The 54,879-nt window shown below is 65.2% G+C and carries 56 protein-coding genes (2 of these 56 only partly in view); 35 read left to right on the forward strand and 21 right to left on the reverse strand.

Translation table 11 applies throughout. The features are described 5' to 3' along the window. A protein-coding gene (locus AC0KXH_RS07350; RefSeq protein ID WP_488224424.1) for an MOSC domain-containing protein crosses the window boundary here: on the forward strand, positions 1-262 show its end. 542 nt of this gene lie to the left of the window's left edge; the window shows 262 of its 804 coding nt (coding positions 543-804); the start codon falls outside the window, past its left edge; it ends in the stop codon at positions 260-262. A gap of 4 nt (positions 263-266) precedes the next feature. On the opposite strand, the gene AC0KXH_RS07355 is transcribed toward AC0KXH_RS07350, so the two are convergent. After that, positions 267-2,189, reverse strand: coding sequence for a transglycosylase SLT domain-containing protein (locus tag AC0KXH_RS07355; RefSeq protein WP_488224425.1), 1,923 nt, complete (start codon positions 2,187-2,189; stop codon positions 267-269). Positions 2,190-2,415: 226 nt separating this feature from the next. Between AC0KXH_RS07355 and AC0KXH_RS07360 the strand changes: the two genes are divergently transcribed. Next, positions 2,416-4,329: an ATP-binding cassette domain-containing protein gene (locus AC0KXH_RS07360; RefSeq protein WP_488224426.1), complete on the forward strand. Its 1,914-nt coding sequence runs from the start codon at positions 2,416-2,418 to the stop codon at positions 4,327-4,329. A gap of 121 nt (positions 4,330-4,450) precedes the next feature. Beyond that, on the forward strand, positions 4,451-5,146 hold the full coding sequence (locus AC0KXH_RS07365; protein WP_041106024.1) for a DUF6901 family protein: 696 nt from the start codon (positions 4,451-4,453) through the stop codon (positions 5,144-5,146). A gap of 38 nt (positions 5,147-5,184) precedes the next feature. On the opposite strand, the gene AC0KXH_RS07370 is transcribed toward AC0KXH_RS07365, so the two are convergent. Further along, positions 5,185-5,625: a universal stress protein gene (locus AC0KXH_RS07370; RefSeq protein ID WP_041106022.1), complete on the reverse strand. Its 441-nt coding sequence runs from the start codon at positions 5,623-5,625 to the stop codon at positions 5,185-5,187. A 196-nt stretch (positions 5,626-5,821) separates the two neighbouring features. Between AC0KXH_RS07370 and AC0KXH_RS07375 the strand changes: the two genes are divergently transcribed. The 3 genes from AC0KXH_RS07375 to AC0KXH_RS07385 are packed head-to-tail and all read left to right on the forward strand — an operon-like array spanning position 5,822 to position 7,633. After that, entirely contained in the window at positions 5,822-6,301 is a 480-nt protein-coding gene (locus AC0KXH_RS07375; protein WP_061338445.1) for a hypothetical protein, read from the forward strand. Between the two features lie 40 nt (positions 6,302-6,341). Next, complete coding sequence (locus tag AC0KXH_RS07380; protein WP_165563641.1) at positions 6,342-7,124, forward strand: class II glutamine amidotransferase; 783 nt, start codon at positions 6,342-6,344, stop codon at positions 7,122-7,124. Next, entirely contained in the window at positions 7,118-7,633 is a 516-nt protein-coding gene (locus AC0KXH_RS07385) for a DUF2937 family protein (RefSeq protein ID WP_061340670.1), read from the forward strand. Before AC0KXH_RS07380 ends, AC0KXH_RS07385 begins: the two co-directional genes overlap by 7 nt. 19 nt (positions 7,634-7,652) lie before the next feature. On the opposite strand, the gene AC0KXH_RS07390 is transcribed toward AC0KXH_RS07385, so the two are convergent. The 4 genes from AC0KXH_RS07390 to AC0KXH_RS07405 all read right to left on the reverse strand — a co-directional run bounded on the left by AC0KXH_RS07390 (position 7,653) and on the right by AC0KXH_RS07405 (position 11,439). After that, positions 7,653-8,831, reverse strand: coding sequence for a vWA domain-containing protein (locus tag AC0KXH_RS07390; RefSeq protein WP_041106014.1), 1,179 nt, complete (start codon positions 8,829-8,831; stop codon positions 7,653-7,655). Positions 8,832-8,873: 42 nt separating this feature from the next. Next, positions 8,874-9,272: a GFA family protein gene (locus AC0KXH_RS07395; RefSeq protein ID WP_043219505.1), complete on the reverse strand. Its 399-nt coding sequence runs from the start codon at positions 9,270-9,272 to the stop codon at positions 8,874-8,876. A gap of 118 nt (positions 9,273-9,390) precedes the next feature. Beyond that, positions 9,391-10,236, reverse strand: coding sequence for an AAA family ATPase (locus tag AC0KXH_RS07400; RefSeq protein WP_041106010.1), 846 nt, complete (start codon positions 10,234-10,236; stop codon positions 9,391-9,393). A gap of 132 nt (positions 10,237-10,368) precedes the next feature. Beyond that, positions 10,369-11,439, reverse strand: coding sequence for a DUF748 domain-containing protein (locus AC0KXH_RS07405; protein WP_041106008.1), 1,071 nt, complete (start codon positions 11,437-11,439; stop codon positions 10,369-10,371). A gap of 124 nt (positions 11,440-11,563) precedes the next feature. On the opposite strand from AC0KXH_RS07405, the gene cysK reads away from it, so the two are divergent. The 3 genes from cysK (at position 11,564) to AC0KXH_RS07420 (ending at position 14,694) form a co-directional block, all read left to right on the forward strand. After that, a complete protein-coding gene (gene cysK, locus AC0KXH_RS07410) occupies positions 11,564-12,538 on the forward strand; it encodes a cysteine synthase A (RefSeq protein ID WP_043219512.1) in 975 nt (324 codons plus the stop codon). Between the two features lie 109 nt (positions 12,539-12,647). Beyond that, positions 12,648-14,369 carry a bifunctional isocitrate dehydrogenase kinase/phosphatase gene (aceK, locus tag AC0KXH_RS07415; RefSeq protein WP_165563637.1) on the forward strand — a complete coding sequence of 574 codons (1,722 nt, stop codon included), beginning with the start codon at positions 12,648-12,650 and terminating at the stop codon, positions 14,367-14,369. Positions 14,370-14,565: 196 nt separating this feature from the next. Further along, positions 14,566-14,694 carry a PA1414 family protein gene (locus tag AC0KXH_RS07420; protein WP_256372458.1) on the forward strand — a complete coding sequence of 43 codons (129 nt, stop codon included), beginning with the start codon at positions 14,566-14,568 and terminating at the stop codon, positions 14,692-14,694. A gap of 24 nt (positions 14,695-14,718) precedes the next feature. Here the strand turns inward: AC0KXH_RS07420 and AC0KXH_RS07425 are convergent, their stop codons facing one another. Continuing rightward, positions 14,719-15,390, reverse strand: coding sequence for a glutathione S-transferase (locus AC0KXH_RS07425; protein WP_165563636.1), 672 nt, complete (start codon positions 15,388-15,390; stop codon positions 14,719-14,721). An 88-nt stretch (positions 15,391-15,478) separates the two neighbouring features. On the opposite strand from AC0KXH_RS07425, the gene AC0KXH_RS07430 reads away from it, so the two are divergent. Beyond that, positions 15,479-16,063, forward strand: a complete 585-nt coding sequence (locus tag AC0KXH_RS07430; protein ID WP_312570510.1) for a tRNA-uridine aminocarboxypropyltransferase — start codon at positions 15,479-15,481, stop codon at positions 16,061-16,063. A 4-nt stretch (positions 16,064-16,067) separates the two neighbouring features. Here the strand turns inward: AC0KXH_RS07430 and AC0KXH_RS07435 are convergent, their stop codons facing one another. Together AC0KXH_RS07435 and AC0KXH_RS07440 are read right to left on the reverse strand one after the other, a co-directional pair. Beyond that, complete coding sequence (locus tag AC0KXH_RS07435; RefSeq protein WP_312570511.1) at positions 16,068-16,478, reverse strand: YbaN family protein; 411 nt, start codon at positions 16,476-16,478, stop codon at positions 16,068-16,070. A gap of 15 nt (positions 16,479-16,493) precedes the next feature. Continuing rightward, the gene (locus tag AC0KXH_RS07440) at positions 16,494-17,081 is read right to left on the reverse strand and encodes a UPF0149 family protein (RefSeq protein WP_041105997.1); all 588 of its coding nucleotides are present in this window, start codon (positions 17,079-17,081) and stop codon (positions 16,494-16,496) included. A gap of 173 nt (positions 17,082-17,254) precedes the next feature. Here AC0KXH_RS07440 and recQ point away from each other — a divergent pair, with 173 nt between their 5' ends. Continuing rightward, positions 17,255-19,381, forward strand: a complete 2,127-nt coding sequence (gene recQ, locus AC0KXH_RS07445) for a DNA helicase RecQ (RefSeq protein ID WP_488224427.1) — start codon at positions 17,255-17,257, stop codon at positions 19,379-19,381. Between the two features lie 170 nt (positions 19,382-19,551). Then, the gene (locus AC0KXH_RS07450; protein WP_041105993.1) at positions 19,552-19,983 is read left to right on the forward strand and encodes a MarR family transcriptional regulator; all 432 of its coding nucleotides are present in this window, start codon (positions 19,552-19,554) and stop codon (positions 19,981-19,983) included. Position 19,984: 1 nt separating this feature from the next. Here the strand turns inward: AC0KXH_RS07450 and AC0KXH_RS07455 are convergent, their stop codons facing one another. After that, positions 19,985-22,168: a patatin-like phospholipase family protein gene (locus AC0KXH_RS07455; RefSeq protein ID WP_061338437.1), complete on the reverse strand. Its 2,184-nt coding sequence runs from the start codon at positions 22,166-22,168 to the stop codon at positions 19,985-19,987. A 72-nt stretch (positions 22,169-22,240) separates the two neighbouring features. Here AC0KXH_RS07455 and AC0KXH_RS07460 point away from each other — a divergent pair, with 72 nt between their 5' ends. Further along, complete coding sequence (locus tag AC0KXH_RS07460; protein ID WP_043219539.1) at positions 22,241-22,525, forward strand: Rdx family protein; 285 nt, start codon at positions 22,241-22,243, stop codon at positions 22,523-22,525. Between the two features lie 5 nt (positions 22,526-22,530). On the opposite strand, the gene AC0KXH_RS07465 is transcribed toward AC0KXH_RS07460, so the two are convergent. The 5 genes from AC0KXH_RS07465 to AC0KXH_RS07485 form a co-directional block, all read right to left on the reverse strand. Beyond that, complete coding sequence (locus AC0KXH_RS07465; protein ID WP_269262677.1) at positions 22,531-23,406, reverse strand: DMT family transporter; 876 nt, start codon at positions 23,404-23,406, stop codon at positions 22,531-22,533. Beyond that, entirely contained in the window at positions 23,403-23,738 is a 336-nt protein-coding gene (locus AC0KXH_RS07470; RefSeq protein ID WP_061338435.1) for a tRNA-binding protein, read from the reverse strand. Before AC0KXH_RS07470 ends, AC0KXH_RS07465 begins: the two co-directional genes overlap by 4 nt. Positions 23,739-23,811: 73 nt before the next feature. Then, entirely contained in the window at positions 23,812-24,558 is a 747-nt protein-coding gene (locus tag AC0KXH_RS07475) for a helix-turn-helix domain-containing protein (RefSeq protein ID WP_165564182.1), read from the reverse strand. Positions 24,559-24,614: 56 nt separating this feature from the next. Next, positions 24,615-26,003: an adenylate/guanylate cyclase domain-containing protein gene (locus AC0KXH_RS07480; protein ID WP_041105983.1), complete on the reverse strand. Its 1,389-nt coding sequence runs from the start codon at positions 26,001-26,003 to the stop codon at positions 24,615-24,617. 208 nt (positions 26,004-26,211) lie between these two features. After that, positions 26,212-26,529, reverse strand: coding sequence for an Mpo1-like protein (locus AC0KXH_RS07485; protein WP_061338810.1), 318 nt, complete (start codon positions 26,527-26,529; stop codon positions 26,212-26,214). Between the two features lie 148 nt (positions 26,530-26,677). Here AC0KXH_RS07485 and AC0KXH_RS07490 point away from each other — a divergent pair, with 148 nt between their 5' ends. Next, complete coding sequence (locus AC0KXH_RS07490) at positions 26,678-27,736, forward strand: AraC family transcriptional regulator (protein ID WP_488224428.1); 1,059 nt, start codon at positions 26,678-26,680, stop codon at positions 27,734-27,736. A 39-nt stretch (positions 27,737-27,775) separates the two neighbouring features. Then, complete coding sequence (locus tag AC0KXH_RS07495) at positions 27,776-28,720, forward strand: DUF808 domain-containing protein (protein ID WP_043219542.1); 945 nt, start codon at positions 27,776-27,778, stop codon at positions 28,718-28,720. On the opposite strand, the gene AC0KXH_RS07500 is transcribed toward AC0KXH_RS07495, so the two are convergent. Then, positions 28,714-30,165 (reverse strand): TrkH family potassium uptake protein, encoded by a 1,452-nt coding sequence (locus AC0KXH_RS07500; protein WP_043219545.1) that lies wholly within the window; start codon positions 30,163-30,165, stop codon positions 28,714-28,716. The genes AC0KXH_RS07495 and AC0KXH_RS07500 overlap by 7 nt on opposite strands. A gap of 185 nt (positions 30,166-30,350) precedes the next feature. Between AC0KXH_RS07500 and AC0KXH_RS07505 the strand changes: the two genes are divergently transcribed. Then, positions 30,351-30,722, forward strand: a complete 372-nt coding sequence (locus tag AC0KXH_RS07505; protein WP_061340662.1) for a YkgJ family cysteine cluster protein — start codon at positions 30,351-30,353, stop codon at positions 30,720-30,722. A gap of 80 nt (positions 30,723-30,802) precedes the next feature. Then, the gene (locus tag AC0KXH_RS07510) at positions 30,803-31,372 is read left to right on the forward strand and encodes an NAD(P)H nitroreductase (RefSeq protein ID WP_165563629.1); all 570 of its coding nucleotides are present in this window, start codon (positions 30,803-30,805) and stop codon (positions 31,370-31,372) included. A gap of 3 nt (positions 31,373-31,375) precedes the next feature. On the opposite strand, the gene AC0KXH_RS07515 is transcribed toward AC0KXH_RS07510, so the two are convergent. The 5 genes from AC0KXH_RS07515 to AC0KXH_RS07535 form a co-directional block, all read right to left on the reverse strand. Then, positions 31,376-32,710, reverse strand: coding sequence for a sensor histidine kinase (locus tag AC0KXH_RS07515; protein ID WP_043219551.1), 1,335 nt, complete (start codon positions 32,708-32,710; stop codon positions 31,376-31,378). An 84-nt stretch (positions 32,711-32,794) separates the two neighbouring features. Further along, positions 32,795-33,205, reverse strand: coding sequence for a hypothetical protein (locus AC0KXH_RS07520; RefSeq protein ID WP_041105969.1), 411 nt, complete (start codon positions 33,203-33,205; stop codon positions 32,795-32,797). A gap of 126 nt (positions 33,206-33,331) precedes the next feature. Then, entirely contained in the window at positions 33,332-34,009 is a 678-nt protein-coding gene (locus AC0KXH_RS07525) for a response regulator transcription factor (protein ID WP_041105967.1), read from the reverse strand. A gap of 10 nt (positions 34,010-34,019) precedes the next feature. After that, positions 34,020-34,400 (reverse strand): hypothetical protein, encoded by a 381-nt coding sequence (locus AC0KXH_RS07530; protein WP_043219556.1) that lies wholly within the window; start codon positions 34,398-34,400, stop codon positions 34,020-34,022. A 60-nt stretch (positions 34,401-34,460) separates the two neighbouring features. Then, entirely contained in the window at positions 34,461-34,760 is a 300-nt protein-coding gene (locus AC0KXH_RS07535) for a YciI family protein (protein WP_041105963.1), read from the reverse strand. A 266-nt stretch (positions 34,761-35,026) separates the two neighbouring features. On the opposite strand from AC0KXH_RS07535, the gene AC0KXH_RS07540 reads away from it, so the two are divergent. The 18 genes from AC0KXH_RS07540 to rluB all read left to right on the forward strand — a co-directional run. After that, positions 35,027-35,890 carry a PHP domain-containing protein gene (locus AC0KXH_RS07540; protein ID WP_043219559.1) on the forward strand — a complete coding sequence of 288 codons (864 nt, stop codon included), beginning with the start codon at positions 35,027-35,029 and terminating at the stop codon, positions 35,888-35,890. Between the two features lie 12 nt (positions 35,891-35,902). Beyond that, the gene (locus AC0KXH_RS07545) at positions 35,903-36,526 is read left to right on the forward strand and encodes an L-threonylcarbamoyladenylate synthase (RefSeq protein ID WP_041105959.1); all 624 of its coding nucleotides are present in this window, start codon (positions 35,903-35,905) and stop codon (positions 36,524-36,526) included. 43 nt (positions 36,527-36,569) lie between these two features. Then, a complete protein-coding gene (locus AC0KXH_RS07550) occupies positions 36,570-37,784 on the forward strand; it encodes a tryptophan--tRNA ligase (protein ID WP_041105957.1) in 1,215 nt (404 codons plus the stop codon). Between the two features lie 25 nt (positions 37,785-37,809). Beyond that, complete coding sequence (locus AC0KXH_RS07555; protein WP_041105955.1) at positions 37,810-38,640, forward strand: segregation and condensation protein A; 831 nt, start codon at positions 37,810-37,812, stop codon at positions 38,638-38,640. A gap of 20 nt (positions 38,641-38,660) precedes the next feature. Further along, positions 38,661-39,461 (forward strand): SMC-Scp complex subunit ScpB, encoded by an 801-nt coding sequence (gene scpB, locus AC0KXH_RS07560; RefSeq protein WP_061340658.1) that lies wholly within the window; start codon positions 38,661-38,663, stop codon positions 39,459-39,461. 382 nt (positions 39,462-39,843) lie between these two features. Next, complete coding sequence (gene edd, locus AC0KXH_RS07565; RefSeq protein ID WP_061338796.1) at positions 39,844-41,673, forward strand: phosphogluconate dehydratase; 1,830 nt, start codon at positions 39,844-39,846, stop codon at positions 41,671-41,673. After that, positions 41,670-42,647, forward strand: coding sequence for a glucokinase (locus tag AC0KXH_RS07570; RefSeq protein ID WP_395764658.1), 978 nt, complete (start codon positions 41,670-41,672; stop codon positions 42,645-42,647). The genes edd and AC0KXH_RS07570 overlap by 4 nt, the downstream gene beginning before the upstream one ends. An 89-nt stretch (positions 42,648-42,736) precedes the next feature. Further along, positions 42,737-43,477: a response regulator gene (locus AC0KXH_RS07575; protein WP_488224429.1), complete on the forward strand. Its 741-nt coding sequence runs from the start codon at positions 42,737-42,739 to the stop codon at positions 43,475-43,477. Between the two features lie 74 nt (positions 43,478-43,551). Further along, positions 43,552-44,946 carry an ATP-binding protein gene (locus AC0KXH_RS07580; RefSeq protein ID WP_269263593.1) on the forward strand — a complete coding sequence of 465 codons (1,395 nt, stop codon included), beginning with the start codon at positions 43,552-43,554 and terminating at the stop codon, positions 44,944-44,946. Between the two features lie 135 nt (positions 44,947-45,081). Further along, positions 45,082-46,335, forward strand: a complete 1,254-nt coding sequence (locus AC0KXH_RS07585; RefSeq protein ID WP_437270609.1) for an ABC transporter substrate-binding protein — start codon at positions 45,082-45,084, stop codon at positions 46,333-46,335. A 122-nt stretch (positions 46,336-46,457) separates the two neighbouring features. Then, positions 46,458-47,366: a carbohydrate ABC transporter permease gene (locus tag AC0KXH_RS07590; RefSeq protein WP_041105943.1), complete on the forward strand. Its 909-nt coding sequence runs from the start codon at positions 46,458-46,460 to the stop codon at positions 47,364-47,366. Next, positions 47,359-48,204: a carbohydrate ABC transporter permease gene (locus AC0KXH_RS07595; protein ID WP_041105941.1), complete on the forward strand. Its 846-nt coding sequence runs from the start codon at positions 47,359-47,361 to the stop codon at positions 48,202-48,204. The genes AC0KXH_RS07590 and AC0KXH_RS07595 overlap by 8 nt, the downstream gene beginning before the upstream one ends. Positions 48,205-48,215: 11 nt before the next feature. After that, complete coding sequence (locus tag AC0KXH_RS07600; RefSeq protein WP_061340654.1) at positions 48,216-49,379, forward strand: ABC transporter ATP-binding protein; 1,164 nt, start codon at positions 48,216-48,218, stop codon at positions 49,377-49,379. 114 nt (positions 49,380-49,493) lie between these two features. Continuing rightward, on the forward strand, positions 49,494-50,714 hold the full coding sequence (locus tag AC0KXH_RS07605; RefSeq protein WP_488224430.1) for a carbohydrate porin: 1,221 nt from the start codon (positions 49,494-49,496) through the stop codon (positions 50,712-50,714). A gap of 251 nt (positions 50,715-50,965) precedes the next feature. Beyond that, positions 50,966-52,435, forward strand: a complete 1,470-nt coding sequence (zwf, locus tag AC0KXH_RS07610) for a glucose-6-phosphate dehydrogenase (protein WP_488224431.1) — start codon at positions 50,966-50,968, stop codon at positions 52,433-52,435. Then, positions 52,422-53,135 (forward strand): 6-phosphogluconolactonase, encoded by a 714-nt coding sequence (gene pgl, locus AC0KXH_RS07615; protein WP_488224432.1) that lies wholly within the window; start codon positions 52,422-52,424, stop codon positions 53,133-53,135. Before zwf ends, pgl begins: the two co-directional genes overlap by 14 nt. A gap of 17 nt (positions 53,136-53,152) precedes the next feature. Further along, positions 53,153-53,797 (forward strand): bifunctional 4-hydroxy-2-oxoglutarate aldolase/2-dehydro-3-deoxy-phosphogluconate aldolase, encoded by a 645-nt coding sequence (locus AC0KXH_RS07620; RefSeq protein ID WP_043219587.1) that lies wholly within the window; start codon positions 53,153-53,155, stop codon positions 53,795-53,797. Positions 53,798-53,878: 81 nt separating this feature from the next. Continuing rightward, positions 53,879-54,879: the 5' portion of a 23S rRNA pseudouridine(2605) synthase RluB gene (gene rluB / locus AC0KXH_RS07625; RefSeq protein ID WP_041105924.1), read on the forward strand. The gene runs 103 nt beyond the window's last position; 1,001 of the gene's 1,104 nt are visible here — the first part of the coding sequence; the start codon lies at positions 53,879-53,881; its stop codon lies beyond the right edge, outside the window.

Raw genomic sequence — 54,879 nt, forward strand, 5'->3', positions numbered from 1 at the left:
CGCCGGAGCCGAACCGTATGCCGAGGACCGCTGGAAACGCATCCGTATCGGCGACTTGGAGCTGCGAGTGGTCAAGCCCTGTTCGCGTTGCGTGATCCCCACGATCGACCTGCTGACCGCCGAGCGCGCAACGGACCGTGAGCCGCTGACCACGCTGCTGGGCTACCGCAAAGGCGAGGGTGGCGTGTTCTTCGGCCAGAACCTGATCGCCGAGCGACCTGGCGAGCTGGCGGTCGGTATGCCGGTCGAAGTGCTCGAGTGAGGGCTTACTGGCCCTCGAAGTAACGCTCGTGCCATTCCACCAGCGGCTGCGGTGTATTGAGCTTCTGCCCGTAGATGACCGAGTAGGTCAGCACGTTCTGCACGTACTGGCGGGTCTCGTCGAAGGGGATGTTCTCGACCCAGACGTCGAACGAGAGATGCTCGGCGTTGCGCAACCACTGGCGAACCCGCCCGGGGCCGGCGTTGTAGGCGGCCGAGGCAAGGACCCGGTTGCCGTTGAACTGGTTGTAGATCTGGCTGAGATAGGCGGTGCCGAGCTGGATGTTGACGTCCGGGTTGAGTACCTGCTGGGTTGACGACAGCGGAATACCGAAGCGCCGCGCGGTTTCCTTGGCCGTGGCCGGCATCAGCTGCATCAGCCCGGTGGCACCGACGTGCGAACGTGCGTCGGCCATGAAGGCGCTTTCCTGTCGGGTAATCGCGAAGGCCCAGCTGGGGTGGATTTCGCGTGCGCGAGCGGCCTTGACCAGGGTGCCGCGATGGGCCATCGGAAAGCGGATGTCCAGGTCGTCCCAGTACTGGGCCTGGCTGATCGTGCGGATCGCCGGGAAGTACCAACCCTTTTCGTAAGCCAGCTGCGCCTGGGCGACCAGCTCGTCGCGGTCAAACAGGCGGCTGACGTGATACCACTCCCGACGGCCGTCGACGATCTGTCCGCGGGCATGAAATTCCAGGGCCCGCCGGATGCCGGCGGTGTTGCGCACCTTCTGCATCACCTTTGGCGGCAGGTTCAAAGGCTGGTGGTTGAGCTTGTACGGGGCCTGGATACGGTCGGCCGACAGAAAGCCATAGAAGTCCCGCTCCTTGGCGACCGGGGCATAGAGCGAGATGGCTTGCGGACTGTTCGGTTCCTTCAGCTCCAGGCTGCGTGCGCGCCAGTAGCGCCAGCGGTTGGTCTTGGCCAGGTCTTCGGGGAAGCGGCTGGTCAGGGCGTAGGCATCGTCCCAGCGGCCCAGGCGCAGCAGCAGCCGCGCACGCCACTCGCTGACGGTGTTGTCGCGCAGTTCGGGGTCGTATTCGGCCATGACTTGCAGGGCGCGACTGTCGAAGCGCCGCGCCAGCGTCAGGCCGATCTGGCGGGCGATGGCAACCTTCTCCTCGGCCGAGAAGGCCATGCGCCGGGCGTAGCTGTCGAGCAGGCCGAGCGCCTTTTCCGGATCCTGACGGGCCAGGCGGCGCAGGCCGATCGAGACCACGTCGGCCATGGCCGTGTTGCCGCTGGCGAAGCGCTCGGTCTGGCTCAGCAGCTGAGGTTTTTGCGCCACTTCGAGCAGCAGCTCGCCATAGGCCTGGTGGCTGGTGAGCTGCTTGGTCAGGTAGCTGGCCAGGCCATAGTTGCCGTTCTCCACGGCCAGCTTGGTGCGTTTCCAGCGACGCTCCTCGGTGAGCCCGCCGCGTGCCTGCCACATCTCGAACAGTGCGTCACAGGCCTCCGGCTGCGACTTGCCGACCAGCCAGAGCTTCTCGGCGGTGTTGTCGCCCTCGGCGACCGAATGGCTGACCTGGTATTGGCCGAACAGGCAGTCGAGTTCGGTGAAATTGAGCTTGGGGTCGTAATAGGCGAGAAAGGTCTTCCAGTCGCCACGCGCGGCCAGCAGGCGCAGCCAGCGCAGCTTGAGCCAACCGATCTGGGGCAGGTCGCCGTGCTCGGCGAGAAACTTCTCGACATCGGCGTTGCTGGCGCTTTTCAGGCGAGCGGTCAGCTCGTCGTAGGCGAGGTACGGCTCCAGCGGGTAATCCCGCAGTACGGAGGCATAGCGACGATAAGGCCCGCTGTCGCCTTTCTCCAGCGCCCGCTTGGCTTCGTCGTAGTAGCGACGCTGCTGCTCCAGGCTCGCGGCGGTAGCCTGGAGCGCGAGGGTGGTGATCAGCAGGGACAGCAGGAGGCGGGGGAGTCGACTGCGCATGAAACTTCCGGGGCAGATGGAGCGGGGGACCACGGGCACTAGCTTAGCTTGCCGCCCGAGGCAGTTAAACGTGCTATCGGCTGGCCGGCGCGAGAAAACAACGCCGCCGACGAACGACATCCAGGCCGCAACGTAGACGGCACGGGCCGGCTGTGCGGGAGCTGAGCCAGGGCCGGGTTCGCCTTGCCGTCTGCTAGAATGCGCGCCCTGTTTTCCGGAGGTAGTCATGACCCTGCTCAAGTTCGCCGATGTGTCCCTCGCCTATGGCACCACGCCCCTGCTGGACAGGGTGTCCTGGCAGATCGCACGTGGCGAGCGGGTGTGCGTCATCGGCCGCAACGGCACCGGCAAATCCAGCATGCTGAGCCTGGTCAAGGGTGTGCGGCAGCCCGATGACGGCGAGATCTGGCGCGCGCCTGGGCTGAAGATCGGCGAGCTGCCCCAGGAGCTGCCGCGAGCCGACGAACGTACCGTGTTCGATGTCGTGGCCGAGGGGCTGGCCGGAGTCGGTGAGCTGCTCGCCGAGTATCACCACTTGAGCATGAACATCCAGAACGAGGCCGACCTGGAAAAGCTGACGCACGTGCAGCAGGCCCTCGAGGCCAAGGATGGCTGGCGCCTGCAGCAACTGGTCGACAGCACCTTGAGCCGCCTGCAGCTGCCGGCCGACCGCACCCTGGCCGAACTCTCCGGCGGCTGGCGCCGGCGTGTGCTGCTGGCCCAGGCGCTGGTGTCCGAGCCGGACCTGCTGCTGCTAGACGAACCGACCAACCACCTGGACATCGGTGCCATCGCCTGGCTGGAAGACGCATTGGCGGGCTTCAACGGCGCCGTGCTGTTCATCACCCACGACCGTGCCTTCCTGCAGAACCTGGCCACGCGCATTCTCGAGCTCGACCGCGGCCACCTGATCGACTGGAACGGCGATTACGCCAGCTTTCTGGTTCACAAGGAGCAGCAGCTGGCAGCCGAAGAGACCGCCAACGCGCTGTTCGACAAGAAGCTGGCCCAGGAAGAAGTCTGGATTCGCCAGGGCATCAAGGCACGACGCACCCGCAACGAAGGCCGCGTCCGTGCGCTCAAGGCGATGCGCGCCGAGCGCAGCGAGCGGCGTGAGCGCCAGGGCAAGGCCAGCTTCCAGCTCGAATCGGCGGACAAATCCGGCAAGCAGGTGATCGTCGCCGAACACGTCAGCTTCGCCCATCCCGGTGGCGAGCCGCTGATTCGTGACTTCTCCATGGTGTTGCAGCGCGGCGACCGCATCGGCCTGCTCGGGGCCAACGGTTCGGGCAAGACGACGCTGCTCAAGCTGCTGCTCGGCGAGCTGCAGCCCAGCAGCGGCAGCATCCACATCGGTACCAAGCTGGAAGTGGCGTATTTCGACCAATTGCGTCACCAGCTGGACCTGGAGAAGACGGTCATCGACAACCTTGCCGAAGGCCGCGAGTTCATCAGCATCGATGGGCAGAATCGCCATGTGCTGAGCTACCTCGGCGACTTCCTGTTCAGCCCGCAGCGCGCGCGCACGCCGGTCAAGGCGCTCTCGGGCGGCGAGCGGGCACGGCTCTTGCTGGCTCGCCTGTTCAGCAAGCCGGCCAACCTGCTGGTGCTCGACGAACCGACCAACGACCTCGATGTCGAGACGCTCGAGCTGCTGGAAGAGGTCCTGCTGGGTTTTGCCGGTACTGTGCTGATGGTCAGCCACGACCGGGCCTTTCTCGACAACGTGGTCACCAGCACGCTGGTGTTCCAGGGCGACGGGGAGGTGCGCGAGTACGTTGGCGGTTACCAGGACTGGCTGCGTCAGGGCGGTTCGCCAAAGCTGCTCGGCATCGCCGAGCGTGCCGAAAGTCGGGCCGACAAGCCGCAGCCAGCCGAGGCCAGCACGCCGGCGACGGCGCCGCACGTCGAGCCCGCCGCGAAGAAGAAACTCAGCTACAAGCTGCAGCGTGAGCTCGATGCCTTGCCCGGCAAGATCGACGAGGTGGAGCAGGCCATCGCCGCCGTACAGGCCGAGATTTCCGCGCCGGCGTTTTACCAGCAGCCGAGCGAGGTGACCGGGGCTACGCTGGCGCGGCTGGAAAGCCTGCAACAGGAACTCGATACGCTGGTTGAGCGCTGGGCCGAGCTGGAAGAATGAGGCGCGGTCGCCATTCTCGATGGCAGAGATGGCGAACTGATGGCCAAGTGAGATGGGTCAATGCTGGCCCGGCCGGCGCCTATTAAGTTGCGCCGGTCGCAGTCACGATGATGGAGCATAGATGGCTATCGAGTACCGAATCACCCTGGATGACGAGCACGATTTCAGCTACCGGATCGAACTGGATCGTAGCTACGATCGTGAGGCGGAGGCCCAGGCGCCGCACTGGACGCGGCTGGAGCACCAGCGCTGTGCCAATTGCCCGCTGAGCCGCGAACAGTTCAGCCACTGCCCCGCAGCGGTCGATCTGCACCGCGTGATCGAGGATTTCCAGGGCCTGCCGGCCGTGCAGAAGGCGCTGGTCTGGGTCCGTACGCCGGAGCGCGAGTACACCAAGGTGGTTGGGTTGGAAGAGGGCTTGCGCGCGCTGCTCGGCGTGATCATGGCTACCAGTGCCTGCCCGGTCCTGGCGCGACTCAAGCCGATGGCGCAGCAGCATCTGCCGTTCGCCAACAACCGGGAGTTCGTACTGCGCGCGGTGTCGCTGTATCTGGCACGGCAGTATTTCAACCTGCGCGAAGGTCGTCATGCCGACTGGGAGTTGCGTGGCCTGGTGCGTTCGTTCCAGCAGTTGCAGCTGGTCAATCAGGCGTTCTGGCAACGGATTCACGACACCTGCAAGGGCGACTCCAACCTCAAGGCGTTCCTGACCTTCTTCTCGATGGCCTCGAGCCTGACCGTTTCGCTGGAAACCCAGCTGCAGAAAATCCGCCCGATGGTGATGGCTGCAGGCGACGAGGTGGAGGTCGTCGCCTGAGACGCCTGCTGGCCCCGCGGATGCGCGGGGCCGTTGCTTTATTCGGACTTTTTCAGGCGCACCGCCAGCACGTCGCATGGCGCACCGTGCAGGATGTCGTTGGCGGTCGAACCCAGCAGCAATGCCAGGCCGTGCCGGCCATGGCTGCCGACGACGATCAGATCGCAGTTCTGCTCCTTGGCCAGCCGGTGGACTTCCTGGCGCGGCTGGCCGTAGGCGATGTGGCGATGTTCGGGAAGCAGGCCAGGGTACTGCTCGGCAAAGACATTCAAGCGGTCCCGTGCCTGATCGAACTGCTGTTGCTGCAGGGTCGACAGGTCCATGGGCACGTCACCGCCGAAGGCCATGGCCATCGGCTCGATGACGTGGACGAGCATCAGCTTGGCGCCGCTGCTGTTGGCCAGATCCTGCGCCCGCGCGACGACCGGATGGCACTCCTCGTGGAGGTCGGTGGCGACCAGTATGTTCTGGTAGGGCATGGTGATTCTCCTCGGCTTGCGTATGGCAATTATGGCCCGCAGTGGCGCGAGCGCTGTTCTGATGGCTGCCGTTATACGAGCCCGGCGGGCGATGCGCCAGTGTTGCATGGTCGCGCCGAACCACCGGACCGGCGTCGGGCTGCTATCATGCCGCCCTTGTGTGCCGGGTCGCCTTTTGCGCTGCGAGAGTATTTGAATGGAGATGTTTCACAACGACTATCTGCTGGCCTGGAGCGTGTATCTGGTCGCTGCCCTGGGTTGCCTGCTGGTGTGGTTCCGCTTCACCGGCTGGATGTGGCGGGCCCTGCGCGAGCCGTTGCGGCTGATCGTTGCGGTGCTGCTGTTCACGCCGACGATCGTCGACCCCGCCAAGGAGCAGTTCGCTCCGGCGATCGCCATCACGGCGATGGACATTCTGCTCGATGTCGGCAACAACGCCTGGCGCGCCGTGGCCGACCTGGCGCTCTACGGTGTGATCGCCTTTGCGCTGTACCTGCTGCTGGTGCTGGTGCGCTGGCCGATCGAACGCAAGGCGCGCCAGCGTCGGGCCGCTCGTAGCGAGCAGGCGCAGGAAGAGGACGAGGACCCGCGCACCCTGCGCGAGCGGCTGGCAGCGGGCGAACCGCAGGATTACGTGCCGCACGGCCGCTACGTGCGAACCGAACCCAGGCTCTAGGTCCTCGTCTTAGCTCACGACCTTCTCGCGGAGTATCGGCATGTGCGAATTGCTTGGCATGAGCGCCAATGTCCCCACCGATGTCGTTTTCAGTCTCACCGGCCTGATGCAGCGTGGCGGGCGCACCGGCCCGCATCGCGACGGCTGGGGCGTCGCCTTCTACGAGGGGCGCGGCCTGCGCCTGTTCCAGGACCCGGTCGCCAGCTGCGATTCGGAAGTGGCGAAGATGCTGCAGCGCTACCAGATCAAGAGCGAGGTGGTCATCGGCCACATCCGGCACGCCAACGTCGGAACGGTGTCGCTGGCCAACACCCATCCGTTCACCCGCGAGCTGTGGGGGCAGTACTGGTGCTTCGCGCACAATGGTCAGCTGGCCGATTTCTATCCGGCCGAAGGCTTCTATCGGGCGGTCGGAGAAACCGACAGCGAGGCGGCATTCTGCGATCTGCTCAACCGGATACGCGACCAGTTCCCCAGCCCGGCACCTGCCGAGTCGCTGCTGCCGCTGCTGATCGAGGCGTGCGGCGAGTACCGGACCCGCGGTGTGTTCAACTGTCTGCTGAGCAACGGTGAATGGCTGTTCAGTTTCTGCACCACCAAGCTGGCGCAGATCACTCGCCGAGCACCGTTCGGCCCGGCGCAGCTGCGTGATGCCGAACTCAAGGTGGATTTCCGCGCCGAGACCACGCCGGACGACGTGGTGACCGTGCTGGCCACCGAGCCGCTGACCGACAATGAAACGTGGGACCTGCACGCGCCCGGCCAATGGAGCCTCTGGCGCCTGGGCCATTGTGTCGCCAGTGGGCAGGTGCCGGCATGTTGAGAAGCTACCTTCGCCTGGCGCTGTTCGCCCTGGGCCTGCTGGTCGGCGTCCAGGTACCGGGCTTTCTCGAGGCCTATACCCGTCACGTCGAGGCCCGCCGATTGGAAGCACAGGAGGCACTGCGCGGCTTCCACGACACCGCGCGGCGCTTCTTCGATGGCGATCTCGACGCCCTGGTCGAGCACTACCGTGGCAGCGACGATCCGGTGATCCAGAGCGATGCGGCCAGCGTCGATCGACTGGTGCAGCGCGCCGCGCTGCTCGAGCGCGAGTGGCAGGCGATGCAACATCCCTGGTATGCCCGCGCCTGGCATGTGCTGATGGGCGCCGAGCGTTCGCTGCGCCAGGAGGTCTGGCGCAGCTACGAATTCCGTGTGCTGCTGGCGCCGGACGCGGTGGCCTGGGGCATTGGCTTGGCGCTGTTGCTGGCCTGGCTCGTCGAGAGCCTGTTGCTCGGGCTCAGCTATCCGCTCCGGTCACGCCGCAGGCGCCAGCGAATCTATCGCTGAGCGCGCCTGCACGGTCGTGCTACTTGGCAAGAAAACGCATGCCTTCTTCCAGCCCGCTCAGGGTCAGCGGGTACATGCGGTCCTCGACCAGCTCGCGAACGATGCCGGTCGAGGCGGTATAGCCCCAGGTGTCCTTCGGGTAGGGGTTGATCCAGACCAGCTTCTTGTACTTTTCCATGAAGCGCTGCATCCAGACGTAGCCGGCTTCCTCGTTCCAGTGCTCGACGCTGCCGCCGGCCTGGGTGATTTCATAAGGCGCCATCGCCGCGTCGCCGACGAAGACCACCTTGTAGTCAGGGCCGTACTTGTGCAGCAGGTCCAGTGTCGAGGTGCGTTCGGACATGCGACGGAAGTTGTTCTTCCATACCGACTCGTAGATGAAATTGTGGAAATAGAAGAACTCGAGGTTCTTGAACTCCGTGCGGCAGGCCGAAAACAGCTCTTCGCAAACCTTGACGTGGGCATCCATCGAGCCGCCGATGTCCATCAGCAGCAGCAGCTTGACCGCATTGCGACGCTCGGGGCGCATCTGGATATTCAGCAGGCCGGCGTCGCGCGCGGTGTGGTCGATGGTGCCGTCGATGTCGAGTTCGTCGTGCGCGCCTTCGCGGGCGAACTTGCGCAGTCGGCGCAGGGCGATCTTGATGTTGCGCGTGCCGAGCTCGACCTGATCGTCGAGGTTCTTGTACTCGCGCTGATCCCAGACCTTGACCGCCTTGCCCTGGCGCTTGCCGGCATCGCCGATGCGGATGCCCTCGGGGTTGTAGCCGCCTGAGCCGAACGGGCTGGTGCCGCCGGTACCGATCCACTTGTTGCCGCCAGCGTGGCGCTCCTTCTGCTCCTCGAGGCGTTTCTTGAACTCCTCGATCAGCTTGTCCAGACCGCCGAGCGACTGGATCTGGGCGCGCTCTTCGTCACTGAGGTGGCGTTCGAACTCCTTGCGCAGCCAGTCTTCGGGGATCAGTGCCTCGATGTGCCGGTCCAGGTCTTCGAGACCCTTGAAGTAGGCGCCGAACGCCCGGTCGAATTTGTCGAAGTGGCGCTCGTCCTTGACCATCACGGTGCGCGCGAGGAAATAGAACTCGTCCATGTCGGCAAACACCACACGGTGCTTGAGCGCGTCGATCAGATCGAGCAGTTCGCGTACCGAGACCGGAACCTTGGCGGCACGCATTTCGTTGAACAGGCCAAGCAGCATGACTAAACCTCGGGCGTGCCGTTGCTGGCACGTGCAATCAAATTAACTATCGGCAGGGTGCTGGGGCAGGTCGTCGGCAATTTCGTACCAGTCCGCCTTCGAGCCGACATAGATGTGCGACTGCGTGGGTGGAGGCAGCGGTGAGTCGAGCGTGCCCACCGCGACGCCCAGTTCGTGCTCGCGATTGTCGACGAACTGCAGGTTCGATCCGCAGCGGATGCAAAACGTACGGGTCACGTGTTCGGACGAGTGATATACGCCCAGTTGATCCTTGCCGGAAAGCAGGTGAAACGCGTCCAGAGGCACGCCGGCATAGCTGGCGAAAGCCGCGCCGTGCGCCTTGCGACACATCTTGCAGTGGCAGTGGCTCACGGCATTTATCGGTGCGTCGATGCGATAGCGCACCACGCCGCACAGGCAACTTCCGGTATGCGTTTGCATGGCTCTTCTCCAGCAGGTGTCGGCGGTTCGGCAGCGACGCTGCCGTGTCTCAGCTGACGTTAGACGACGCCGCTGCGGGCGGCGAATCCGCCGGCTGGCCGACCGACGACAGGCGCTGTCAGCGGCTTGCGCGCCGGCTCATGAACGCCAGGCGTTCGAGCAACATCACGTCCTGTTCGTTTTTCACCAGCGCGCCGGCCAGCGGCGGGATCGCGCGAGTCGGGTCACGCTCACGCAGCACCGCTTCGCCGATCTCGTCGGCCATCAGCAGCTTCAGCCAGTCGACGAGCTCGCTGGTCGAGGGTTTTTTCTTCAGGCCGGGGACCTTGCGCACGTCGAAGAAGATGTCCAGCGCCTCGGAGACCAGCGACTGCTTGATGCCGGGGTAGTGGACGTCGACGATCTTCTGCAGCGTCTCGCGGTCGGGAAAGGCGATGTAGTGGAAGAAGCAGCGGCGCAGAAAGGCGTCCGGCAGTTCCTTCTCGTTGTTCGAGGTGATGATGATGATCGGGCGCTGCCTGGCCTTGATGGTTTCGTTCGTCTCGTAGACATAGAACTCCATCTTGTCGAGTTCCTGCAGCAGGTCGTTGGGAAACTCGATGTCGGCCTTGTCGATCTCGTCGATCAACAGAATGACGCGCTCCTCGGCCTCGAAGGCCTCCCAGAGCTTGCCTTTCTTGATGTAGTTCTTCACGTCGTGGACCTTGTCCACGCCCAGCTGCGAATCGCGCAGACGGCTGACCGCATCGTATTCGTAGAGGCCCTGGTGGGCCTTGGTGGTGGACTTGATGTGCCAGGTGATGAGCTTGGCGCCGAAGGAGTCGGCCAACTGCTCGGCCAGCATGGTTTTGCCGGTGCCTGGTTCGCCCTTGACCAGCAAGGGGCGTTGCAAGGTGATGGCCGCGTTGACGGCGAGCTTTAGGTCGTCGGTGGCGACGTAGGACTGAGTACCTTCGAATTTCATCGCGAATTCCTTGGCCAGCCTGGCATGCAGGCGTTGAGGGACAGGGGGTCGACTATAAGGGAAGGGTGGCTGTCTGTGAACGCGAGGCGATCATTCAGTCACTGAATGATCGCCAGCAATGTTCGACGTCCTTCATTGCCCCTCGTCCAGCGAGTGCTCGAAGCGCGCGGTGAAGGCCTGCACGAAGGCGTTACGCAGCACGGCGATAAATGCCTGGAATGGACTCATGTCAGCCGACTGCGTACTGCCGGACAGTTCGATACGCGTGGCGAACTGGTCTTTGCGCTGGTTCTGCAACACCTCCTGGCCACCGCCGACCACCGCCTCCCACAGACCTTGGAAAAAGCCCTTGTCGTCGTTTTCCACGTCCTGCTCCAGATCGAACACGTCGACGTTGCGCAGCAGTGGCTTGATATAGCCGCTCAGCTGGCCATCGGTGGCTTCGACTTCCATCACCAGATCGGCGGTGCCGCCTGCGAAGTCGAACTTGCCGTACGCCTGGCTGAAATCGTTGAGCTGGGTAAGTGCGACGCCTGTGGTTCGCAGGTTCAGCTCGAAGTCCTGCCATTCGGTGAACGGGTCGAAACGGGCGCTGGCCTCGATCGGGTCACGGTTGAACAGCTTGCCGGTGCCCTCGAAGGTCGCCACGCGCTTGCCATCCTCGCCCCGCGTGTTGGTCAGGTTGTACAGCGAGGCATCAACATCGCTGGCGTAGACGTGCACCGGCGGGTCGGATGTGAAGTTGCGAAACGACACCTGGCCATCGACCACGCGGATTTCGTTCAGTGTGATCGGCAGCAGCTCTTCGAGCTTGTCGCGCCAGTCGACGCCTTCACCGCTCTGTGACTCACCTTTGTCGCCGCCATCGACGAAATTGAGCTCGGGGCGCTCGAAGGTGACTTCGGCGACGATCGCGCGGTCCTGCCACAGCGCGCGCCAGCTGATCGCAATGTCGATTTCGGGCGCTTTGAACAGTGGGGCCTGCACCTGCTTGTCGCGCTTTTCGATCCTTAGGCCTTGCAAACGATAGGCGCCTCGCCACCAGGCCAGGTCGACATCGTCGACATGGCCGCTGTAATCGCCCATCTCGGCCATCGTTTCGTTGAGGTAGTTGCGCACCAGTACCGGGAGCGCCAGGTGCAGTACGAGCAACAGCAGGATGAGGGCGGCGACAAGCCACAGGGGTAGATAGCGGCGTTTCATGGCAGATCCGACGGCTCGGGTTCCCTCGGTGGACCGCATGGGGCTGGGGCGAGTTCGGCTGGACGACCGCCCCGGCTGGGCATAGGCTTTCCGGCCTGATCTGATTCTTCTGAAGGGACACCCGATGAGCCGCATCTACGCAGACAACGCACGTTCGATCGGCAATACGCCGCTGGTCATGATCAATCGCCTAGGGCCCAAGGGCGTCAGCATCATGGCCAAGATCGAAGGCCGTAACCCCGCCTATTCGGTCAAGTGCCGCATCGGCGCGGGAATGATCTGGGATGCCGAGGAAAGTGGCCGGCTCAAACCCGGCATGACCCTCGTCGAGCCGACCTCGGGCAATACGGGCATCGGCTTGGCCTTCGTCGCGGCGGCGCGAGGCTACAAGCTGATTCTCACGATGCCGGCTTCGATGAGCCTTGAGCGGCGCAAGGTGGTCAAGGCGCTCGGCGCCGAGCTGGTGCTGACCGAGCCGGCCAAGGGCATGAAGGGCGCGATCGACAAGGCCTCGGAGATCGCCGCATCCGATCCGACGCGTTATTACATGCCCCAGCAGTTCGAAAACCCGTCCAACCCGGCGATCCATGAAAAGACCACAGGTCCGGAAATCTGGAACGACACCGACGGTGGCGTCGACGTGCTGGTAGCCGGGGTTGGCACCGGCGGCACCATCACCGGCATCTCGCGCTACATCAAGCACGGCAAGGGCAAGCAGATTCTCAGCGTCGCGGTCGAGCCGAGCGGCTCGCCGGTGATCAGCCAGACCCTGGCGGGCGAAGAGGTCAAGCCCAGCCCGCACAAGATCCAGGGCATTGGCGCCGGCTTCGTGCCGAAAAATCTCGACCTGTCGATCGTCGACCGCGTTGAGCAGGTCGACGACGAGGAAGCCAAGAGCATGGCGCTGCGCCTGATGCGCGAGGAAGGCATTCTCTGTGGTATTTCCGGTGGTGCCGCGATGGCCGCCGCGGTGCGTCTGGCTGAGCGGCCGGAAATGCAAGGCAAGAATATCGTGGTGATCCTTCCCGACTCGGGCGAACGCTACCTGTCCTCGATGCTGTTTGCCGACATGTTCAGCGAGCAGGAACTGGTGCAGTAAACACGCAGCGGCCGGCTGTCGCTGCCCGTTGGCCGGGTTCGTCGTGTTCCGGCTTTTCGGGCCGCCGATGGCTGGCTAAGCTCGGCTGATGATTTCCTGAGGTTCCCGCATGGCGACGCAATGGCCCGCGACCGAGATTGCCCGGCAGATACTCCTTGGCTTCGACGATTATCGCGAGTGCTTTCGCCTGATCACCGAGGGCGCGCGGGCGCGCTTCGAAGGCGCTCACTGGCAGGAGGCGCAGCGCGCCTCCGCCGAGCGGATCAACCTCTATGAAAAGAAGGTCAGCGAGACGCGCGACGGGCTGCTCACGACCTTCGCGCGCGATGAGTTGCTGCAGGTCGAGCGCTGGCCGCAGGTCAAGAGCGCCTACATAGAACTGATCGATCCGCGCTTTGACGACGAGCTGTCGGAGACCTGGTACAACTCGATCTTCTGCGGGCTGTTCAGCCACGACTGCATCAGCGATGGCACCATGTTCATCCACACCACCCGGCCGTCGGCGACCGGACGCGAACGGGTGGCGCAGACGCGCAGCTACAGGCCGAACGGCGACCTGCTTGGCGTGCTCGAACGGATACTCGACGACTACGCGTTCGCGGTGCCCTATGTCGACCGGGCCAGCGATCTGCGTCAGCTGCATGCGCAGCTGTGCGAATCGCTGCCCGACTGGGTGTGCAAGGACCCCGAGCTGACGGTCGAGCTGTTCGTCTCGGTGCTCTACCGCAACAAGGGCGCTTATCTCATCGGGCGTATCTTCACCCCCGATGAGCAGTGGCCGCTGGCGATTCCGCTGATCCACCGCGAAGGCGAGGGGATCATTGCCGACGGTGCGATCACGGACGAGGCGGAAGTGTCGATCATCTTTTCCTTCACGCGTTCTTACTTCATGGTCGAGGTGCCGGTCCCGGCTGAGTTCATCGGCTTTCTCAAGCGCATCCTGCCGGGTAAGCACATCGCCGAGCTGTATACCTCCATCGGCTTCTACCGTCACGGCAAGTCGGAGTTCTATCGGGCGCTGATCAATCACCTGGCCAATACGGACGACCGTTTCGTGATGGCCCCAGGCGTGCGTGGCATGGTGATGAGTGTGTTCACGCTGCCGGGCTTTACCACGGTATTCAAGGTCATCAAGGACCGCTTCTCGCCGACGAAGATGGTCGACCACGCAACGGTCATCGAGAAGTACCGGCTGGTCAAGAGTGTCGATCGAGTCGGGCGCATGGCCGATACGCAGGAGTTCGCCGATTTCCGCTTTCCCAAAGCGAAGTTCGAGCCCGAGTGCCTGGCCGAGCTACTCGAGGTCGCGCCCTCGACGGTCGAGGTCCAGGGCGACAGCGTGCTGGTGCGGCACTGCTGGACGGAGCGACGCATGACGCCGCTGAATATCTATCTGGAAACGGCCAGCGAACAGCAGCGGCGCGAGGTGCTGGATGACTACGGCCTGGCGATCAAGCAGCTGGCGGCGGCGAACATCTTCCCCGGCGACATGCTGCTGAAGAATTTCGGCGTCACGCGCCATGGACGCGTGGTGTTCTACGACTACGACGAGATCTGTTTCCTCAGCGAGGTGAACTTCCGTCATATCCCGCCGCCGCGCTACCCGGAGGACGAGCTGGCCTCCGAACCCTGGTACTCGGTGGGGCCGAACGACGTCTTTCCCGAGGAATTCCCGCGCTTTCTGTTTACCGATGCCCGGCTACGGCAGTTGTTCGCCCAGTTGCATGGCGAACTGTACGACGCGGACTATTGGAAAGGCCTGCAACAGGCAATTCTGGCCGGCAAGGTGATTGATGTCTTTCCTTATCGCCGGCGCGGCGAAAGACAGTGATGAGGCTCGCCGGTTGAAGAGGTGCTGAACGCCTGGGCCGGCCGCCGGTCGCAATTGAAAAGGCCGGTAATACAACGCCGGGGCACGAGCCGCCGTAGCGCGAAAGGGAAGCAGGCGAGGCATCGAAACTTGGATTATGCTCGGTAAAAGCCAGCATGGCTGCGCTGTGACCCGTTTCAAGCAGGAGGGTTCGACCATGAAAGCACGGCTCAATCAAATCATCTGGAAAATGGCAGTCGCCCTCGGGCTGGTCGAGCCGCCGCGCATGCAGCCGATCCCGGTACGTGCCCAGCGCGACGCCGCCGCCCGGCCGCGTCGCCGCTGAGCTGCCGCCGCCGCGGGGCGGCGTTCACTGCCCGGGGATTGGCGGTCCGCCGCGTTCGGTTGCCCGTTGGTAAGCCGGACGCGTTTGGATGCGTGCCAGATAATCCATCAGTCGCGGGCGGCTCTCGTTCAGGCCGGCCCGGGCAGCGGCCGCTTCGATCGGATAACTCATCTGAATGTCGGCCGCGCTGAATTCGTCGCCGGCGAACCAGCGGGTCTTGGCCAGTTCGGCCTCCATATAATCCAGGTGCAGGTCCAACTGCGGGCCGATGAAGGCCTTGTTGGCCTTGGTGGCGATCGCCTTTGCGATAGGTCGGACAAAGAACGGCATCGGCGCCTGCGCCACGCGATCGAATACCAGCCGTAGCAGCAACGGCGGCATGGCCGAGCCCTCGGCGTAGTGCAGCCAGTAGCGATAGCGCAGATAAGCCGGCGTACCCGGTGAAGGCCGCAGACGGCCTTCACCATGCGCATCCAACAGGTACTCCAGAATCGCCGCAGACTCGGCGACAGTCAGGTCGCCATCGGTCACGACCGGGGACTTGCCGAGCGGGTGCACCGCCTTGAGGTCGGCCGGGGCGAGCAGGGTATCCGGGTCGCGCGCATAGCGGCGTAGCTCGTAGGCGAGCCCTAGCTCCTCGAGCAGCCAGAGCACGCGGTGCGAGCGGGAATGTTCCAGATGGTGGACGGTGATCATGCGGATTCTCGGCGAAGGGTGCGGCTGCAAGCATAGACGCTCTGCCGGCTCCGGCCCGGCTGTGGCAGACTCGCCGCCGAGGTGAACCGTGTCCCGACCGTCCTGCTCCCGCTGCCAACGCCCATCCGATCGCTGTCTGTGCGCGCTGATCCCATCGCTCGAGAGCCACGTGCAGGTCCTGATTCTGCAGCACCCAAGCGAGGCACGGCATGCGCTCAATACGGCGCGCCTGGCTGCGCTCGGGCTGCGCAATGCCGAGCTGCGCGTTGGCGAGAGCTTTGCGCCGCCGGCGGACGAGTTGCCAAGCTACCTGTTGTTTCCTGCCGATGATGCGCTCGCGCCGTCGTCGCTGGCTGCCTCCGGGCCGCTGCGCCTGATCGTGCCCGATGGCACCTGGCGCAAGGCGAGAAAGCTGCTCTATCTGAATCCCTGGCTGGCGGCGCTGCCGCGCATTGCCCTGCCGGAAGGGCTGGCCTCGCGCTATCGTTTGCGCAAGGCGCCAGAGCCGGGCGCGTTGGCGACAGTGGAGGCGATCGCGACCGCATTAAACCTGCTGGAAGGTACGCAGCGCTTCGATGCGTTGTTGCGGCCGTTCGACGCTCTGATCGACGGGCAGATCAGTGCAATGGGCGAGGAGCTTTACCGGCGACATCACCCCGATGCGCCGGGCTAGCGACTCAGGGGCGGGCAGAAACGTCCAGTGTCTTCAGGCGAAGGATGTAGAGCGTCACCAGTGACGCGCTAAGCAGCATGCCGATACGTGCCCAGAACAGCGGTACCAGCCAGCATGACAGGCCGATGCTGGCCCACATCAGCACGAGCGTGTAGACCTTGCCGCGTAGCGGAATGCCATTGCCTTCCAGGTAATCGCGAAACCAGGGCCCCAGGCTCGGATGGTTCACCAGCCACAGGTAGAACCGCTCCGAACTGCGCACGAAGCAGGCGGCGGCAAACAAGAGAAAGGGAGTGGTGGGCAGGACCGGCAGAAAGATGCCGATCACTCCGAGACCGACCGCCAGCCAGCCTACCGTCAGCAGCGCATAGCGCAACACCGGGTTGCGATAGCGCTGCACGTCGCGGTGGGCCATGGCGCTGGCCTTGTGTCAGTGGCGCCGAGGCTTGAGCAGGGCCGGTTTTTCCTCGGGCGCATGACAGATCAGGTACAGCGCGGTGAGGATTTCCGGAATTTGCGACACCATCTCGGCCACCAGTTCGGAGCTGGCCGCGATCTCGGCGAACTCAGGCTGCTCATCGAACAGGCCGGACCCCACCATGATCGGCAGCAGCAATTCGCTGACTTCCTCTTCGGCCTCCTCGAACCAGGCTTCCTCGCGCAGGAAAACGCCTTCCATGAAGCCGATGCACCAGCCGCGAAGGTCGGATTCGTCCGGCTCGTCACCGAGGTCGAGTTCGCAGGGGAGCTCCATGTCCTCGTCGCTGGCGAGCTGGCGGGCAATGTGCGCCTTGAGCTGAACCAGCGTGGCCTCGATGGCCTCGCGCTCGGTGTCGTCCTGATAGTGCGGCGGCTCGGCGAACAGCGCGTCGATCCACTCGCGCTCCGGTACCTGCTCGGAGCAGATGGACAGGGCGGTCAGGTAGCCATGCGCGGCGATGTAATCAAGTGCTTCCTCATGCAGGTCATCGGCGTCGAGAAAGACCTGCAGGCGGGTGAGTTGCTCAGCGAAAGACATCGGGAACTACCTTGGGGGACGAATTCAGGCGGATTCTAGACGAGCCGCGAAGCAGAGGCCACTCGCCGGCCCGACGAGCGCTATACGAGGGCTGCGGCACGACCGGCGGCAGCCCGTCGGCGGACCCGGGGCGGCACCTGACGTATACTGCGCGCCTTGTTTCGGAGACCGGCATGCTCGACCAGGCACAACGCATCCTCAAAGACGTTTTCGGCTACGACGCCTTTCGCGGCAATCAGGCGGCGATCATCGAGCGGGTCGCCCGTGGTGGCGACGCCCTGGTGCTGATGCCGACCGGCGGGGGCAAGTCGCTGTGCTACCAGGTTCCGGCGCTGTTGCGTGACGGGCTGGCCGTGGTGGTCTCGCCGTTGATCGCGTTGATGGAGGATCAGGTCGCCACGCTGGATGAACTCGGCGTGCCGGCGGTAGCGCTCAACTCCATGCTCGAGGCCGACGCGCAGCGCGAGATCGCCGAGCGTATTCGCCGCAACGAGATCAAGTTGCTGTACCTGGCACCCGAGCGCCTGGTGCAGCCGCGCATGCTGGCCTTTCTGCAGCGACTGAACATTGCGCTGTTCGCCATCGACGAAGCGCATTGCGTGTCGCAGTGGGGCCACGATTTCCGCCCCGAGTACCTGCAGCTTGGCCAGCTTGCCGAGCTGTTTCCCGAGGTGCCGCGCATTGCGCTGACGGCCACTGCCGACAAGCGGACCCGCGAGGAGATCGTTCGGCGCCTGCATCTGCAGGATGCCGAGCGCTTTCTGTCCAGCTTCGATCGGCCAAACATCTTCTACCGCATCCTGCCCAAGGACCAGCCGCGCAAGCAGCTGATGGGCTTTCTCGCCGAGCGTCGCGGCGATGCCGGCATTGTCTATTGCCTGTCGCGCAAGAAGGTCGAGGAGGTCGCCGAGTTTCTTTCCGCCCAGGGCTTTCCGGCGCTGCCTTACCATGCGGGGCTGCCCAACGAGTTGCGCGCCTATCACCAGAAGCGCTTTCTCAATGAGGAAGGCCTGATCATGGTGGCAACCATTGCCTTCGGCATGGGCATCGACAAGCCCAACGTGCGTTTCGTCGCTCACCTGGACCTGCCCAAGTCGCTGGAGGCCTATTACCAGGAAACCGGGCGCGCCGGGCGCGATGGCCTGCCGGCCGATGCCTGGATGGCCTATGGCCTGCAGGACGTGGTCTTTCTCAAACAGATGCTGGCCAATTCCGAAGGTGATGAACAGCACAAGCGTGTCGAGCTGCACAAGCTCGACGCCATGCTGGCGTTGTGCGAGGAGACGCGCTGCCGGCGACAGGCACTGCTGGCCTATTTCGACGAGGTGCTTGCCGAGCCCTGTGGCCATTGCGACAACTGCGTCGATGGTGTGCAGACCTGGGATGCCACCGAGCCGGCTCGTCAGGCGCTGTCGGCGATCTACCGCAGCGGACAGCGTTATGGGGTTGGCCATCTGGTCGACATCCTGCTTGGCAAGGACAACGAGAAGATCCGCAGCTTCGGCCATCAGCAGCTCTCGGTGTTCGGCGTCGGCAAGACGCTCTCCGAAGGCGAATGGCGCACGCTGTTTCGTCAGCTGGTCGCGCGCGGTCTGGCAGACGTCGATCTCGAGGGCTACGGCGGTTTGCGCCTGAGCGAGAGCTGCAGGCCGTTGCTGCGTGGTGAGGTGCGCCTGGAGCTGCGTCGCGAACCCGCCGCGAGCAAGGCGCCGCGCAGCGGTGCCAGCCCCGCCAGCAGCCTTGTCCGCCAGGAGGAGCGCGAGACCTGGGAAGCGCTGCGCAGCTTGCGTCGCAAACTGGCCGAAGAGCATGGCGTGCCGCCTTATGTGATTTTTCCGGATGCGACGCTACTGGAAATGCTGCGTAGCGGCCCGCGCACGCTTGCCGACATGGCTGGGGTCAGCGGCGTCGGTGCGCGCAAGCTCGAGCGCTACGGCCAGGCGTTTCTCGATGTGCTGCAGGGCGGTGCCAACGTCGAGCGAAGTGCCGGCGATCTGCGCCACGAACTCGTTTCGCTGGCTCGCTCCGGCATGACGCCAACGCAGATCGCGCGGCAGCTCGACTGCACCGAGAAGAATGTCTACGCCATGCTCGCCGAAGCCATCAGTGCGCAGCAGCTGAGCCTGGAGCAGGCACTCGACTTGCCCGAGGCGCTGCTCGAGGAAATCCAGGCGGCTTTTCTCGACGGCGAAGGCGAGCTTCCCGGCGTCGCCGAGGTGGCCCCGCTATTCACCGGCCGCGTGCCCGATGCGGTGCTGTATTGCGTGCGTGCGGCCCTGCAGGCGGAGTTCGAACTGTAACCGGCTGCGTCAGACCTGCAGGGGCAATGTGCCGCTACGCCTGCTCTGTAGCGCGCTGCAGCAGTGGGTGGCCATCGGCGCTGATTGCATCACGCCATTGGTAGTCTTGCCTGCGTTTCGAGGCTGTGGTTAGCTCGCTAATAATTAGCAATTCTGGAAACCCAGACCTCATGTTTACCGAGCAACACCGCTTTGCCATGCAGCTGGCTCAACTGTCGCGTGGCTGGCGCGCCGAACTGGATCGGCGTCTGGCCGACCTGGGCCTCTCACAGGCCCGTTGGCTGGTTCTGCTGCACCTCGCCCGTTTTGATCATCTCCCCACCCAGCGCGAGCTGGCGCAGAGCGTCGCCGTGGAAGGGCCGACCCTGGCACGCCTGCTCGACAGTCTCGAGGCGCAGGGCCTGGTGCACCGTCAGGCTTCGCCCGAGGATCGGCGCGCCAAGCGGATCTCCCTCGGCGAGCCGGCGCTGCCGCTGATCCGCAGGATCGAAGCGATCTCCACGCAGGTCCGCGAAGAGCTGTTCGCCGGTATCCCGGAGGAGGACCTGCGCAAATGCCAGCAGGTCCACGCACGCATCCTGGCCAACCTCAACAAGCGCTGAGTCAGAAGCTGCGGCCGAGGTCGAGGTAAAGCGCCTGCTCGTCCTCGTCGTTCACGCCGTAGCCGATGTTGAGCGGGCCCAATGGCGTGTCGTAGCCCAGAAAGACGCTGCCGGCGTTGATATAGCCGCTATCGAACGCGTTGCCCTCGTTCCAGGCCCGGCCGCGCTCCAGCGAGGCGCCGAGGTACACGGGGAAATCCAGCGGCAGAAATGCGCGTGGCGTCATGCGCCGGTAGTAAACGACCCGGCCAAGGCTGATGTTCTGCCCGGCGACGGCATCCTGGCGAAAACCCGACAGCTGACGCGCACCGCCGAGCAGGAAGCTCGAAGTGACCACCTCGGCGTCGTCCAGCGTGCGGCCGTAGCGGCCACCGAGCACCCAGGTGTTCGGTCCGTGACTGAGGGCCTTGTCCAGCCGCAGCTGCCACTGCCGATAGCGCTCATCCGAGCCGAGACCCGGCGTGTATTGCCGCAGTGTCAGGCCGATGTCCTCGCCCTCATGCGGGAAGTCGACATTGTCGAGCGTGTCGAACGAATACCGGAGTTCGTAATAACCCTCGCTGAAACTGAAGTCGGGCAGATCGCGTTCGCCGATCCGCACGTCGGCATCGCCCCAGGCCTGGCCAATGCCGAAGCGGATCTCGCCGTTGTTGGCGATCTGCCGCCCGAGATTCAGGCCGTAGCCATAGCGCTGCAGGCGGTATTCGGCGATCGGATCGTTGTCGAGGATGGCCTCGACGTTCTGCGCCTCGAGAAAGGCATTGGGCGCGACGAACCAGCGTGAGCCGGCATCGAGCGGCTGGTAGAACTCGCTGAACAGCTCCTGGCGATCGCCCAGTTGCAGGCGCGTGAGCCACTCGGCGCCGAGCTGGTTGATGCCGTTCTTGCGAAAGCTCGCGCCGATGTTGTAGACGCTGTCGCCGTGGAAATCGTCGGACAGGTTCAGGCCTAGTCGCAGATAGTCGGTGCCGGCCCGTTTCTGCTTGGCATTGACCACCAGGGTGTTGCCGCTCCGGCCATGCTCGACGCGATACTCGACCTGCTCGAAATAGTCCAGGCCATAGAGCGTGCCCATGTCCTTCTGCAGGTCGCCGAGGTCCAGCGGCTCGCCGAGCGGCTGACGGATGTGCCGCCGAATGACAGCGTCCGAGACCTTGGAGTCGTTCTCGATGCGAATCGCGGTTATCACCGGTGCGCGCGGCTCGGCGCTGCGCGCCAATGTCAGTGCCGGGTTGCCGCCGGTGGGGCTGCGCCAGTCGGCCAGGCGACCTTCCAGTGCACGCGTGGCGCGGTAGCCAGCATCCATCAGCTGTTCGGTGCTGCCGAAATCGGTCGAGCCATAGGCCGCCAGCGGTGGCTGGATCAGCAGGTCCTCGCCGCGCAGGGTTGCCAGTTGGGCCTCGGAGTTGCGTCGCGTCATCATGGTGATCGACTGGTTGAGTACGTCGACCACGGTGAGCAGCTCGTCACGGGGCATCAGCGGGGTACCGATGTCCACCACGATCAGCCGATCGACGCCCATGTCCCGGGCGACATCCATGGGGATGTTGTCGACCATGCCGCCATCGACGAGCAGGCGGCCCTCGATTTCCACCGGGGCGAACACGGCGGGAATCGACATGCTGGCGCGAATCGCCTGGGGCAGATGGCCGCTGCGAAAGATCACCTTTTGATCGTTGGCGATGTCGGTGGCCACCGCGCGGAACGGGATGGGCAAGCGATCGAAGTCACGCGTGTCGCTCACGTGAACCAGCAGCCGCTCGAGCAGAAGGGCCAGGTTCTGCCCCTGGATCACCCCCAGCGGCAGGCCCAGGCTGCCATCGTCGCGGAAGCTCAGCTTGCGCTTGACCAGAAAGTCGCGGTCATCCTGCTTGCGTCGGAAGGGGACGTCCGGGCGGGGCGGATCGTCGGACAGCACCTGACGCCAGTCCAGGGTTCGGGCCAGCTGTTCCAGCTCGGCTACCGTATACCCGGAGGCGTAGAGCCCGCCGATTACCGCACCCATGCTGGTGCCGGCGATGGCATCGATGCGCACGCCCTGTTCCTCGAGTGCCTTGAGCACGCCGATATGGGCGAGCCCCCGCGCCGCGCCGCCGGAAAGGACCAGGCCGGTCCTCGGCGCATCCTGCGCGTTCGAGAGGGCGGGCAGACAGCAGAACAGCAGGATCATCAGCGAGCGGAACATGGCGCGACCCAGAGAGCAGGAGAGGGCGGAGGTCGGGCATTATAGGTCCCCTGCCACGACAGGAGCCGTGCCATGGCTGCCGCAAGACCGGAAATCGTCATCACCTATTGCACCCAGTGCCAGTGGCTGCTTCGGGCGGCCTGGCTGGCGCAGGAGCTGCTGTCGACCTTTGCCGATGATCTGGGTCGCGTTTGCCTGGAGCCCGGCACGGGCGGTGTGTTCCGCATCACCTGCGATGGCCGGGAGATCTGGGAGCGCAAGCTCGACGGCGGATTTCCCGAGGCGAAGGTGCTCAAGCAGCGGGTGCGTGACCAGATCGATCCGGGGCGTTCGCTCGGTCACAACGACCGCCCCTGATTCGCTCAGGCAACGCCCGGCTCTGGGGGTGACGAGCTCTTCAGGCGGCTGGTGACAATGCTCGCGATGATGATCAGCGCACCGCCGGCGAGCATTCGCAGGCTCGGCTGCTCGGCGAACAGCCACCAGGCGATGGCGATCCCGTAGACCGGCTCGAGCGCAAAGATCACCGAGGTCGTGCGGGCCTTGAGCACCTTCAGGCTGGCCACGAACAGGCTGTGCGCCAGGCCGGTGCAGAGTACGCCGAGCAAGGCGATCCAGAGCCAGTCGCGTGGCGGCACGCTGGTGACTGCCGGGCCGGCGAAGGGCAACAGGACGAGCGCTATCGTCAGGTTCTGCCAGAGCGCCGACTGCACCGGGTCGATGCCGCGCGTCACGGCCCGGTTGAGCAGCGACACCAGGGCGAACAGCAAGCCGGACAGCACGCCGTACAGCAGGCCGTTGGTCGCGGTGCTGGCGAGCTCGAACGAGGGTGTGACCAGCAATAGGCCGATGCACACCAGGCCGACCATGGCGTACTCGGCCGGGCGCGTGCGCTCGCGGAACAGCACGCCTTCGAGCAGCACGGTAAAGGCCGGAAAGCTGGCGAAACCCAGGGTGGCGATGCCCACGCCCGCGACCTTGACCGCGATGAAAAAGGTCAGCCAGTGCGCGCCGAGCAGCAACCCCCCAGCGGCGAGACCCAGGCAGCGACGCCAGTCCGGGCGTTCACCGCTACGCGGCAGCAGCAGCGCGACCAGCAGCAGGATCGCCACCGCGAAGGCGCCGCGGCCAAAGGTGATCATCAGCGGGGCGCTGCCGGCGAGTTTGCCGAAGATCCCGGACAGGCCGAACATCAATGCGCCCAGATGGATCGACAGCAGGGCGGTGCGCGGGGTCATGCCAGGCGCGCTCCCGCCGGCAGCGGCAGCTCGAACCCGGCGAGCACTACCCGGCCGGATGCGTCATGCACGCCAGTGATCAGCACATCCGAACGCACTCCGGCGACGCGCTTGGGCGGGAAGTTGCAGACGCACAGCACCTGGCGGCCGATCAGCTCGGCGGGCTGGTAATGCCCCGTCAGCTGCGCGCTGGACGTCTTGATGCCGAGCGGGCCGAGGTCGACCTCCAGCACGTAGGCCGGCTGGCGCGCCCGGCTGTTGGGCTTGGCGCTGCGAATGGTGCCGACGCGCAGGTCGACGCGTTCGAAGTCGGCCCAGTCGATGAGTTCCAAGGCTGTTCTCCTGCTTTCATGGGAGCCCGCATGGTGGCAGGCCGGGCCATGCGGGTCTGTCGCGCCAGTCCTGCTATTTGTCGCGCGCCTCGCGGCGCAGCGCGCGCGGTGTATCGCCGAACGCGCGCGCCAACGCTGCGGTAAAGGCGCTTTGCGAGGCGTAGCCGACCCGCGCGGCGATTTCGCCGACTGGAAGCCTCGTTGTCTGCAGCAACTGGCGGCCGCGCTGCAGGCGGCGCTGGCGAATGAACGCCATTGGCGTGCTGCCGGTCTCGGCGAGGAAGCGTGCATGCAGCCGCGAAGGCGAGAGGCCGATCTGCCGTGCCAGGTCGGCGACCTGTAGCGGATGGGCCAGGTGGCGATCGATGAAGCCGAACAGCTGCAGGAGCGGCTGCTCGGAGTCAGGTATCTGACTGGAGGTCTCGTTGGCGAGCAGCGTCAGCAGCAGCGCGGCGCCCTGGCTGGCCAGCAGGGGGTCGCCTACTGCGCTGCGTGCCAGCCAGTCCAGCAGAGGCTGTTGCGACGGAGCGAGGCAGTGCACGGCGGGGCGCTCGAGCAGTCGTCGGCTGGGTTCGGTCGCCGCGCCCAGGCGTTCGAGCCAGGCATCGTCCGGAATGTCGAGCACCAGGCAGTCGCTGCCGGCAGGGCTGCCGCAGGCATGGTGCGTCGTCTGCGGAATCACCGCGACCATCTGCTGCATCACGGGGTTGCCGCGGCCGGCGATCTCCATGTCCAGCCGGCCGCGCAGGCCGAATACCAGTTGGACATGATCGTGGCTGTGGGCGATGACATCGTGCTTGTAGCGACGCAGCGAGAGGATGGCACTCACCTTCAGGGTCTCCTGGGGGCAAGGCGCCGAGTGTAGCGCCGTTTCCCTCAGAGAATGACCTTGTCGCGCAGCTTCTGTGCGGCCTGGTTGAGCGCCTGGATGACGCGCTCCTTGTCGAAGTTCTCCACGCCGTTGGTGTCCAGGTACATCGAGAAGCCCGGCAGTTCGTGTTCGACGAAACTGGACGTTGCGCCCAGGTCGCGGCGGAAATCGACCACCTGATAGATCTGTACCGGGCGGGAAAAGCCCTTGACGCTGATCTGCCCCTTGTCGCGGCACATGATCACGTCCTTCACCAGCGAATAGGTCTCGTGGGAGATGAGGATCTCGCTGGCTTCGGCCGCGCTTTCCAGCCGGCTGGCGAGGTTCACTTCGCGGCCGATGATGGTGTAGTCCATGCGGGTATCGGCGCCGAAGTTGCCGACCGTGCAGTAGCCGGTGTTGATGCCCATGCGGATCTCCATGGGCTTGGTGATGCCCTGCGCCCGCCATTGCTGGCGCAGTACCTTCATGTGTTTGCGCATGGCGATGGCCATGGAGACCGCGGCCACCGCATCTTTCTTCGCGCCCTGGCTGGTGGGGTCGCCAAAGAACACCATGACGCAGTCGCCGACGAACTTGTCGATGGTGCCGCCGTACTTGAGCGCGATCTTTGACATTTCGTTGAGGTAGTTGTTGAGCAGGTCGGTCAGCGCCTCGGCCTCGAGCTCCTCGGACAGTTCGGTGAAGCCCTTGATGTCGGAAAAGAACACCGACAGCTTCTTGCGCTGGGTTTCCAGTTTCACGCTGCGCTTGCCGGAAAAGATCGACTCCCATACCTGAGGCGAGAGGTATTTGGCGAGATTGCGCGCCAGGCGGGCGGCCTTGGCCTGTTCCAGTTCGATCTCGGTGCGCGCCTGGGCCAGCCGGATGCCTTGCTGGTGGACGTAGTACGCCGTGGCGCAGATGTACAACGAGGTGACCAGCACGCTGACCAGCGAGACCAGCGGCGGCGTGGTGCCGAGCAGCTGCACCGGCGTCAGCAGGCAGCCGGCGGCGATGGCCAGCGTCGCGCAGAGCAGCGCGAGCAGCAGGTGTCGCAGGCTGCCCACCACCAGCGCGCTGAAGCACAGGGTAAGCATGAACATCAGGCTTGGCACCACCGCGAAATCGAGCAGCACGACGCCGGCGCCGGCATTGAAAGCGTCCAGGCAGAGCAGGACCTGCGAGGTGCGTTCGGCGTGGTCGCGCTTGAAACGGTAGGACAGGTGGTAGGCAAGATGCGGATAGAGCAGTGCGTAGGGCACCATCCACAGCAGGTCGAGCGAAAAGAACTGCGTGTAGGTGCCGGCGGCTAGCGTTGCCGCGCAGGCCAGATAGGCCAGGACGCGCGAATAGTATTCACGCAACGTGCGGGTGGCGAGGCCGTGCCGGCGTTCGGCCGAGATGGTGCTCATCTAGCTTGCTTCCCTGAAGTTAACGACGCCTTCGTGTCGGCGCTCGATCGCCATCCGCGACGAATCTCTGACGGTCTGGATGTGCGATGCGGTCATCCTGTCGTCGAATGCAAGCTTCGATCCAGAGCGGCCGCGCCACCGCGCAGGCGATGATAACCAAGGGCCGCCCGCTCGCCAAACGGGCAGCGCCGATTGCGCTGACAGCCGGTCAGAAGCGGATGCGACCGATCAGCATGTCGCGCAGCATCACCCAGTCGCCCATGAAGCTGTACAGCGGGTACTTGAAGGTGGCCGGGCGGTTTTTCTCGAACAGGAAGTGGCCGATCCAGGCAAAACCATAACCGGCCAGCGGCATCGCCAGAAGCCAGCGCCATTGTTGCGAAGCCAGCGCATAACCAAGGATGCCAAGCACCAGAAGACTGCCGATGAAATGCAGGCGACGGCAGGTCCGGTTGCTGTGCTCGGCAAGGTAGAACGGGTAGAACTCGGAAAAGCTGGCGAAACGCTCGGCGGTCTGGGTGCTCATGGCAACCTCCTGTTGTTATGGCGCCGCCACGCGGCGCGTCGGGTAGGCCCTGTAACCCTAACAACGACAGGCTTGCAGGCCAGTGGCTGCCGGTGCCAGTTTAGTAGCCTTGTGGCACCGCGACCGACCGCACGACGGAACAAGAACAATGAAGCAGTTACGCACCACGTCCTCCAGCTGGGCCGGCGCCATGGCCCTGGCGCTGGAGCGTGCCGGTCTCGACAGTCGCAGCCTGTTCGCCGAGCTCGGCCTGGACTACGGCGTCCTGGCCGACCCCGACGGACGCATCGCTCAGGACGACATGACGCGGCTCTGGCGGCGCGCGGTCGAGCGATCCGGCGACCCTTCCATTGGCTTGAACCTGGCGCAGGTCACCCATCCGGGCTGTCTGCATGTGGTGGGCTATGCGCTGATGGCCAGTCGGACGCTGAAGGAAGGTCTGGAGCGGCTGGTGCGCTATCAGCGGATCATTGCCGAGGGCGCAGACTTGCGTTTGTGTCGCGAGGGTGGCGCCTATGCCCTGGCGCTGACCGTTCATGGCGACACGCTGACGGCCAGCCGGCAGGCCGGCGAAGCGTCCTTGGCTGGCTGCCTGGCCTTCTGTCGCTGGCTGGCCGGCGACGCGCTGCATCCGCTGGAGGTGCAGTTCCGCGACGAGCCGCCGGCCAGCCAGCAGCGTTATGCGCAGTTGTTCCAGGCCCCCTTGCGGTTCGGCCGGCCAGACTATCGTCTGGTGTTCGCCGCCGAAGACCTCGAGCGACCGCTGCCCACGGCCAACGAGGCGCTGGCGCAACTGCATGATCGTTTCGCTGGCGATTACCTGGCACGCTTCGCCGGCAACCCGACCACCCATCGTGCACGCCAGGTGCTGTGCCGGTTGCTGCCTGGCGGCGAGCCGCGCCGCGAGGCGGTCGCGCAAGCGCTGCATCTGTCCGAGCGCACCTTGCAACGACGGCTGCAGGAGGAGGGCAGCAGCTTCCAGCAATTGCTGGACGAAACGCGCAAGGAACTGGCCGGGCAATACCTGGCGCAGGCGGACATGGCGTTGCTGGAAATAGCCTACCTGCTCGGCTTTGCCGACCCGAGCGCGTTCTTTCGCGCCTTCAAACGCTGGTACCGGCTCACACCGGGTGAATACCGTGCGCTGCGCGGCGACAGCGAGGAACCTGCGTCGGGCACAATGGCCATATCAACTGTCAGGCGCTGACGATGGCGCTTCCTCTGACCCTTTCGACGTGGTGATCAATTGGCTTCCAGTCTGCTCGCTCTACTCGACGATATCGCTTCGATTCTCGACGACGTCTCGGTGATGACCAAGGTCGCCGCCAAGAAAACCTCTGGCGTGCTGGGCGACGACCTGGCCCTCAACGCCCAGCAGGTCACCGGCGTTCGCGCCGACCGCGAGCTGCCGGTGGTCTGGGCGGTGTGCAAGGGGTCGCTGCGCAACAAGGCGATCCTGGTGCCGGCGGCGCTGGTCATCAGCGCGTTGGCGCCCTGGCTGATCACGCCGCTACTGATGCTTGGCGGTGCCTTTCTCTGCTACGAAGGCTTCGAGAAACTCGCGCACCGCTTCCTGCACGATGACGGCGAGGCGCGCAACCGCGCGAGGGAGGCGCTGTGCGACCCGGCGGTGGACATGGTCGCCTTCGAAAAGCGCAAGATCAGCGGCGCGGTGCGCACCGACTTCATCCTTTCCGCGGAAATCATCGCCATCACCCTCGGCACCGTGGCCGATGCACCGCTGTCGCAGCAGGTGGTCGTGCTGGTGGGAATCGCGATCATCATGACGCTCGGCGTCTACGGCCTGGTCGCCGGCATCGTCAAGCTGGATGACCTTGGCCTGGCCCTGAGCAAGGCCGGCAGCGCAGCGCTGCAGGGCATCGGGCGCGGCATTCTGGCGCTGGCGCCCTGGCTGATGAAAACGCTGTCGGTCGTCGGCACCGCGGCGATGTTCATGGTTGGCGGCGGCATTCTCAGCCACGGCATCGGCGCCGTGCATCACTGGATCGAAAACAGCGCCGAGCAGAGTCTGGCCATTCCCTATGTCGGGAGCGTTCTCGGCGGTCTGCTGCCGACGCTGCTGAACGCATTGTTCGGTGTCCTCGCCGGAGCGCTGCTGCTCGCGCTGGTCAGTCTCGGCGGGCGCCTGTTCCGCCGCGGGCAGGAGGCCGGCGAAGCCCCTCGTCAGTGACGCCAGAACGCCGGCGTGAGCAGCACCAGCACGGTGATGATCTCTAGCCGGCCAAGGAGCATGCCGGCCGCGAGCAGCCACTTGGCCGCGTCGGGCAGCGTGGAGAAGTTGCCGGCAGGGCCGATGATGTTGCCCAGCCCGGGGCCCACGTTGCATACCGCCGTGGCGGCGCCAGTCAGCGCAGTGACCAGGTCCAGCCCGAGGAACGCCAGCGCCAGGGCGAGCAGGCCGATGGTCATGGTGATGAAGAACGAGAAGGTCAGAATCGAGCGGACGATTTCCTCGTCCAGATTGTGGCCGTTGTATTGCTGCGAGATCACCGCGCGCGGATGGATCAGCTGGCGCAGGTTGGCGCGCAGCAGCACATAGGCGACCTGGAAGCGGAAGATCTTCAGCCCGCCGGTCGTCGAGCCCGAGCAGCCGCCAAGAAAGGTCAGGTAGAAGAACGCCATCATCGCGAAGCCGCCCCAGAGGCTGTAGTCGCCGACTGCGAAGCCGGTGGTAGTGACCACCGAAACCACGTTGAAGGTCACCATGCGCAGGGCGTCGATCAGCGACTCGTCATGATTGACCCAGTACCAGGCGGTGAGCAGCAGGCTGGCCCCGGTCACGATCACCAGAAACCCCTGAACCTGCTCGTCGCGCAACAACGCGGTGCGGTGGCCGCGCAGCATTGCCACATACAGTGTGAACGGCAGGCTGCAGAGGATCATGAAGACCACCGCGACCCAGTGCGAGGCGGCGCTGAACTTTGCCATCGAGGCATCCGAGGTGGAAAACCCCCCGGTGGAAACCGTCGACATGGCATGGTTGATCGCATCGAAGTTGCTCATGCCGGCCAGGCGGAAGCCGATGAAAGCCGCAGCGGTGAAGCTCACATAGATGGCGATCAGGTAGCGGCCGGCGACATGCGAGCGCGGCACGACCTTTTCCGACCAGTCTGAGGATTCGGTCTGGAACAGGCGCATGCCACCGACGCGCAGCAACGGCAGGATCGCCACCGCCATGCCAATGAAGCCGATACCGCCGAGCCAGTGCAGGATCGAGCGCCACATCAACAGGCCGGGCGATGCGCTGTCGAGCCCGGACAGCACGGTGGAGCCGGTGGTGGTGATGCCCGACATGGTCTCGAAGAAGGCGTCGGTATAGCTGATGTGCTGCAGCAGCATCATCGGCAGCGCCGCGAAACAGCAGACCACCAGCCAGCTCATGGTGGTCAGGAAGTACATGTCGCGCGGGCGCAGCTTGGCGTTGTCCGGCTTGCCCGGCGCGATGAGCGCAAAACCGCAGCCAAAGGTGATCAGACTGGCCCAGAGAAAGGCGTCCAGCTCCTCGGTGCGATCGAACACCAGCAGCGCGCCCATGGGAACGCTCATGCTGGCCGCGAGGGTGACGAGGAAAATGCCGAGGATGAATCCGATAGTGCGCAGCGTCGGCAATGCCATTGAGGGGCTCGGCTTGGATAAACGAGGCCGCACATTCTACCTGCGCGGCTGCGCCAGTAAACCGGTCGGCGCTTCCTGTCGGCGGGAGAATTTTCTTCAGCGGCGGGGCCTTCCCAAGTGCTTGCCGATGGCTAGAATAGCGCGCTCGGGCGCCGGCCCTTTCCGGTTTCCTCGTAGTCACTTCCATGTCCGCGAACAATCCCTGCCTTACGTGCGGCGCCTGCTGCGCGCACTTTCGTGTGTCTTTCTTCTGGGGCGAATGCGCCTCTTCCGGCGGTACCGTGCCGGACGATCTGACGGTACAGATCAGCCCCTTCCACGTGGCCATGCGTGGCACCGAGAGCAAGCCGGCCCGTTGTATCAGCCTGCTCGGCGAGGTGGGCTGTGGCGTGCGCTGCACGGTCTACGAGCAGCGCTCGTCGCCCTGCCGCGAGTTCCAGGCAGCGTGGGAGAACGGCGAGCCGAACGAGCGCTGCGATGCGGCACGCGCGGCGCATGGCCTGCCGCCGCTGGTGCCGCCGCTGCAGCCTCATCTGTCACCGGATCGCGTCGCCTGAGGCCTTGCCCGACTCCTTGCGGTTGTACCTGTTGCCGCCGGCACCACTAGAATGTCGGCCAACGTACCGAGGAGTTAGAGATGGAAGCGCTCGACCTGCTGCTCAAACGTGTTTCGGTGGCGCGCCTGTGCGAGCCGGCTCCCGATGCCGAGCAACTCGAACTGATGTTCCGTGCCGCCCTGCGTGCCCCGGACCACGGACAGCTGCGGCCCTGGCGTTTTCTTACCATCGCGGGCGAGGGCCGTGAGCGGCTCGGAGAGGTGTTCGCCGAGGCAGTACGCCAGCGCGATGCACAGGCCTCCGACGAGGCTCTGGAAAAGGCGCGCCGCATGCCGCTGCGGGCGCCTTTGCTGGTGGCGGTGATCGCACGATTGCAGGAGCACCCAAAGGTGCCACACAGCGAGCAACTGCTGGCTGCCGGCTGTGCCGCACATGGCCTGCTGCTGGCAGCGCAGGCATTGGGCTTCGGCGGAATCTGGCGCAGCGGCGAGCTGGCCTTCGATGCGCAGGTGGCCAGCCGGCTCGGCCTCGGCGGCGACGAGCGTCTACTGGGCTTTATCTACCTGGGTTCGCCAGAAGGCCGCGTGCGCACCGCGCCGGAGCTCGATCCGGTCGATTTCGTTTCGCCGTGGCCAGGCGCGTCGAGCTGACCCTCATGCGCTTGTCGCCGCGCTGAGCGGCAGCTGCAGTGTGGCGACGAAACCGCCCTGCGGATGATTGCTCAGCAGCAGCTTGCCACCATGCCGTTCGGCCGCGCGACGGGCGATGGCCAGGCCCAGGCCGTGGCCGGCGGCGGTCTGTCCGGGAGCGCGGAAGAAGGGTTCGCTGAGCTGCGGCAGGTGATCCTCGTCGACGCCGGGACCATGATCGCGGATGGTCAGTTCGAGGTTGTCGCCCATGGTTTTCGCGCTGATCTCGATCGGTTCGCCCTCCGGGTTGAACCGCAGGGCGTTGCGCAACAGGTTGTCCAGGGCGCGTTCGAGCATGTCCGGCCAGCCTCGCAGGGCGATGCCCGGCTCGATCCGGCTGTCGATGCGCTGCCCTGGTGCAACCAGACGGGCGTTTTCCCTGAGCTGCTCGAAGAGCTGCTCGAGCGCAATCGCGACGCGATCGCCGGGGTCGGCGTCCAGCCTGGCCAGCTCGAGAATCTCCTGGATCAACGCCTCCAGACGGTCGCATTCGCGCCGCAGGCGCGGCCACAACACTTCGCGTTCCTCGGGGGTGGCGCGTTCGGCCAGTCCCAGCGCGATGCGCAGGCGGGCCAGTGGCGAGCGCAGCTCATGCGACACGTCGCGCAGCAACTGGCGTTGGCTGCTGATCAGGCTCTGCAGGCGTGCGCCCATGCGGTTGAAGTCGCGCGCCAGCGTGCCCAGCTCATCGCGGCGACGCGAGAGCCGCGCCAGTGAGTTCTGCTGGTAGGTCGTCTGGCCCAGGTCGTGGACGGCGCCGCGCAATCGGTCGAGTGGACGGGTGATCGACAGCGTCAGCAGCAGGCTGAAGCCTGCGAGCACCACCAGTGCGATCACCAGCGCGCTGACCGGCCAGAGCAGGCTGCCGCGGTGCCAGGCCTGCAATTCGGTATAGGGAATGCGATAGATGAACAGGTAGGTCGCGCCCGTGGCCGGGCTGGTGTAGTCGTCGGTCAGGCGGCGCCAGGGCAGACTCTGGTCGCGACGGCTCTGGCGTGCCTCGAAGATCGCCGCGCGTGCCGGAAAGGTGCCGCGGATCACCGGCTGGCCGTTCTCGGCCAGCACCTGAACGTCGACGCCGAAGCGTCGACGGTGCTCCTCGAGATACAGCTGCGCGGCCGTGGGGCCGTGCATCTCGTAGACCGCTGTCCAGGTCGGGGCCAGTCGGTTCACCCCGGGGTGCCGGCTGAGGATCCAGGCGTCCTGATTCAATGCATGGCCCAGCAGCAGGGCCAGGCCGGCGACCAGCGCGATAGCCAGCCAGAAGGTAGCGAAGATTCGCCAGAACAGGGAACGCACGGTCGGCCTCCACGGCAAAGCCCGCCGCCGACGCAGCCACCTCAGGCGGCTGCTCGACGACGGGCGGTCAGAATGATGGATCGATCAGCTTTTCGCGCCTTGTTCGGCCTTCCACTTGAGAAACGCCTCGCGCTCGGCACGTTTTGCTTCCATTTTCCGCTGCATGTCGTCGAACTGCTTCTGCTGTTCCGGCTTGAGCAGGGCCTGGATCTGCTGACGGGTCTTGTCCTGGCTGCTGGCCAACTCGTCCTGCATGGCCTTGCGCTCGGCGGCCGGGAGCTTGTCGAGATAGCGCTGGGTGATCTCGTGGCGAGCCTTCATCTGCTGGCCCATCAGCTGGCGGATTTCGCGCTGCTGGTCGCGGCTGAGATCGAGTTGCTCGAACAGGTGACCGGCGCGCTTGCCCTGGCGCTCGCCGTGGCCGGCATCAGGCATGGCAAAGGCAAGGGTGGGCAGGGCGGCGACGAGCAGTAGGGCGGTCAGGGATTTGCGCATGATGTCATTCTCCTTTCTGGGGGCCGGTGCCGCGTGCCGTAGTCGGGCGTCTGCACCGGATGGAGCCCAGTCTAGGGGGCGCAAGGTCAGCTGCAGTCAGCGCTCGGTAAAGCCTGGGTAAAGACCTCAGGGCGCGTACAGGTAGCCACGGCTACGCAGCGCGACGATCCGGGGCCGGCCATCGGCGTGTGGCCCGAGCTTGCGTCGCAGGTTGCTGACGTGCATGTCCAGGCTGCGGTCGTAAAGCGTGAGCTTGCGGCCCAGGGCCAGCTGCGCGAGGGCCTGCTTGTCGAGCGGTTCACCGGGTTGCGCAAGCAGCGCTTCGAGAATCCGGCCTTCGGACAAGGTAAGGCTGATGTCCTGGTCGTCGATGCTGGCAACACCGCGCGCCGGGCTGTAGCAGAGATCGCCAAGCTCCAGCTGCGTCGGCGCAGCCGGTGCCTGGCTGCGGCGCAGCACCGCACGTAGCCGGGCGGTCAGCTCGCGGGGGTCGCACGGCTTGGCGAGGTAGTCGTCTGCGCCGAGTTCGAGGCCAAGAATGCGATCCAGCGGCTCGCCGCGGCCCGAAAGCATCAGCACGGGCAGGTTCGGGTGGTCGCTGCGCAACTGCTTGAGCAGTTCGAGGCCGCTGCCGTCGGGCAGCATCACATCGAGCACGACCGCCGCGGGCTGGCGCTCGGCCAGCGCCTTGCGTGCGCTCTGGCCGTCATGGCAGGCATGGGTCGCGAAGCCTTCCTGGGTCAGCCAGCTGCCGAGCAGTTCGCACAGTTCCTCGTCGTCGTCGATCAGCAGAAGTTCGGTCATGGTCGTCGGGTCAGTTCAGCCATTCGCGTCGCCGGCGGCCACGGGTGAGCAGCAATCCGAGGATGAAGCTGATCACACCGACCGCCGCGCCGGTCACGAACCACTGTTGATCGTCGCCCAGCAGCGGCGCGGGTGCGGCCGGCGCCTGTTGCGAGGCCTGCAGCTGCAGTTTCAGGCGCTGGTTCTCCTGGCGCAGGCGCGCGAGGGAAGCCCGGGTCGCCTCGATGTCGAAATCGAGTACCTGGGGCACCACGGCTGCGGGGGGCGCCTGCGGAGCGCTCGCTTCGGCTGTTTCAGGCGCGGGGACCGGCGCTTCTACAGCCTCTTGCGCAAAGGACAGGGCAGGCGCAGACGCCAGGGCCAACGAGATCAGTAGCGGAGCGGGGCGCATCGGGACTCCTTTCCGGGGTGGGCGCATCGAGGTGATGCGCCGGCTTGGTCCGCTATCGGCTCAGGGCAGCACTTTCTTGAAGGGCTTGACGAGCACGTCGCTGTATACCCCGGCGGCCTTGTACGGATCGGCCTCGGCCCACTCGCGTGCCGCCTCCAGGGAGTCGAACTCGGCGACCACCAGGCTGCCGCTGAAGCCCGCTTCGCCGGGGTCGTTGCTGTCGACGGCCGGGTGTGGGCCGGCCAGCACCAGGCGCCCCTGCTCCTTGAGCTGCTCGAGGCGGGCAAGGTGGGCGGGGCGGGCGGCAAGGCGGTCCTTCAACGAGCCGGGGGCGTCGGTAGCGATGATGGCATACAGCATGGTGACTCCTTGGGTTCGGCGTCCGGCCACGGCGGGCAGGCGCGAGAGGTGAGAGGCGGCGATAATAGCAAACCGACCGGCGCGGAAAAGTTGCCGCGGCGAAGCGCCTCTGGCGCCATGGTCGCACCTCTGTGCGCACCACTGGTCGAACCTGCAAGGCGTCCGCCCGCAACCGGATCGGACAGCCGTAGCGCCCGGCGTTAAACTCGGCGCCTGTTTACCTGTTGTGGCGCCGGGCGCCCGGCCCTCTGGAGAGTTCTGCTTTGATGACCGTCGATCTGCACTGCCATAGCACGGCATCCGATGGCACGCTGGCGCCAGCCGCGGTCGTCGCCCGTGCCCAGGCGCAAGGTGTGCGTCTGCTGGCGTTGACTGATCACGACACGCTCGACGGCCTGGCCGAAGCGCGCCAGGCAGCCGATGGCCTGGGGCTCTCGCTGGTCACGGGCATCGAGCTGTCCTGCCTCTGGAACGGGGCTACCATTCATGTGCTCGGCTATGGCTTCGAGCCACAGGCACCGGCGCTGCAACAGGCCGTCGCGGCATTGCACGAGGGGCGCTGGCAGCGGGCGCGCCTGATCGCGCAGCGCCTGGAGAACAAGGGGATGGCCGGCATGCTCGAAGCCGCTCGCGCAATCCAGCAGGAGCTGGGCGACAGCGGCAACGCGCCTGCCCGCCCGCATTTTGCCGAGGCCCTGGTGCGTGCCGGGCATGTGCGTGACCGTGGCGAGGCGTTCCACAAATGGCTCGGGGCGGGCAAGCTTGGCGACGTCAAACAGCACTGGCCGGCGCTGGAGCAGACGGTCTCCACCCTGCTCGACTCCGGTGCCTGGGTGAGCCTCGCGCATCCCTGGCAGTACGAATTCACCCGCAGCAAGCGGCGGCGGCTGGTCATCGCCTTCGCCGAGGCCGGTGGCCACGCGCTGGAGGTATCGAACGGCATGCAGCCGGCCGAGCAGGTTGGCAGCCTGGCGATACTGGCGCGCGAGTTCGGCCTGATGGCAACGGCCGGTAGTGACTTTCACGGGCCGGGGCAATGGTCGGAGCTGGGGCTGTATCGCGCGCTGCCGGATGATCTATCGCCGTTGTGGCGGCATTTTGGCCACAGCCGGCTTTCGGCGGCCGGCTGACAGGGAGTAGCAATGAGTCAGTTCTTTCAGATTCACCCCGACAATCCGCAGCCGCGGCTGATCAAGCAGGCGGTGGAAATCATCCGCAACGGCGGCGTAGTGGTGTATCCGACCGATGCCAGCTATGCCATCGGTTGCGCCATCGGCAACAAGGCGGGCATCGAGCGCATTCGCCGGATTCGTCAGCTGGACGACAAGCACAACTTCACCCTGGCCTGCCGCGATCTGTCCCAGCTCGGGGTCTTCGCCAAGGTCGATACGGCCGCCTTTCGTCTGTTGAAGGCCAACCTTCCCGGGCTCTACACCATCATCCTGCCGGCCACCCGTGAGGTGCCGCGCATGCTGCTGCATCCCAAGCGGCGCACCATCGGCCTGCGCGTGCCGGACAAGCCGATTGCGCAGGCGCTGCTGGCCGAACTGGGTGAGCCGCTGATGAGCGTGAGCCTGATCCTGCCCGGCGAGACGCTGCCGATGAGCGATCCCTACGAGATGCGCGACGTGCTCGAGCACCAGGTGGATCTGATCATCGATGGCGGTTACGGTGGTCTCGAAGCCTCGACTGTCATCAGTCTGGTGGACGATCAGCCGGAGGTGCTGCGCGTCGGTGCCGGCGATCCGGCTCCGTTCATGCTGTGACATTCCACTTGCAGGCAGTTCGTTTAGCGACAAGGACAGCATTTTGAGTTCGATCGATTTTCAGCGGCGCCTGGTTTCGGGCATGCGGCCGACCGGCCCGCTGCACCTGGGCCACTACCATGGAGTGTTGAAGGACTGGACGCGGCTGCAACACGAATACGACTGCTTTTTCTGCCTCGTCGACTGGCACGCCCTGACCACGCATTACGAGAGCAGCGCGGACATCAACCGCTACCTGCAGGAGATGGCGATCGACTGGCTGGCTGCCGGTGTCAGCCCCAGTTCCGCCACGCTGTTCGTGCAGTCGCACGTACCCGAGCATGCCGAGCTGCATCTGCTGCTGTCGATGATCTGCCCGCTTGGCTGGCTCGAGCGCGTGCCGTCCTATCGCGAACTGCAGCAGCGCCTGCAGGGTCGTGAACTCGACACCTATGGCTTTCTGGGTTACCCGCTGCTGCAGGCGGCGGACATCCTGCTCTACCGTGCAGGGCTGGTCCCGGTTGGCGCTGACCAGTTGCCGCACGTCGAGTTCGCGCGTGACATCGCCCGGCGCTTCAACCATCTCTACGGCCGGGAAGAGGATTTCGAGCTCAAGGCCGAGGCGGCAATCCGTCGCCTCGGCAAGAAGGCGTCGCGCCTGTATCTCAGCCTGCGCAAGAGCTACCAGGAGCAGGGTGACGTCGAGGCCCTGAATACCGCGCAAGCGCTGGTCAAGGAGCAGCAGACCATCACCATCGGCGACCGCGAGCGCCTGTATGGCTTTCTCGAGGGCGGCGGCAAGCTGATCCTGCCCGAGCCGCGGGCGGTGCTCAGCGACACGCCGCGATTCACCGGCCTGGATGGCGCCAAGATGTCGAACTCCGGCAGCAACGCCATCTTTCTGCGCGATACGCCGCAGCAGATCGACGAAAAGATCCGGCGCATGCCGACCGATCCGGCGCGCGTTCATCGCGAGGATGCCGGTGAGCCGACGCGCTGCCCGGTATGGCCGATGCACCTGACCCATTCGTCCAGCGATGTCTGCCAATGGGCCGAGCAGGGCTGCCGCAGTGCGGGCATTGGCTGCCTGGAATGCAAGGCGCCGCTGATCGATGCGATCGCCTCCGAGCTGGCACCGCTCCGCGAGCGGGCGCTGGATTACGAACAGAGTCCCGACCTGGTGCGCAGCATTCTTGCCGAGGGCGCCGAGCGCGCGCGTGACGAAGCACGCGACACGCTGGTCGAGGTTCGCCAGGCCATGGGCCTGAACCACCGCTGAGTCGGGCGAGCGCCTGGGAGACCGCATGCAGCAGACGATCGCTACCGACCGGCAGGAGGCCGAGAACGCCGCGCCCGGCGAACAGCTGCGGCTGGCGCTGGTCTACGGCGAGGCCGTTACCGAGCTGCCGCAGGATCTCTACATCCCGCCGGATGCGCTGGAGGTCTTTCTCGAGGCTTTCGAAGGGCCGCTCGACCTGCTGCTCTATCTCATCCGCAAGCAGAACATCGACGTACTCGACATCCCCGTCGCCGAGATCACCCGACAGTACATGGGCTATGTCGAACTGATGAAGTCGGTACGCCTGGAGCTGGCCGCCGAGTACCTGGTGATGGCGGCAATGCTGGCCGAGATCAAGTCGCGCATGCTGTTGCCGCGGTCCAGCGAGGCACCGGACGAGGAGGAGGACCCGCGCGCCGAACTCATCCGCCGGCTGCAGGAATACGAGCGCTTCAAGGCGGCGGCCGAAGGGCTCGACGACTTGCCGCGTCTCGGTCGCGAATTCCACGTTCCGCGGCTGGACGCACCCGAGGCGAGGGCGCGCAAGCTGCTGCCACAGGTGAGCCTGGAGGAGTTGCTGGTTTCGATGGCCGAAGTGCTGCGCCGCGCCGATATGTTCGAGAGCCACCAGGTGACCCGTGAGGCGCTGTCGACGCGCGAGCGCATGAGCCAGGTGCTCGAGCGCCTGAAAGGTGGCGGCTTCGTCCCTTTCGTCGAGCTGTTCGCCGTGGAGGAGGGAAGGCTCGGTGTGGTGGTGACCTTCATGGCCGTGCTCGAGCTCATCAAGGAATCGCTCGTCGAGCTGGTGCAGAATGAGCCCTTTGCGCCCATCCATGTCCGCAGTCGCAGCGACTGACCAGCCGAGGTAACCGATCGTTGGATCTTTGCGAACCCAAGGAGCTTGCCTCGCTGCTCGAGGCCTTTCTGCTCGCCGCCGGCAAGCCGCTATCACTGGAGCGGCTGGCCGAGTTGTTCGAGGAGGCCGAGCGGCCTTCATCGGCCCAGTTGAAGAAGGCGCTCGAGGTGCTGGAAAGATCCTGTCGCGGGCGAGCCTTCGAACTCAAGGAAGTCGCCAGTGGCTACCGTCTGCAGGTGCGCGAACGGTTCGCGCCCTGGGTCGGCCGCCTCTGGGAGGAGCGCCCGCAGCGTTATTCGCGCGCGCTGCTGGAAACCCTGGCGTTGATCGCCTATCGCCAGCCGATCACCCGCGGCGAGATCGAGGACATTCGCGGGGTTGCGGTCAACAGCCAGATCATCAAGACCCTGCTCGAGCGCGAGTGGGTACGCGTGGTTGGTCATCGAGACGTGCCGGGGCGACCGGCGATGTTCGCCACCACCAAGGCATTTCTCGATCACTTCAACCTGAAGAATCTCGATGAGCTGCCTCCGCTGGCCGTGCTCCGTGAGATGGAGCCCGAGCCGCGCACCGTACTCGAAGATGACGACGCCGCAGTGCCGGCTTCGCTGCAGGCCAGAGCCGACCAGGCTGCGGACGAATCGCCAGCGCAGAGCGAGCGCGAGCAGACCAGTTTCCGCACGCTGCTGGCTGAGCTGGACAACATGGAGACGGGCCTGAAGACCGACTTCGACGACCTTGCGCCGGCGGAACCACCGGCAGACGACGCGGACGGCGATGCCGTTCCGGCCAGCTCTGGCGAGAGCGGCGAGCACCGCTGACGCTGCGTTCATGTATTCGCGGGCAGAATATCTGCCGCGTTTCCCTGTCGAATTCGCCATGGCATCGCCGCGCTCGTTCGCCGCTGGCACTGCCGCCCGGTATTTGGATGCTGCCAGGGTCGTCGGGTGAAGCCGCCGCCTTGGGCGCTCTGGCCTATGGTAAGAGGCAGGCGAATGCAAACGCGGTACGCCTCGGCGCATCCGGAGCGCGGCCAGCTCGCTTGCCCGACCGATGCGGGTAAAATCCACGCCTGATGTGCTTCAAAAGCCGCCCTGGCATTTTTCTTGTTTTAAACAACAAAATATGCAAACGAAAGGTGGAAATGCCGCAAGATGGCTGGCAGAATTTTTTAAAAGTTAATAACAAATGCGGAGTCGTGACATGCATCCTCGTGTGCTTGAGGTAACCGAACGGTTGGTCGAACGCAGCCGTCCCACCCGCGAACGCTACCTGGCGATGATGGGAGCGGCTGCCAGCGAAGGGCCGCAGCGAGGCCGTTTGCAGTGCGCCAACTTCGCTCATGGGGTCGCAGGCTGCGCCTCGACGACGGACAAGCAGCGCCTGCGGCTGATGGACGAGGCCAATGTTGCGATCGTGTCGGCCTACAACGACATGCTATCGGCGCACCAGCCGTACGAGCACTTTCCCGAGATCATCAAGCAGGCGCTGCGTGACATCGGTTCGGTCGGCCAATTCGCCGGCGGGGTGCCGGCCATGTGCGACGGCGTGACCCAGGGCGAGGCCGGGATGGAAATGAGCCTGGCCAGCCGCGAAGTGATCGCGATGGCCACGGCGATCGCGCTGTCGCACAACATGTTCGATGCGGCGTTGTGCCTTGGCATCTGCGACAAGATCGTGCCGGGGTTGCTGATCGGTGCCTTGCGTTTCGGCTTTCTGCCGACCGTATTCGTGCCGGGCGGGCCTATGCCGTCGGGCATCCCGAACAAGGAGAAGGCCGAGGTACGCCAGCTGTTCGCCGAGGGCAAGGCGACCCGCGAGCAGCTGCTCGATTCGGAGATGAAGTCCTACCACAGCCCAGGCACCTGCACCTTCTACGGCACGGCCAACACCAACCAGATGGTGGTGGAAATCATGGGCTTGCAGTTGCCGGGTTCCTCGTTCGTCAATCCGTACACACCGCTGCGCGATGAGCTTACCCGCGAGGCCGCACGCCAGGTTACGCGCATGACCCGGCAGAGCGGCTCCTTCCTGCCGCTGTGCAAGATCATTGACGAGAAGGCGATCATCAACTCGGTGGTGGCGCTCAATGCCACCGGCGGCTCCACCAACCACACGTTGCACTTGCCCGCCATTGCGCAGGCGGCCGGTATCCAGCTCACCTGGCAGGACATGGCTGACCTCTCCGAGGTGGTGCCGACGCTGGCGAAGGTCTACCCCAACGGCAAGGACGACGTGAACCACTTCCATGCCGCAGGGGGGGTGGGTTTCCTCGTGCGGACGCTGCTTGAGGCCGGCCTCCTGCATGAGGACGTCAATACCGTGGCCGGACACGGCCTGCGTCGCTATACCCGCGAGCCCTACCTCGACGATGGCCGGCTGGCCTGGCGCGAGGGCACCTCGCAGAGCCTGGATGAAAGCATTCTGAGGCCGGCGGACCGACCGTTCTCGCCCGAGGGTGGCCTGCGGGTGATGGTCGGCAATCTTGGCCGCGGTGTCACAAAGGTGTCGGCCGTGGCGCCTGAGCATCAGATCGTCGAAGCGCCGGCGCGGGTGTTCCAGGACCAGGCCGAGCTGGCGGCGGCCTTCAAGGCCGGCGAACTGGAACGCGATTTCGTCGCGGTGGTGCGTTTCCAGGGCCCAAGGGCCAACGGCATGCCGGAACTGCACAAACTCACGCCTTTCCTCGGAGTGCTGCAGGACCGCGGCTTCAAGGTCGCCCTGGTGACCGACGGGCGTATGTCGGGGGCTTCCGGCAAGGTGCCGGCCGCCATTCACGTGTGCCCCGAGGCGATAGACGGTGGCCCACTGGCCAAGGTGCGCGACGGCGATCTGGTGCGCGTCGACGGGGTGAAGGGCACCCTCGACGTGCTGCTCGATGCCTCCGAGTGGGCCGTCCGTGAGGCCGCGCCGGCGCCCGAGGACAAGGGCATTGGTTGCGGTCGCGAGCTGTTCGCCTTCATGCGCGGTGCCTTCAGCACCGCGGAGCGCGGTGCCAGCGCCTTCACCTCCAGCCTGGAGACGCTGAAGTGAAGCTCGGTCTGGTTGGCGACATCGGCGGCACCAATGCCCGGTTCGCACTGTGGCGCGAGCAGCGGCTCGAAGCGGTACGGGTGCTGGCAACGGCGGATTTCGCCACGCCGCAACAGGCGATCCGTGCCTATCTGAAGGATCTCGGCCAGACGCTTGCTGAGGTCGACGCGGTCTGCCTGGCCTGCGCCGGCCCGGTGCGCGGCGACGAGTTCCGCTTTACCAACAACCACTGGCGGCTGAACCGACCGGATTTCTGTCGTGAGCTCGGCCTCAGCGAACTGCTGCTGATCAACGATTTCTATGCCATGGCACTGGGCATGACTCGGGTACGTCCCGAGGAGCTGACCGAGGTCTGCCCCGGCAGTGCCGATCCCGAGCGCCCCCGGCTGGTGATCGGGCCAGGCACCGGGCTCGGCGTCGGTACCCTGCTGCCACTCGGCGACGGTCTCTGGCGCGCCTTGCCGGGCGAGGGCGGGCATGTCGACCTGCCGATTGGCAGCTTGCGCGAGGCCGAACTCTGGCAGCACCTGCATCGCCAGCAGGGGCATGTCAGTGCGGAGAACATTCTCAGCGGCAGCGGCCTGCTCACGCTTTATCGCGCCAGTTGCGCCCTCGACGGGCGCGAAGCGGTGCTGGCCTCGCCCGCCGAGGTCACCGAGGCCGCGCTGGCCGGCGAGCCCTATGCCCGACAGGTGCTCGAACAGTTCTGCTGCTTCCTCGGCCGCGTCGCCGGCAACAACGTGCTGACGCTGGGCGCGCGAGGCGGGGTCTACATCGCCGGGGGTATGGTGCCGCGCTTCGCGGATTTCTTCCTGGCCAGCGGCTTTGCCCGCTGCCTGCGCGACAAGGGCCTGATGAGCCGCTATTTCGACGACATCCCGGTGTGGCTGGTGCGCGCCGAATATCCCGGGTTGCTGGGTGCCGGCGAAGCACTGCAGCGGGCGATGGAGGGGCGCCAGGCTGGCCTCGCCTGAGTGGGACGCAAGCAACGGGTGGTGGCGGTTCGCCGGCCCGGGGCGGCGCGCTAAGCTACGCGTGTTGTTCATAACAAGAAGGTGTGGACGTGAGCCAACCCGGAAAATCCATTCTGCTGGTCGACGACGACCAGGAGATCCGCGAGCTGCTGCAAACCTACCTGAGCCGCGCCGGTTTCCAGGTGCGTACCGTTGGCGATGGCGCCGGCTTTCGCCTGGCACTTCAGGAGCAGCCCGCCGACCTGGTGATCCTCGATGTGATGCTCCCCGACGAAGACGGCTTCAGCCTCTGCCGCTGGGTGCGCGAACATCAGCGTCTGGCGCAGATGCCGGTGATCATGCTGACCGCAAGCTCCGACGAGGCCGACCGGGTGATCGGCCTGGAGCTGGGCGCCGACGACTACCTCGGCAAGCCGTTCAGCCCGCGCGAGCTGCTGGCGCGGATCAAGGCGCTGCTGCGCCGCGCCCAGTTCGCCCAGGAGCGGCCGGCCGGCGATGTCCTGGCTTTCGATGACTGGCGCCTCGACCTGGTCAGCCATCGGCTGCATCACCTGGATGGCGAGGAGGTATTTCTCTCCGGCGCCGACTTCGCCCTGCTCAAGCTGTTTCTCGACCATCCCATGCAGATTCTCGATCGCGACACCATCGGCAACGCGACCCGTGGCCGGGAAGTGATGCCGCTCGAGCGCATCGTCGACATGGCGGTCAGCCGTTTGCGCCAGCGCCTACGCGATACCGGCAAGGCACCCCGGCTGATCCGTACCGTGCGTGGCTCGGGTTATCTGCTGGCGGCGCAGGTGGTGCCGTGCGGCGACGGGCAGCGCGTGTGAGTGGGGAGCCGGCGAGCGCCGAGCCGAGCAGGCGGCGCTGGCGGCTGCCGGTGCCGCGCTCGCTGCTCGGCCGGATGTTGCTGCTGACCCTGCTGGTGGTGCTGTTGGCCCAGGCGCTGTCGAGCGTGATCTGGGTATCGCAGTTGCGGGCCAGCCAGATGGAGGGCCTGCTCACCGCTGCCCGGAGCCTGGCGCATTCCATGGCCGCGAGCGTCAGCTACTTCCGCTCCCTGCCGCTGGGCTATCGCCCGCTGGTGCTCGATCAGTTACGCAGCATGGGTGGCACGCGCTTCTTCGTTTCGCTCAACGAGCGCCCGCTGAACATGCAGGTGCTGCCCGAGACGCCACGCAAACGTGCCGTGCTGCAGGCGGTGGAAGGCGCCTTGCGCCAGCGCCTGGGCAAGGCGATCGACCTCTCGGTGCAGTTCGTCAGCCCCGACGACCTGCGAATCTTCAATGGCGAGATCAGCCTGGACGAACTGCCCCGTTCCTGGGCGCACTACGCACTGAGTCTCGAACCGCTGGACCCACCGGTGCTGGTGACGCAGATCCAGATCGCCGACAACGAGTGGCTGTACCTGGCCTCGCTGATGCCGGCGCCTTACGTCAGCCTGGAGCAGGAGGGGTTGCCGGCGCAGCAGATCGGATTCATCGTCCTGACCAGCAGCTTTCTGCTGTTGTTCATCGGTCTTTTGGTGCACTGGCAGAGTCGCCCGCTCAAGCGCCTGGCACGGGCGGCGCGGGAGATGTCGCTGGGCAGTGAAGTGGAGCCGCTGCCCGAGCATGGCGGCAGCGAGGTGGTGGAGGTGAGCCGCGCGTTCAACAGCATGCGAGAGCGCATCGGCCGCTACTTGAACGAGCGCAGCCAACTGTTCAGCGCCATCTCCCACGACCTGCGCACGCCGATCACCCGCCTGCGCCTGCGTGTGGAGCTGCTGGAGGACGAGGCGCTGCAGGCCAAGTTCGGCCGCGATCTGGATGAACTCGAGCTGCTGGTCAAGGGCGCGCTGCAATGCGTCAAGGACACCGATATCCACGAGAACATCGAGCCGGTCGACCTCAACCTGCTGCTCGATACCGTCACCGAACCCTATCTGGCACCCGCCGGCAATGGCCGGGTGACCCTGGAGGGCAGGGCGGTAGCGCCCTATCCCGGCAAACCGCTGGCGCTCAAGCGCTGTATCGGCAACCTGCTGGACAACGCGCTCAAATACGGCGAGCGCGCGCATCTGCGTATCGAAGACGACGGGCGACTGTTCACCCTGCATGTCGATGATGAGGGGCCGGGCGTACCCGAGCAGCGTCTGGAGAAGATCTTCGAGCCGCACTTCAGGCTGGCGGCGCAGCAGCAGGGCTACGGTCTGGGGCTGGGCATCGCACGCAACATCGCGCATGCCCACGGCGGCGAGGTGAACCTGCAGAATTTGCGTGAGGGCGGCCTGCGGGTGACCTTGGCGCTGCCGCGGTGACCCGACCTGCGTGAATGTAACGAGCCTGTGACCAACTCCCGCCCCTTCGTTACCCGAGCGCGCAGCGGGCGTGCCTAGAATCCAGGCAACGCAAGCATCGACTTGCCTCGGATAACAACAAGAAAGGACCAAGCAATGAAAGCGATCACCCGTCTTGCCGCTGCCGTTTCCCTGGCATCCCTCCTGCCGTTCGCTGCCCATGCCGGCGAAGTCGAAGTGCTTCACTGGTGGACGTCCGGCGGCGAGAAGCGCGCGGCCGACACCCTCAAGCAACTGGTCGAAGACCAGGGCCACACCTGGAAGGATTTCGCCGTCGCCGGCGGTGGCGGCGAAGCGGCCATGACCGTGCTGAAGACCCGCGCGGTATCCGGCAACCCGCCGGCCGCGGCCCAGATCAAGGGGCCGGATATCCAGGAGTGGGGCGAACTGGGCCTGCTCACCGAACTGGACGACGTCGCCCGGGAAAACAACTGGGACGAGATCCTGCCGAAGCAGATCGCCGGCATCATGAAGTACGACGGCGCCTATGTGGCCGTGCCTGTCAACGTACATCGCGTCAACTGGCTGTGGATCAACCCCGAGGTGTTCGCCAAGGCCGGTGCGAAGCCTCCGAAGACGCTCGACGAATTCTTCGCTGCCGCCGACAAGCTCCAGACGGCCGGCTTCGTGCCCATCGCCCATGGCGGCCAGCCCTGGCAGGACGGCACCGTGTTCGAGGACATCGTGCTCAGCGTCCTCGGCCCGCAGGACTACCACAAGGCGTTCGTCGAACTCGACCGCCAGACGCTCACCGGCGACAAGATGGTCGAGGCCTTCGCGGCGCTGAAGAAGCTGCGTGGCTATATCGATGCCGATGCCGCCGGGCGCGACTGGAACGCCGCCACCGTCATGGTGATCAACGGCAAGGCCGGCATGCAGATCATGGGCGACTGGGCCAAGAGCGAGTGGACCGCGGCGAACAAGGTCGCCGGCAAGGACTATCAGTGCCTGCCGTTCCCCGGAACCCAGGGCAGCTTCGCCTTCAACGTCGACTCGCTGGCGATGTTCAAGCTGAACGATGCAGAAGATCGCAAGGCCCAGCAGGACCTTGCGCGAACCGTGCTCGGCTCGAAGTTCCAGCAGTTCTTCAACCAGAACAAGGGTTCGATCCCGGTGCGTCTGGACGAGGACATGAGCGCCTTTGACAGCTGCGCCCAACAGTCGATGGCCGACTTCAAGGAGGCGGCGAAGGGGCCTGGCCTGCAGCCGAGCCTGGCGCACGGCATGGCCGCTTCCAGCTACGTGCAGGGCGCGGTGTTCGACGTGGTGACCAACTTCTTCAACGATCCGGACGCCGATCCGGCGAAGGCCGTGCAGCAGCTGGCGGCCGCCATCCAGGCCGTCCAGTAAGCACTGGGCCGCCTGGCGCGGCCCCATCCCCCCTGGCTTTCACCCGGTGCCCCAGGCGCCACGGCGACCTGCACTCGAAAGAAAGCCAGCGGGACGACATTCACTTCACCGGAGCGGCTTCCATGAGCTCAACCGCTGTCTTCGCCAAGGCCTCGCCGCTCGATGCGCTGCAGAACTGGCTGCCCAGGCTGGTGCTCGCACCGAGCATGCTGATCGTGCTGGTCGGCTTCTATGGCTACATCTTCTGGACCTTCGTCTTGTCGTTCACCAACTCGCGCTTCATGCCGAGCTACAAGTGGGTCGGGCTCGAGCAATACCTGCGGCTGTGGGAAAACGACCGCTGGTGGGTGGCCAGCAAGAACCTGCTGGTATTCGGCGGGCTGTTCATCGCCATCAGCCTGGCGATCGGCGTGCTGCTGGCTGTGCTGCTCGACCAGCGTATCCGCCGCGAAGGCTTCATCCGCACCGTCTACCTGTACCCCATGGCCCTGTCGATGATCGTCACCGGGACGGCCTGGAAATGGCTGCTCAACCCGGGCCTGGGCCTGGACAAGCTGCTGCGCGACTGGGGCTGGGAAGGCTTTCGCTTCGACTGGCTGGTGGACCCGGATCGGGTCGTCTACTGCCTGGTGATCGCCGCGGTATGGCAAGCCTCCGGTTTCGTCATGGCGCTGTTTCTCGCCGGGCTGCGCGGGGTCGACCAGTCGATCGTGCGCGCCGCGCAGGTCGACGGCGCCAGCCTGCCGAGCATCTATCTGCGCATCGTGCTGCCGAGCCTGCGCCCGGTGTTCTTCAGCGCGCTGATGATCCTTGCCCACATCGCCATCAAGAGCTTCGACCTGGTCGCGGCGATGACGGCCGGCGGCCCCGGCTACGCCTCCGACCTGCCGGCGATGTTCATGTACGCCCACACCTTCACCCGTGGCCAGATGGGCCTGGGGGCGGCGAGCGCAATGCTCATGCTTGGCGCCGTGCTGGCCATCATCGTGCCCTATCTGTATTCGGAACTGAGGAACAAGCGCCATGACTAGTGTCGTCGGGCACAAGCCCTTCAGCCCCAGCCGCCTGATGATCCATGCAACCCTGCTGTTGGCCTGTGCGGTCTATCTGGTTCCGCTGGTGGTCATGCTGCTGACCAGCTTCAAGACCCCGGCCGACATCCGTGCCGGCAATCTGCTGTCGTTGCCGGAGGCCTTTACCTTGGCCGGCTGGATCAGCGCCTGGGACAGCGTCGGCGGCTATTTCTGGAACTCGGTGAAGATTGCCGTGCCGGCGGTGGTCATCTCCACGCTGTTGGGCGCGCTGAACGGCTACGTGCTGTCGATGTGGCGCTTCCGTGGCTCGCAGCTGTTCTTCGGCCTGCTGCTGTTCGGCTGCTTCCTGCCGTTCCAGGTGATCCTGCTGCCGGCGTCATTCACCCTCGGCAAGCTGGGTCTGGCCAACACCACCGCGGGGCTGGTGCTGGTTCACGTGGTCTATGGTCTGGCCTTCACCACGCTGTTCTTCCGCAACTTCTACGTGAGCATTCCCGATGCCCTGGTACGTGCCGCGCGGCTGGATGGCGCGGGGTTCTTCACCATCTTCGGGCGCATCCTGCTGCCGATGTCGGTGCCGACGATCATGGTCTGCCTGATCTGGCAGTTCACTCAGATCTGGAACGACTTCCTGTTCGGTGTGGTGTTCGCCAGCGGTGACAGCCAGCCGATCACGGTGGCGCTGAACAACCTGGTCAACACCAGCACCGGAGCCAAGCAATACAACGTCGATATGGCCGCCGCGATGATCGCCGGCCTCCCCACGCTGGTCGTCTATGTGCTGGCCGGCAAGTACTTCCTGCGCGGCCTCACGGCCGGCGCGGTCAAAGGTTGAGGAAACGGACCATGGCATCCCTCGAATTGTGCAACGTCAACAAGCGCTACGCCGCCGGTCTGCCGGACACGCTCAAACACATCGACCTGAAGATCGACTCCGGCGAGTTCCTGATCCTGGTCGGGCCGTCCGGCTGCGGCAAATCCACATTGATGAACTGCATTGCCGGGCTGGAAGACATCAGCGGTGGCGAGATTCTCGTCGAAGGGCAGGACATCAGCGGCATGAGCCCGAAGGATCGGGACATCGCCATGGTGTTCCAGTCCTACGCGCTGTACCCGACGATGAACGTGCGCGACAACATCGCCTTCGGCCTGAAGATGCGCAAGGTGCCGCAGGAGCGGATCGATGAGGAGGTGGCGCGGGTCGCCAAGCTGCTGCAGATCGAACACCTGCTCATGCGCAAGCCCTCGCAGCTCTCCGGTGGCCAGCAGCAACGGGTGGCGATGGGCCGGGCGCTGGCGCGGCGGCCGAAGATCTACCTGTTCGACGAGCCGCTGTCGAACCTCGATGCCAAGTTGCGTGTGGAGATGCGCACCGAAATCAAGCTCATGCACCAGCGGCTGAAGACCACCACGGTTTACGTGACCCACGATCAGATCGAGGCGATGACCCTCGGTGACAAGGTGGCGGTGATGAAGGACGGCATCGTCCAGCAGTTCGGTACACCGCAGCAGATCTACAACGACCCGGCCAACCTGTTCGTTGCCAGCTTCATCGGTTCGCCGCCGATGAACTTCATCCCGCTGCGCCTGCAGTGCCACGGCGGCCAATGGCTGGCGATGCTCGAGAGTGCCGCCGGGGCTTCGGCCAAGACGGCGTGCGAACTGCCGCTTATGGTGGCCGACGCGGCCGAACTCGATGGCCGCGAGGTGATCCTGGGCGTGCGCCCCGAACAGATTCTGGTCGGCCAGGGTGATGCGACGCTGCCAGCCGTACGTGCCGAGGTCGAGGTGATCGAGCCGACCGGGCCCGACACGCTGGCCTTCGTCACGCTCAATGAAACCAAGGTCTGCTGCCGCATGGCGCCGGACGCGGCGCCGCAGGTCGGCCAATGCCTGACGCTGCAGTTCGATCCGGCCAAGGTGCTGCTGTTCGATGCGCACAGTGGCGAACGGTTGGGCGCACAGGCTGCAGGCCGCCCGCACAATGTGGCGCTGTTCAAGAGCCGTTGAGTGCGGGTGCGGGTTGGCAGAAAATGCGGCCAGCCGGTCTACGGCGGGAGAACCGCCACGGCCGGAGGGTCGTAGCAGTAACGTCGAGAACAATAACAACAGTGGGAGTGAATGATGAAAAAAACAACAACGGTTGGTCTGGCGCTGTCGCTCGGCGCGCTGGTGCTGCCGGGAACCACCCTGGCGCTCGACTTCACCGGCTACCTGCGTAGCGGGGTGGGCGGCTCCACCGAGGGCGGAACCCAGTCCTGCTTCCAGCTACCCGGTGCGCAGACCAAGTACCGCCTGGGTAACGAATGCGAACAGTACGCCGAACTGGACCTGCGACAGGACCTGTTCACCTTTGCCGACGGTTCGGTGCTGAGCCTGGAGGGCATGGCCGCGCTGTACAACGGGTACGGTCATACGCCGGAATTCACCGGCGACCATGGCTGGGCGCGAATGGTCCAGGCCTATGCCGAGTGGAGCAAGGTGCCAGCGCTGAACAATGGTTCGCTGTGGGCCGGGCGGCGGTTCTACAAGCGTAACGACATCCACATCTCCGACTTCTACTACTGGAACCAGAGCGCTACCGGCGCCGGTATCGAGGACTTCGAATATGGCGGCCTGAAGTACAGCTACGCGTTCTCGCGCAAGGACAACGTGTTCCAGAAGAATTACGTCAACCGGCACGACTTCAACGTCGGCGGCTTCGACAGCAATCCCGGCGGGGAGCTGGAGTTCGGCGTCAGTTACATCGACAAGCCCGATCGCACCGACGCGCATAGCGGCTGGGCCGTCACCGTGCAGCACAAGCAGGACGGTTTTCTCGGCGGTGGCAACACCTTCGCCGTGCAATACGGCCGCGGGCCGGGGACGGGCCTCGGCTATACGGGCGATGTCACCCTGGACAACAGCGCCAAGAGCTGGCGTGTCGTCGAATATTTCGACTGGCAGACCACATCGCGTTTCGGCGGCCAGTTCCAGGTGGTCTACCAGAAGGACACACGTGACGATGGCGCCGACCAGGACTGGCTGTCGATCGGCGTGCGCCCTTCGTATGCGATCAGCGAGCAGTTCAAGCTGGTCACCGAGCTGGGGCACGATCAGGTCGATGCGAGCGACGGCACACGCAAGCTGACCAAGTTCACCATCGCACCGACCTGGTCGCCGACCGGCCCGGGGTTCTGGGCGCGCCCGGAAATCCGGCTCTATTACACCTATGCGAGCTGGAACAAGGCCGCGCAGGTCGCTGCCAGCCAGATGGACCCGGGCTCGACCCTGTCCGACAGCGGTACCTTTGGCAGTGCACGGCACGGCTCCAACTTCGGCGTGCAGGTCGAACACTGGTGGTAGCCGCACAGCCTGGCCTCCGCACCCGGCGGGGCCAGGCTGTTTCCTGGCGAATCTGCCGCGGCGTCATGTCCTTGGCGCCGCCTTGCGTCGGCCTGCCTGCTCTGCGGGACGAACTGCGCCTCTGTTCGGGAGATTTCCCGAAATAACCCTGTCTGTTCTATACGATGGCTGTTGCGCGCCGTCCCGACGCCGGGTCGCTGTGCGACAGCTGGCTGTTATCTTTGAATGCCATGGTCAGTAGAACGCCTCTGATGCCTGCGATAACCGTCGATCCCTGTACCTTTGCCCTGTTCGGTGCGCTTGGCGACCTGGCGCTACGCAAGCTGTTCCCGGCGCTCTATCAACTTGACCGGGCTGGCTTGCTGCATGCCGATACGCGCATTCTGGCCCTGGCGCGCGACCCGGGCGATGAAGGCGGCCATCTGGCCTTCATTGACGAGCATCTGCGGCGCCATGTACCTGCCAGGGAAATAGACGAAAAGGCGCTGCAGCGCTTTCGTGCGCGGTTGAGCTTTCTGCGGATGGACTTCCGTGATGCCCAGAGCTACGTGGCGTTGGCCGAGCGTGTCGGCGCCGGCCCAACGCTCATCGCCTATTTCGCTACCCCGGCCTCGGTGTACGGGATGATCTGCCAGCATCTCGCAGCGGTCGGTCTGGCTGAGCATGCCCGAGTGGTGCTGGAGAAGCCCATCGGCCACGACCTGGCGTCGTCGCGTGTCGTCAATGAAGCGGTGGCGCAGTATTTTCCCGAGAGCCGCGTCTATCGGATCGACCATTACCTGGGCAAGGAAACGGTGCAGAACCTGATTGCTCTGCGCTTTGCCAACAGCCTTTTCGAGACGCAGTGGAATCAGCACCACATTTCCCATGTCGAGATCACCGTCGCCGAGACCGTTGGCATCGAGGGGCGTTGGGGCTATTTCGACCAGGCTGGCCAGTTGCGCGACATGGTGCAGAACCACCTGTTGCAGCTGCTCTGCCTGATCGCCATGGACCCGCCGAGCAACCTTACCGCCGACAGCATCCGCGACGAGAAGGTCAAGGTCCTCAAGGCGCTCGCGCCAATTACCCCCGAGCTGCTCGGGCAACGCGTCGTTCGCGGCCAGTACGCTGCCGGCATCGCCGGGGGCAGGGCGGCGCCCGGCTACCTCGAAGAGGAAAACTCGAACGCCCAGAGCAGCACCGAGACCTTTGTCGCGCTGCGTGCGGACATCTGCAACTGGCGCTGGTCCGGCGTGCCGTTCTACCTGCGCACCGGCAAGCGCATGGCGCAGAAGCTGTCGCAGATCGTCATCCATTTCAAGGAGCCGCCGTTCTACATTTTCGCGCCCGAGCAACGCTCGCTCATCAGCAATCGTCTGATCATCCGCCTGCAGCCGGACGAAGGCATCTCGCTGCAGGTGATGACCAAGGAGCAGGGGCTGGACAAGGGCATGCACCTGCGCAGTGGCCCGCTGCAACTGAACTTTTCCGAGACCTACAAGAGCGCGCGCATCCCGGACGCCTACGAGCGCCTGTTGCTCGAAGTGATGCAGGGCAACCAGAACCTGTTCGTGCGGCGGGACGAAGTCGAGTACGCCTGGCAATGGTGCGATCAGCTGATCGACGGCTGGACCCGTCTGGGCGACAGTCTCAAACTCTATCCGGCCGGCTCCTGGGGGCCGGTCGCTTCGATTGCCCTGATTACTCGTGACGGGAGGTCCTGGTATGGCGATCTCTGAACTCGATCTACCCACCGGTGTAGTGGCGCACAGCCTGGCCGACGCGAAACGAATGGCCGAGGTGATGGCCGATGGCGTGGCCAAGGTGCTCGACTATGCGGTGCACACCCATGGGATTGCGAGCCTGGCGGTTTCCGGTGGCCGCAGTCCGATTCCATTCTTCGAGGCGCTGTCGCGCCGCGAGCTCGACTGGAGTCGCGTGCAGATCACCCTCGCGGACGAGCGCTGGGTGCCATGGAGCGACGAGGCCAGCAACGAAGCGCTGGTGCGCCGCTATCTGCTGCAGGGGCCGGCTGCACAGGCGCAATTCCTAGGGCTTTACAGCCCGGCAGATACGCTCGCTGAAGCGGCCCGCCACGCGGCTGAAGCGCTCACCGGCCTGGCCCAGCCCATCGACGTGCTGGTGCTGGGCATGGGTGAAGACGGTCATACCGCCTCGCTGTTTCCCGGCAGTGACAACCTGGCGCACGCCCTGCGCGATGATTGCCCCGAGCCCTGTGTACCGATGCGCGCGCCCAGCGCGCCGCACGAGCGGCTGAGCCTGTCGTACCCCATCCTGGCCAGCGCGCGGACGCAGTACCTGGCCATCCAGGGGCTGGCCAAGCTGGACACCCTGCGTGATGCACTCTCGGCCGATGCCTTGCAGATGCCGATCCGTGCGTTCATGCATTCCCCCCTGGAAATCTACTGGTGCCCTTGAGGCCCGAGGAGAGCGATATGTCGATGGAGCAGAAGAACGCCCTGATCGAAGCGATCTGCAGCCGGGCGCGCATTCTCCCGGTGATCACCATCGGCAGCGAAGAGCAGATCCTGCCGCTGGCCGACGCACTCGCCAGCGGTGGCCTGACGGCGCTGGAGATCACTTTGCGTTCGGCGCATGGCCTGACCGCGATCCGCCGTCTGCGCGAGCAGCGCCCGGATCTGGTCGTCGGTGCAGGCACCGTGCTCGACCGGCGCATGATGGACGAGGTCGAGGCGGCAGGAGCCCAGTTCGTCGTCTCTCCCGGCGCCAGCCGAGAGCTGCTCGAGGCGGGCGTGCAGTGTTCGGTGCCGCTGCTGCCGGGCGTGGCTACCGCTAGCGAGATCATGGAGGGTTACAGCCTGGGGTACCGGCGTTTCAAACTCTTCCCTGCAGAGATCTGTGGCGGCATGGCGGCGCTCAAGGCATTTGCCGGACCTTTTCCCGATGCGCGGTTCTGCCCGACCGGCGGGGTGAATGCCGGCAACGCCGCGCAGTACCTGGGGCTGCCCAACGTCATGTGTGTCGGCGGGACCTGGATGATCGAGGCCGCCGCGCTCAACGCCGGTGATTGGGCTGCGATCCGCCAGGCCAGCGCACAGGCCCTCGCGGCCCTGGCATGAGCAAGGGCCTCGTGCAGGCCGGGCGATGCGAGTATGATGCGCGCCCTTTCACTCGGATATGACACACCGGGAGGTGCCAGGATGACCGAACACGAAGACTCCGTTGCCCATGTGGCGCACGGCGAAAAACTGCAGAAAGTGCTGGCCCGCCTTGGGCTCGCCTCTCGCCGCGACGCGGAAACCTGGATCAGCGAAGGCCGGGTCAAGGTGAACGGCTCGGTGGCCAGCCTTGGCCAGCGCGTCGAGCCGCAGGACGCCATCGCCATCGACGGCCGCCTGATCAAGCGCGAGGAACCCGGGCAGATCGTCCGTCGCGTGCTGATTTACAACAAGCCCGAAGGCGAGATCTGTACCCGCAACGATCCCGAGGGCCGGCCCACCATCTTCGACCGCCTGCCGCGCCTTAAAGAAGGACGCTGGATCAATGTCGGCCGACTGGACATCAACACCACCGGCCTGCTGCTGTTCACCACGGACGGCGAGCTGGCCAATCGGCTGATGCACCCGTCCTATGAGATGGACCGCGAGTACGCCGTGCGCGTCCGTGGCGAGGTCACCGAGGAAATGCTCGAGCGCCTCAAGACCGGCGTGATGCTCGAGGACGGCCCGGCGCGCTTTACGGACATCCAGGAGGCGCCAGGCGGCGAGGGGCTCAATCACTGGTACCACTGTGTGGTGATGGAAGGACGCAACCGCGAAGTCCGGCGCTTGTGGGAGTCCCAGGGGGTTGTGGTGAGCCGGCTCAAGCGCGTGCGTTTCGGCCCGGTGTTCATGACGTCGGACCTGCCGATGGGGCGCTGGCGCGAGATGGGCCAGGGCGAGGTGAATATCCTCAGCGAGGAAGTCGGCCTCAAGCCGGTGGCCTTGCCGGAACTGAAGACCCGCACCAAGGAAAAGATCGAGCGTATGCAGCGCAAGGCCGCCAAGCCGGTTCGCAACGATCGACGTCCGCGTGTGCTGCGTCCGGCCGACGAAGCCGATGTGCGCTCCGAGTCGCCGCGTGCGCCTCGCGACACGGGGGCACGCAAGCCGCGCCCTGCCGGAAGCCGCGGGACGCCACTGGCAGAGCGCCCGAGCGATAA

The organism is Stutzerimonas sp. CXK-1 (assembly GCF_057738225.1).

Coding starts and splice junctions, on each gene's coding strand:
- AC0KXH_RS07585 (WP_437270609.1), top strand. CDS start 45,082: ATGAAAGCGATCACCCGTCTTGCCGCTGCCGTTTCCCTGGCATCCCTC.
- AC0KXH_RS07435 (WP_312570511.1), bottom strand. CDS start 16,478: ATGGCCCACCGCGACGTGCAGCGCTATCGCAACCCGGTGTTGCGCTAT.
- recQ (WP_488224427.1), top strand. CDS start 17,255: ATGCTCGACCAGGCACAACGCATCCTCAAAGACGTTTTCGGCTACGAC.
- AC0KXH_RS07500 (WP_043219545.1), bottom strand. CDS start 30,165: ATGGCATTGCCGACGCTGCGCACTATCGGATTCATCCTCGGCATTTTC.
- aceK (WP_165563637.1), top strand. CDS start 12,648: ATGGCGACGCAATGGCCCGCGACCGAGATTGCCCGGCAGATACTCCTT.
- edd (WP_061338796.1), top strand. CDS start 39,844: ATGCATCCTCGTGTGCTTGAGGTAACCGAACGGTTGGTCGAACGCAGC.
- AC0KXH_RS07390 (WP_041106014.1), bottom strand. CDS start 8,831: ATGCTGCTTGGCCTGTTCAACGAAATGCGTGCCGCCAAGGTTCCGGTC.
- AC0KXH_RS07420 (WP_256372458.1), top strand. CDS start 14,566: ATGAAAGCACGGCTCAATCAAATCATCTGGAAAATGGCAGTCGCCCTC.
- AC0KXH_RS07355 (WP_488224425.1), bottom strand. CDS start 2,189: ATGCGCAGTCGACTCCCCCGCCTCCTGCTGTCCCTGCTGATCACCACC.
- AC0KXH_RS07620 (WP_043219587.1), top strand. CDS start 53,153: ATGTCGATGGAGCAGAAGAACGCCCTGATCGAAGCGATCTGCAGCCGG.
- cysK (WP_043219512.1), top strand. CDS start 11,564: ATGAGCCGCATCTACGCAGACAACGCACGTTCGATCGGCAATACGCCG.
- AC0KXH_RS07490 (WP_488224428.1), top strand. CDS start 26,678: ATGAAGCAGTTACGCACCACGTCCTCCAGCTGGGCCGGCGCCATGGCC.
- AC0KXH_RS07520 (WP_041105969.1), bottom strand. CDS start 33,205: ATGCGCAAATCCCTGACCGCCCTACTGCTCGTCGCCGCCCTGCCCACC.
- AC0KXH_RS07530 (WP_043219556.1), bottom strand. CDS start 34,400: ATGCGCCCCGCTCCGCTACTGATCTCGTTGGCCCTGGCGTCTGCGCCT.
- AC0KXH_RS07400 (WP_041106010.1), bottom strand. CDS start 10,236: ATGAAATTCGAAGGTACTCAGTCCTACGTCGCCACCGACGACCTAAAG.
- AC0KXH_RS07450 (WP_041105993.1), top strand. CDS start 19,552: ATGTTTACCGAGCAACACCGCTTTGCCATGCAGCTGGCTCAACTGTCG.
- AC0KXH_RS07525 (WP_041105967.1), bottom strand. CDS start 34,009: ATGACCGAACTTCTGCTGATCGACGACGACGAGGAACTGTGCGAACTG.
- AC0KXH_RS07370 (WP_041106022.1), bottom strand. CDS start 5,625: ATGCCCTACCAGAACATACTGGTCGCCACCGACCTCCACGAGGAGTGC.
- AC0KXH_RS07405 (WP_041106008.1), bottom strand. CDS start 11,439: ATGAAACGCCGCTATCTACCCCTGTGGCTTGTCGCCGCCCTCATCCTG.
- AC0KXH_RS07385 (WP_061340670.1), top strand. CDS start 7,118: ATGTTGAGAAGCTACCTTCGCCTGGCGCTGTTCGCCCTGGGCCTGCTG.
- zwf (WP_488224431.1), top strand. CDS start 50,966: ATGCCTGCGATAACCGTCGATCCCTGTACCTTTGCCCTGTTCGGTGCG.
- AC0KXH_RS07395 (WP_043219505.1), bottom strand. CDS start 9,272: ATGCAAACGCATACCGGAAGTTGCCTGTGCGGCGTGGTGCGCTATCGC.
- AC0KXH_RS07460 (WP_043219539.1), top strand. CDS start 22,241: ATGGCTGCCGCAAGACCGGAAATCGTCATCACCTATTGCACCCAGTGC.
- AC0KXH_RS07465 (WP_269262677.1), bottom strand. CDS start 23,406: ATGACCCCGCGCACCGCCCTGCTGTCGATCCATCTGGGCGCATTGATG.
- AC0KXH_RS07600 (WP_061340654.1), top strand. CDS start 48,216: ATGGCATCCCTCGAATTGTGCAACGTCAACAAGCGCTACGCCGCCGGT.
- AC0KXH_RS07535 (WP_041105963.1), bottom strand. CDS start 34,760: ATGCTGTATGCCATCATCGCTACCGACGCCCCCGGCTCGTTGAAGGAC.
- AC0KXH_RS07440 (WP_041105997.1), bottom strand. CDS start 17,081: ATGTCTTTCGCTGAGCAACTCACCCGCCTGCAGGTCTTTCTCGACGCC.
- AC0KXH_RS07425 (WP_165563636.1), bottom strand. CDS start 15,390: ATGATCACCGTCCACCATCTGGAACATTCCCGCTCGCACCGCGTGCTC.
- AC0KXH_RS07380 (WP_165563641.1), top strand. CDS start 6,342: ATGTGCGAATTGCTTGGCATGAGCGCCAATGTCCCCACCGATGTCGTT.
- AC0KXH_RS07375 (WP_061338445.1), top strand. CDS start 5,822: ATGGAGATGTTTCACAACGACTATCTGCTGGCCTGGAGCGTGTATCTG.
- AC0KXH_RS07485 (WP_061338810.1), bottom strand. CDS start 26,529: ATGAGCACCCAGACCGCCGAGCGTTTCGCCAGCTTTTCCGAGTTCTAC.
- AC0KXH_RS07595 (WP_041105941.1), top strand. CDS start 47,359: ATGACTAGTGTCGTCGGGCACAAGCCCTTCAGCCCCAGCCGCCTGATG.
- AC0KXH_RS07605 (WP_488224430.1), top strand. CDS start 49,494: ATGAAAAAAACAACAACGGTTGGTCTGGCGCTGTCGCTCGGCGCGCTG.
- AC0KXH_RS07480 (WP_041105983.1), bottom strand. CDS start 26,003: ATGAGCACCATCTCGGCCGAACGCCGGCACGGCCTCGCCACCCGCACG.
- AC0KXH_RS07545 (WP_041105959.1), top strand. CDS start 35,903: ATGAGTCAGTTCTTTCAGATTCACCCCGACAATCCGCAGCCGCGGCTG.
- AC0KXH_RS07580 (WP_269263593.1), top strand. CDS start 43,552: ATGTTGCTGCTGACCCTGCTGGTGGTGCTGTTGGCCCAGGCGCTGTCG.
- AC0KXH_RS07365 (WP_041106024.1), top strand. CDS start 4,451: ATGGCTATCGAGTACCGAATCACCCTGGATGACGAGCACGATTTCAGC.
- AC0KXH_RS07540 (WP_043219559.1), top strand. CDS start 35,027: ATGACCGTCGATCTGCACTGCCATAGCACGGCATCCGATGGCACGCTG.
- AC0KXH_RS07505 (WP_061340662.1), top strand. CDS start 30,351: ATGTCCGCGAACAATCCCTGCCTTACGTGCGGCGCCTGCTGCGCGCAC.
- AC0KXH_RS07555 (WP_041105955.1), top strand. CDS start 37,810: ATGCAGCAGACGATCGCTACCGACCGGCAGGAGGCCGAGAACGCCGCG.
- AC0KXH_RS07590 (WP_041105943.1), top strand. CDS start 46,458: ATGAGCTCAACCGCTGTCTTCGCCAAGGCCTCGCCGCTCGATGCGCTG.
- AC0KXH_RS07510 (WP_165563629.1), top strand. CDS start 30,803: ATGGAAGCGCTCGACCTGCTGCTCAAACGTGTTTCGGTGGCGCGCCTG.
- AC0KXH_RS07360 (WP_488224426.1), top strand. CDS start 2,416: ATGACCCTGCTCAAGTTCGCCGATGTGTCCCTCGCCTATGGCACCACG.
- AC0KXH_RS07455 (WP_061338437.1), bottom strand. CDS start 22,168: ATGTTCCGCTCGCTGATGATCCTGCTGTTCTGCTGTCTGCCCGCCCTC.
- pgl (WP_488224432.1), top strand. CDS start 52,422: ATGGCGATCTCTGAACTCGATCTACCCACCGGTGTAGTGGCGCACAGC.